Below are 57,671 nucleotides of genomic sequence, written 5' to 3'. Positions count from 1 at the left end.
CAGGAGAACGCCTCCGACAGCCGCACGCCGAACAGCGCGTTCGTCCAGTCGTCGTACGGGACGAACGAGTAGATCCACCTCGCCGCGATCGTGTGCAGCGCGAGGAAGAGCAGCGCCCACGCCCACTGTGCGGTGTCCAGCCTGCGTCTGAGCAGCCACAGCGCCACGATCGCCACCGCCGTCAACGAGCTGTGCAACGCCTGCTCGGCGGGCCAGAGCGGGTTGATCCACGTCACCGCCACCAGCGCGCCGAACGCGCCCAGCAGCCACCACTTCCCCCAGGTCATGGTGGAACGGTATATCAGGATTTGTATATCAAGGAACCTTGCTAAAGACTTCTTGATACGCGTACCGTGGCGGCATGACCGACGGACCCATCAGTGACCCCAAGGCGCTTCGGGCGCTCTCTCACCCGTTCCGGTGGAAGCTGATCAACCTGCTCACCGAGGAGGGTCCGTGCACCGCCACGCAGTGCGCCGCCGTGCTCGGCGAGAGCGTCGCGAGTTGCTCGTACCACCTGAACATGTTGGCCAAGTACGGGTTCGTGGCCGAGGTGGAAGGCCCTGGCCGGCAGAAGCCGTGGAAGATCATCAGTCGGCGCCAGATGATCTCGTCGGAAGGGCTTGAGGGCGAAGCCGCGATGGCCGCCGAGACCGCCGTGCTGGCCTACCTGGACCACGAGTTCGAGCGCACTCGCGAACGCCTCCGCCAGCACGACCGGCTGCCGGACGAGTGGCGGAGGGAGGAGAGCGGCATCGGGATCAGCGCCACCACCAAGTTCCTCACCGTTGAGGAGACCGGTGAGCTTCAGCGTGAGCTGCGCGAGCTGTTCAACCGCTACAGCGACCGCACGCACAACCCGGAGCTGCGTCCTGAGGGAGCCCGGCCCGTTCGCTACTTCCTGAGCACGACCGTTTCGCCCGACTGATCAACCGACCGAAGGGGATTTGCCGTGTTCTCGCACCACGACGCGTTTGCTATCGCAAAGCAGAAGCAGGCCGACTACGAGGCCGACGCGGCCGCGCGCAGGCTCGTTCGCGCACCTGAGGAGGCCGCGCAGCCCGAGAAGCGGGTCGGCGGAGGCTTGCTCGCGACAGGTCGTCGCCGCTGGAGGCTGTTCGGTCGCGTTCGACCGGCGTAGCGTGTGACCTCCCCGCCGCCGTAAACGTTTTCACGACGTTACAACGGGGAGGACATCCGTGTTACGGAGACTCGGCGTGGCGGTGACCGCGGCACTGCTCGGCATCACGATGCTGGCGGAACCCGCTCAGGCGGCGGACTTCAACGTCAAGGACTACGGGGCCGCCGGCAACGGCAGCGCGAACGACACAGCGGCCATCGACAGGGCGATCACCGCGGCGAACGCGGCGGGCGGCGGGACCGTGCGGTTCCCGTCCGGCACGTACCGCTCGCCCAACTCGATCCACATGAAGAGCAACGTCACGCTCCAGCTCGACTCCGGCGCCACGATCATGGGTGCGAGCGGCAGCGGCTACGACAAGCCGGAGCCCAACCCCCACGACGAGTACCAGGACTACGGGCACAGCCACTTCCGCAACGCCATGATCTGGGGCGACCGGCTGACCAACATCGGCTTCGTCGGCTCCGGCACGATCGACGGCGGTGGCGCGCTGATCACCGGCAACCCGGACAGCGGGCAGGCCGACAAGATCATCTCGCTGACGCGCTGCGAGAACCTCACGGTCAGCGGCATCAAACTCCGTCGCGGCGGCCACTTCGCGATGCTGATCAACGGCTGCCGCAACGTGGTGTCCGACCGGCTCACGATCGACACCGCGAGAGACCGCGACGGCTGGAACGTCATCAGCACCACCAACGTCACGATCACCAACGGCGACTTCGCGGGCAACGACGACGCGCTGGCGTTCAAGAGCGACTACGCGCTCGGCCAGAAGCTGAGCAACGGCAACGTGAAGGTCTACGACACCAAGCTCAGCGCGGGCTGCTGCAACGCGTTGATGTTCGGCTCGGAGACGTGCGGCGACTTCACCGGCTACGACTTCCAGCGCATCCAGATCCAGGGCTCGAACAAGTCGGGGCTCGGGCTCGTCTCGATGGACGGCGCGGTCATCTCCGACGTGCACTACAGGGACATCACCGTCAGCGGCGTGCGGTCGCCGATCATGCTCAAGGTCGGCGCCCGCAAACGCTGCGGAAACAGTCCCGGCGTCGGCACCATCAAGAACATCACCTACGACAACATCACGATCAACGGCGCCTCGCCGTCGTTCAGCCCGACGATCATGGGTGATGTCGACGGCCACGTCACGGATGTGACCTTCACCAACGTCAAGATCAACCTGCCCGGCGGCAACGGCACCATGTCGACGAACCCGCCGAGCAACGACCGCACCAACTACAACCCGAACAGCATCGGCACCCGGCCCGCGTACGGCTGGTACCTCCGTTACGCCGACCGCATCAAGTTCCTCGACAGCGCCGTGGCGTTCACCAACAACGACGGCCGGCCCGCGGTGATCGCCGACAACTCCACCGACCTCACGTTCGACACCTTCGGCTGGGAGCGCGGCACCGGCAGTCCGACGGACTTCCTCTTCCGCAACACCAACGGCTTCTGCGTCCGCAACTCAGGCTCGCCGCGCGTGCAGAACACCGGCTCCACCGAGAAGTGCGGGAACGACTTCAGTCTTGCCGTCGACCCCGCGTCACGCGTGGTCGAACCGGGGGAGACGGCGTCGTTCACCGTCAGCGCGGCCTCGACGGGCTCACCGGGTCCGATCAGCCTCGACGCCGGCAACGTGCCGGCCGGGACCGTCGTGCGGTTCGACCCGGCCACGATCAACGCAGGTCAGTCGTCCACGATGACCGTGGCGACGCTGCCGGACACACCGCACGGCTCGACGAACATCAACGTGATCGGCACGGCCGGACAGATCACGCGGTCGGCCGTCGCGATCCTGACCGTCGGCGACCAGCCCGCGGAACTGGAACTGAGCGGACTGACCGTGGCGGACACCGGGAACGCGGGCGACTGGTCGGTGCAGACCGGCCTGCGCACGGGTGTCGCGCAGTACGGAGACCGCGACTTCACGTTCAGCGCGGTGCCTTCAGAAGTCCAGGGCGCGCACTGGATCCGCACGGCCAACGACTCGAAGTCCGCGACGCAGAACCCGTTGGCGCGCTTCACGATCAACCGCGACGCGCTGGTCTACGTCGCGGTCGACACGCGGCTCGGCAAACGTCCGTGGATGGACGCGCTGTGGCTCGACAGCGGCCTCCAACTGGTCAACACCGAAGGGTCCCCGAAGACCTTCCGCCTGTACGCCAAGGGTTTCCGGGCGGGGGAGGTTCAACTGGGACCCAACGGCGGTGCCAGCAACTACACCGTGCTTGCTAGATAGCCTCGAGTCGCACGATCACCGACTTGGAGGTAGGCGTTCCCGAGATGTCCGCCTTGGAGTCCAGCGGCACCAACGGGTTCGCCTCGGGGAAGTACGTGGCCACGCACCCACGCGCGGTCGAGTAGGAGACGATCCGGAACGACTCGGCGCGGCGTTCGACGACGCCCGTCGGGTCGTCCTTCCACTCCGAGATGATGTTCACCATCTGCCCGTCGGAGAACCCCAGGGCCTTGATGTCGTCGGGGTTCACGAACACCACGCGACGGCCGTCCTTCACGCCGCGGTAGCGGTCGTCCAGGCCGTAGATCGTGGTGTTGTACTGGTCGTGGCTGCGCAGGGTCTGCATGATCAGGCGGCCCTCGGGGATCTCGATGACCGTCATCTCGTTCGCCGTGAAGTTCGCCTTGCCGGTCGCCGTCGCGAACTCCTGCGAGTCACGCGGCGGGTGCGGCAGCACGAACCCGTCGGGCTGACGGACGCGCGTGTTGTAGTCGGTGCAGCCCGGTACGACACGGGAGATGTGCTCGCGAACGACGTCGTAGTCCTTCTCGAACTCCTCCCACGCCACGGGATGCGAGGTGCCGAGCGTCTTGCGTGCGAGCCGGCAGACGATCGAGACCTCGGACAGCAGCTGCTCCGACGCGGGCTTGAGCCGGCCGCGGGAGCGGTGCACGACCGACATCGAGTCCTCGACCGTCACGAACTGCTCGCCCGAGTGCTGGACGTCGCTCTCGGTGCGGCCCAGGGCGGGCAGGATCAGCGCGGTGCGGCCGTGGACGACGTGCGAGCGGTTGAGCTTCGTGGAGACGTGCGCCGTCAGCGAGCACTGCTCCAGCGCCTTCTCGGTCACCGGGGTGTCCGGGGTGGCGCTGACGAAGTTGCCGCCCATCGCGATGAACACCTTGCCGCGGCCCTGGCGCATCGCGTTGATGGCGTCGACGGTGTCGAAACCGTGCTTGCGCGGCACGGAGATGCTGAACTCGTTCTCCAGCGCCAGCAGGAACTTCTCCGGCATCTTCTCGTAGATGCCCATCGTGCGGTCGCCCTGCACGTTCGAGTGGCCGCGCACCGGGCACAGGCCCGCGCCCGGCTTGCCGATCATGCCGCGCAGGAACATGACGTTCGTGACCTCGCGGATCGTCGGCACGCTGTGCTTGTGCTGCGTCAGACCCATTGCCCAGCAGGCGATCGTGCGCTTCGAGTCGACGAACATCCCGGCCACGCGCGTGATCTGCTCGCGGGTCAGGCCGGTCGCGGTGAGCACGCCGTCCCAGTCGAGCTCGCGCAGGCTCTCCGCGTAGGCCTCGAAGCCGTGCGTCTTCGCCTCGATGAACGTCCTGTCGAGCTTGTCCCACTGCAGCAGCAGGTGACCGATGGCCTGGAACAGCGCCTGGTCGCCGCCGACCTTGATCTGCACGAACTCGTCGCTCAGCGCGGTGCCGCGGCCGACGACGCCCGCGACGTTCTGCGGGTTCTTGAACCGCATCAGGCCCGCTTCCGGCAGCGGGTTGATCGCGATGATCTTCGCGCCGTTCTTCTTCGCGTCCTCCAGCGCGCTGAGCATGCGCGGGTGGTTCGTGCCGGGGTTCTGGCCGATGACCACGATGAGGTCGGCGAGGTCGAAGTCCTTGATCGACACCGAACCCTTGCCGATGCCGATCGTCTCGTTCAGCGCCGAGCCGGACGACTCGTGGCACATGTTCGAGCAGTCCGGCAGGTTGTTGGTGCCGAACGAGCGGACCAGCAACTGGTAGAGGAACGCGGCCTCGTTGCTGGTGCGGCCGGAGGTGTAGAAGATCGCCTCGTCCGGGGATGACAACGCTGTCAGCTCGTCGGCCATGAGCGTGAACGCGGCGTCCCAGCTGATCGGTGTGTAATGCGTCGCACCGGGCCTGAGGACCATCGGTTCGGTGATCCGGCCCTGCTGGCCGAGCCAGTAGTCGGTCTTCGTCCGCAGGCTCTCGATGGAGTGCTCGGCGAAGAACTCGGGCCCGATTCGTCGTTTGGTGGCTTCCTCCGCGACGGCCTTCGCGCCGTTCTCGCAGAACTCCGCCATCTTGCGGTGACCCTGTGGTTCCGGCCACGCGCAACCAGGACAGTCGAAACCTTCACGCTGGTTGAGCAGTCGCAACGTCTTGACCGTGCGCACGACACCCATCTGCTCGACCGCGCGGTCGAGCGACACGAGAACACCGGGAATACCCGCTGCCCAGGTCTTGGGGGTGCTGACTTCGATCGCGGACTCGTCGACGTCGTGCTGCGGGGGCTTGCTGCTCATGCGTCCATTGTTCGCTGATCGAGGTCGGCGCCGCCAGCGCCCCCGAAGAACGCGGCGGCGCCGTCGACACGGGCCCCAAGGGGTTTGAACGGTCCGTGACGGTCAATTGTGATCGCCGTCACTCTCCTCCGGCACCTCTGAAAGAGTGATCAATCGCAGCTGTTCTCGGTCGGCACCTGTCCGTCCACGGAGAAGTACTTCTTCTCGTCACCGGCGATGCCCTCACCGAGCTTGGGCGGTTCGGTGAACTGCGGCGCGAGGAAACCGTCCCTCGCCGCCTGGCACGCGATCGAGTACTGGAAACCCGTCGAGTCCGAGGGCCACAGTCCTTCGGGGGTGATCGAGTAGGTGATCTTCTCGCGGACCGCCGCGACCATCTCCATCTGGCTGAGGAGCTTCTGCGGCTCCGGCGGCTCGAACGCGTAGGCGAACACGTAGTCCGCCGTCACGGCCGGATAGCCGTCCTTCTCGCCGAGAGTCATCTTCCCGGACACCTTGATGCCGTTCGGGAGCAGCTTCGTGCCCTGCTTGAGCCGGGTGGTCCAGCCCGCGATCTCCTTCACGACGTACTCGCGCACCTCCGGCGCCAGCATCGCGAGGAACCGGTCCGGCTTGTGCTCGCCGAGCATCACCGGGTCGAGGCGCGACGCGATGAGCGCCTGCCGGACCTGCTCGAACGCCGGATTCGCGTCCGGCACGACGATGCCCTTGTCGCCGTCGGGCCACTGCTCCGCGGGCGTGCCGGCGAACGGGACCTCGACGTTCGCCCCCACGTGCGGCACCTTCACGTCCGGCAGCGAGACCTCGCCGAACCTGCCTGCCTTGTAGAGCCCGAACAGCACCGCGCCGATGACGACCAGTGCGATGGCGGACACGACCTTGCCGCTGTGTCTGCCTCGTCTGGCCTTGCGGCGTTGCCTGCGGATGTCCCGCTTGGCGCGTTTGTTCGCGGCGCGGATCCAGGCCGCGTCCTTCAGATCAGGATGATCATCAATGTCGTACTGCAACGTTCCCCCAGATGTTCGGGCACATCTTCGGTCACCCGGAACCACGCTGTCGACCGGCTCGGGGTTGCCGCGGGGGCGTTATCAGGTATCTCGTTTCAAGTCGAGACCCTGGGCTCCGTAGACTTCACGGCTGTGACTGAACTCGACACCGCAACCCAGCGTCCTGACCTCCCCGCCGCGTGGACTCCGGCGGAGGTAGAGGCGGAGCTGTACCAGCGGTGGGTCGACCGGCGTTACTTCGAGGCCGACGTCAAGAGCGACAAGCCGCCGTTCACGATCGTGCTGCCCCCGCCGAACGTCACCGGCAGCCTCCACATGGGCCACGCGATGAACCACAGCGTGATGGACGCGCTGTCGAGGCGTCGCCGCATGCAGGGCTACGAGGTCCTGTGGCTGCCCGGCATGGACCACGCGGGCATCGCGACCCAGAACGCCGTCGAGCGCGACCTGGCCAAGCAGGGCATGTCCCGGCAGGACCTCGGGCGCGAGAAGTTCGTCGAGCGCGTCTGGGAGTGGAAAGAGGAGTACGGCGGCAAGATCCTCGACCAGATGAAGCGCCTCGGCGACGGCATCGACTGGTCGCGTGAGCGCTTCACCATGGACGAGGGGCTGTCGCGCGCCGTCCAGACGATCTTCAAGAAGATGTACGACGACGGCCTGATCTACCAGGCCGAGCGGATCATCAACTGGTGCCCGCGCTGCCAGACCGCGCTGTCGGACATCGAGGTCGACCACAGCGAGGACGAGGGCGAGCTCGTCTCGATCCGCTACGGCGACGGGGACGCGTCGATCGTCGTCGCGACCACGCGCGCCGAGACGATGCTGGGTGACACCGCGGTCGCCGTCCACCCGGACGACGAGCGCTACCGGCACCTCATCGGCACCGAGGTCGAGCTGCCGCTCACCGGCCGCCGCATCCCGATCGTCGCCGACACCCACGTCGACCCGAAGTTCGGCACCGGCGCGGTCAAGGTCACGCCTGCCCACGACCCCAACGACTTCGAGATCGGCCAGCGCCACGGCCTGCCGAACCTCACGATCATGGACGGCCGCGCGACCATCACCGCGCACGGCCCGTTCGAGGGGATGGACCGGCTCGAGGCGCGTCCGGCGATCGTCGCCGCGTTGCGCGCGGAGGGCCGGATCGTCGCGGAGAAGCGGCCGTACGTCCACTCCGTCGGCCACTGCTCGCGGTGCAACACGGTCGTCGAGCCGCGCCTGTCGCTGCAGTGGTGGGTCAAGGTCGAGACCATCGCCGCGGCCGCGTCCGCCGCCGTCCGCGACGGCCGCACCAAGATCCACCCGGCCGAGCTGAACAAGCGGTACTTCGACTGGACCGACAACCTGCACGACTGGTGCATCTCGCGCCAGCTGTGGTGGGGCCACCGCATTCCGGTCTTCTACGGCCCGAACGGCGAGGTCGTCTGCGTCGGACCGGACGACGAGATCCCGACCGGTGAGGGCTGGCGTCAGGACGAGGACGTCCTCGACACGTGGTTCTCCTCGGGCCTGTGGCCGTTCTCGACGCTGGGCTGGCCGGAGTCCACTGAGGACCTCCGCAAGTTCTATCCGACGTCCGTTCTCTCGACCGGCTACGACATCCTGTTCTTCTGGGTCGTCCGGATGATGATGTTCGGTCTGTACGCGATGGACGAGGTCCAGCCGTTCGACCACGTCTTCCTGCATGGCCTGATCCGCGACCAGCACGGCAAGAAGATGTCGAAGTCCAAGGGCAACGGCATCGACCCGCTGGACTGGATGGAGCGCTACGGCGCGGACGTCACCCGGTTCACGCTGCTGCGTGGCACGAACCCCGGTTCGGACATGGCCGTCTCCGAGGAGCGGGCGGTCGGCTCACGCAGCTTCACCACGAAGCTGTGGAACGCCACCAGGTTCGCGCTGGCCAACGGTGCGACGGTGGAGCGTCCGCTGCCCGATCGCGCCGAGCTGACGGCGGCCGACCGCTGGATCCTCGACGAGCTCGACGCCCTGGTGTCCACTGTGGACTCAAACTTCGAGGCGTTCCAGTTCTCCCGTGCCTGCGAGGCGCTGTACAGCTTCACGTGGGACGAGTTCTGCGACTGGTACCTGGAGATCGCGAAGGTCCAGATCGCGGACGGCCGCGCCGAGGCCACGCAGTCCGTCCTGGGCCACGTCCTCGACGTCCTGTTGCGCCTGCTGCACCCGTCGATCCCGTTCATCACCGAGACGCTGTGGACGACGCTGACCGGCGGTGAGTCACTCGTCGTGGCCGCGTGGCCTTCCGTCTCGGGTGCCGAGCGAGATGCTGACGCGGCGGCGGAGGTCGAGGGCCTGAAGAAGCTCGCGACCGAGATCCGCCGGTTCCGTTCCGAGCAGGGCCTCAACCCGGGCCAGAAGGTCGCGGGCAAGGTCCGCGGCGCGTGCTGTGTCGGCCTGATCGACCAGGTCCCGTCGGTCCGCGCGATGACGCGGCTGACCGAGCCGGGCGACGAGTTCACCGTCTCCGCGACGCTCGAGGTCGGCCTGCCCAAGGGCGCGGTGAAGGTCGAGCTGGACCTGTCCGGCACGATCGACGTGGCCGCCGAGCGCAAGCGTCTCGCCAAGGACCTCGTCGTGGCGCAGAAGGAACTCGAGGGCACGACGAAGAAGCTGGGCAACGAGGCGTTCCTCGCCAAGGCGCCCGCCGACGTCAAGGCCAAGATCGAGAAGCGCAAGGCCGTCGCCGAGTCCGAGATCGCCCGCATCAACGAGCGCCTGGCCGCGCTGCCGGAGGCGTAAAACCGTGGAAACGAACCTCGACGAGTTCCTCGACGTCGAGAACGAGCTCAACCAGCGGTGGCCCGAGACCAAGCTCGAGCCGTCGCTGGACCGCATCAAGGCGCTCGCCCACGTGCTGGGCGACCCGCAGACGTCGTATCCGGTCGTGCAGCTGACGGGCACGAACGGCAAGACGTCGACGTCGCGCATGGTCGATGCGCTCTTCACGCGCATCGGCCTGCGCACCGGCCGGTTCACGAGCCCGCACCTGCAGCTCGCGACCGAGCGGATCAGCCTGGACAACCAGCCGATCAGCCCGGAGCGCTACGTCGAGGTCTACCGCGACATCGAGCCGTACGTCGCCATGGTGGACGCCAAGTCCGAGATCCGGATGAGCAAGTTCGAGGTGCTCACCGGCATGGCGTACGCGGCATTCGCGGAAGCGCCGGCCGACGTGGCCGTCGTCGAGGTCGGCATGGGCGGCACGTGGGACGCGACGTCCATCGTGGACACCCGCGTCGCCGTGCTCACCCCGATCGGCATCGACCACACCGAGTACCTCGGCACCCGTCCCGAGGACATCGCGGTGGAGAAGGCCGGCATCATCAAGCCGGGCGCCGTCGCGATCGTCGCCGAGCAGACGCCCGAGGTCATGAGGGTGATCCACGAACGCGTCGCCGAGGTGGACGCGATGGTGGCCCGCTTCGGCAGCGAGTTCGGCGTCCTGTCACGCGCGGTCGCCGTAGGCGGCCAGATGATCACCCTGCAGGGCCTGGGCGGCGTCTACGAGGACATCTTCCTGCCGCTGCACGGCGAACACCAGGCGAAGAACGCCGCGCTGGCACTGGCCGCCGTCGAGGCGTTCTTCGGCGCGGGCCCCGAGCGCAAGATCGACATCGAGATGGTCCGCGAGGGCTTCGCCTCGGTCGTCACGCCGGGTCGCCTGGAGCGCGTGCGTTCCGCGCCCAACGTCTTCGTGGACGCCGCGCACAACCCGCACGGCGCCGCGGCACTGGCTCGCGCGTTGGAGTCGGAGTTCGGCTTCCGCAAGCTCGTCGCCGTCGTCTCCGTCATGTCCGACAAGGACGCCGAGGGAATCCTGGCCGCGCTGGAGCCGGTCGTGCAGGAACTGGTGATCACCACCAACTCCTCCCCGCGCGCCATGGACCCGGACGTCCTGGCCGGCCTGGCCGTCCCGATCTTCGGCGAGGACCGCTTCGAGGTGCGCCCCAGACTGGTCGACGCCATCGAGGAAGCCATCCACCTCATCGAGGACGAACAGTCCGGCGGCGGCGTGATCGTCACCGGCTCCGTCGTCACCGCCGGCGAGGCCCGTGCGCTGTTCGGAAAGGAGCCGGCATGACCACCCCGGCCCCTCTGAAGAAGGACCCGATGAAGGCGTTCCGGGGCATCATGGCCGGCACGCTGATCCTCGAGGTCATCGTCGTCGCTCTGGCCCTCCCGGTGATCGCCAAACTGCACGGCGGCGTCACCTCCCTCGTAGGCTGGATCGCCTTCGGCTTCATCGCGGTGTTCATCGCGATGTGCGCGTTCGTCCGCAAGCCGTGGGCGATCGGCGCCGTCGTCGGACTGCACGTCCTGCTGATCGCCACCTGGCTACTGCTGCCGGCGATGGGCGTGATCGGCGTGATCTTCGGGCTCGTCTGGGCTTACCTCCTGTGGCTGCGCAAGGACCTGCTCAAGCGCATGGCCGAGGGCAGGCTGCCCGCGCAGCAACAGCAGCAGGCCGACCAGCAGTCCTGACCGGGCGCATTTCCACGCAATTCGGCAACAACATTCACCAAACGAATTCCACGCTTCGTACCCTCGCTCGTCGCAATGCGACGGCGAGGGTTCGTCGTATTCACCCGATCGTGCTTTGAAACCGGGACGGGTCCCGCGACCTGGCGCTATGCTGCTAGGCGCACGAATCTGCTGGGAGGGCACTGGGGATGAGCGGGACCAAGGTCGATCTCGAGACGCTGCGCGCTGCCATCAAGGAGTACGAGTCCGTCAAGGACGAGCTGCAGATGGCTCACAAGTCCGGTGAAGACCTGACCATCGTCAAGGGCGCCGGCAAGGACATGCCGAGCCAGGTCTACGCGAACTGGGCGAACGCCGCGGGCAAGGGGCACCAGCTGTCCAACGAACAGTTGCAGCAGACGCTGGTCACCCGGATCGAGAACCTGAAGGCCACGCTTCGCCAGTACGAGCAGACCGAGCAGGGCAACCGTGACAACCTCAAGTAGAAGGACCGGGCTGTTGCGCATCCGAACCATCGTCGCGGGCACCGCAGCACTTGCACTGCTGGCAGGCTGCGGCGACAGCGGCGGCACGACCGGCACGCCGACCACCGCCAGTCAGCCGCCGAGCAGCAGTGGTGGAGCCCCCAAGATCGAGAACCCGCTCGACGTCAAGGCCTTCGAAGCAGCCCCGTGCAGCATGGCCACACCGGATCAGGTGCAGGCGTACGGACTTCCCGGAGTGGCCGGACGGGTGAACACCACCTCGCCCGGTGCTTCCTGCGTGTGGCTGGGGTCGAGCACCCCGGCGAAGATGGCTCCCGGCGTGACGATCCTGCCGGAGGGCACGAACCTCTCCACCATCGTCCCGACCGCGGCCACGACGTTCGAGACGTTCGAGACGCAGCCCGCCATCCAGGGCTATCCGACCTACATGGCGCTGGTCGCGGACAGTCGCAAGAACGGCTATTGCTCCGTGCTCGTCGGAGTTTCCGACGAGAAGGCGGTGAGCGTCTCCTTCCAGAGTGACAAAGGCAGCCCGCGGTTCGCCGACCCCTGCGGCGCGGTGACCGAGTTCGCGAACCTCGTCATCACCACGATCAAGGCAGGTGCGAAATGACACGGCCCGCGCCCAGTTGCTTCACCGAGGACAACACCAGAGCCGAGGGGTTCTCGGGAGCGCAGATCTACTCCCAGATGACCAGCGGTCCCGGTACGGGGTCGGCGCAGGCGGCGGCGACCACCGCCACTGCGTTGGAGCGCGGCTACGCGGGTATCGAGGCCAGGCTCAAGCGGGTCGGCGAGACGCTCGGAGAGGCGTGGACCGGAGCGAGTGCGAGCGCCGCTCAGGCCGCCGCCAACCCGATCAACCAGGCCATGATCCAGATGCAGGACGCGCTGCGGCAGGCCGATCACTCGATCTCGAACCAGGTCTACCAGTTCAACCTGAACAAGAACCAGCTCAAGGACATGCCGGCGGCCAAGCCGGACACGAGCTTCTGGGACGACGCGACTCCTTGGGACACCGACACCGAGGACAAGGTCAACAGCTACAACGCTGAAGAGAAGCACAACCGCGAGGTCTACAAGGAGTTCCAGAGCGCCAGCAACACCAACCGCGGTGAGCTGCCGAAGGAGTTCCCCGGCGTCACGACCGACAGTCTCGTGGTCGAGATCGCCAACACCGGCGGCGACAACGGTGACGACAAGACGACGAACAACAACACCACGACCACGCGGTCGTCCAGCACCTCGAGCAGTTCCTCGACGAGCACGCCGCAGAGCACGACCGGCACCGGCTGGACCGTGCCCACCACGAACGGCGACCAGACCACCACCACGACCAGCTCGTCCGACAACACGAACACGAGCAACACCAACAACACCGGCAGGCCCTCCGTCGGTGACAACCTCACCGGCAAGCCCCCGGTCGGCGGCGTGATCGACAGGCCGAACAACACCGGCCTCCCGCCCATGGGCGTGCCCGTCCGCCCCACCACGGGCGGCCCTGGCGGACCTGGTGGCACCGGCCCCGGTCGCGGCCCCGGTGGCGTCGGCGGTCCTGGCGGAGCAGGCAAGTTCGGTGGCGGCGGCGGTGGCGGCGCAGGTGCGGGTGCGGGCGGCGCGGGCAAGTTCGGCTCCGGCGGCCTTGGCAGCGGAACGGGTAGCGGAACAGGCGGCACGTCCGCCCAGCAGCCCGGCGGCAAGGCCGGTGTGTTCGGCGGCATGGGTGAGACCGGTGCGAACGCGGCCGGTCGAGGTGGTGCGGCAGGCGCGGCGGGTCGCGCAGGCGGCGCCGGCATGGGCGGGATGGGTGGTCAGGGCCAGAAGGGCCAGGGCGAGGACGACTTGGAGCACAAGTCCGCCGACTACCTCATCACCGAGGAGAACACGAACGAGATCATCGGTGACATGCCGATGGTCGCACCGCCGACGATCGGGGGGTGACGTGCTTCGGTCGTCCATCCAACTGTCCGACCTCGCCTTCGACGTGCTGTGGAAGCAGGAGAAGCTGGGGGAGTACCACCCCGCCCTGTCCGTCGACTCGCCCGGTGAGACCGAGGACGAACGCGTGCTCATCGAGCGCGACGTCATCGGTGAGCTGCGCCGGGTCGGGCTCGACCACCCGGACGTCCGGGGGACGCTGCACCTGATCGCCAAGGCCGAGCACGACTACTCGGCCTGGATCGCGGTCACGCCGAACGAGACCAGGCCCGTGGTCGTGGCGGCGAACTCGCAGCACGGTGTGCTCGCCGTGCACGACAACGGGTTCGTGCAGCTGCACCCGATCCGGCCGGACAACGCGCCGGAGGTCCTCGCGATGCAACTGCCGGACGTGCCGGCCGGGCGCGGTGCGTCGATCAACGTGCGCGCGAACGAGATCAACGTGCACCAGCCGGGCAAGGCGTCGCCGTCGATCTCGTTGCGCCAGCTGCTCGCCCAGCCCCGCCAGGGCACGGCGAAGCTGTACGCGGCGAAGCGCAACGGCGAGGGCAGGCAGCGCGCCAAGACCTTCCTCACCACGATCGACTTCGAGGACGGCCGCTGGCTCGTGGTCAAGTACACCGACCACAACCACCAGACGTGGGTGCACGCCACGCCGGCGACGCGCCAGATCATCACGGACTGGCTGAAGCGCCTCACATAACGGATTTACCGCCGCATAACCGAAATGCGCGAGCGTCGCGGCTGTGAGAAAGCCATTCGCCATCGCCGCCGCACTGGCCGCGACGCTGCTGTCCGCCGGTCTGAGCTCGGGCACCGCCCACGCCGAGACCGTCCCCGGTTGTGCCTCTGCCCAGCAGATCGGCACCACGGGCTACGTGAAGTACCAGGGCGCGACCATCGCGTCGGTCAAGCAGTTCGCCGGGTGCGGCAAGAACTTCGCCTACACCTGGGTCTGGGACTCCTACGCCAGGAACCACACCTACCGCGTCTCGAACTGGATCGCGGTGATCGACGGCAACGAGGAGTACCCCGGCGGCGACCTCCGCAGCGGCACGAAGCAGGAGCTGTGGGGCGCCGGAGCGGCCACGCTCGACAAGTGCACCCGCGCGGTCTCCAGCGTGACGGTGCCGGGCGGCGACTACGTCAGCGGCTGGACCGACAAGCGCTGCTGAAGTTCACCTCGGGTTTCAGAACTGGCCAGAACCGGCGACTAGAAACCGCGCATGACCTTCGACCGTCGCACGTTGTTCAAGGCAGGCGCACTGGGCGCGGCCGCGGCGCTGGTGCCCTCGGGCATCAGCCTCGCGAAGACCGACCGCCCGATCCTCACCCACGGCGTGCAGTCCGGCGACGTCACCTGGGACGGCGGCATCGTGTGGACGCGCGCCGACCGTCCCTCGCGGATGCTCGTCGAGGTGTCCAACGACCCCGAGTTCCGGTTCTCCCGTCGCGTTCGCGGCCCGTTGCTCACCCCGGAGACCGGCGGAACCGGGCAGGTCAGGGTGTCGAGCCTGCTGCCAGGCCGCCCCGCCTACTACCGCGTCACGGCAGAAGACCTGCACGGCCGCACCCGCAGCGAACCCGTCACGGGCAGCTTCACCACCGCCCCGCTCGGCCGCGACGACGTGCGGTTCGTGTGGTCCGGTGACGTCGCCGGCCAGGGCTGGGGCATCAACCCCGACATCGGCGGCATGCCGATCTTCCAGGCCATGGCCGACCGCAGGCCCGACTTCTTCATCCACAGCGGCGACAGCGTCTACTCCGACGGCCCGATGCAGGCGAGCGTGACGCTCCCGGACGGCCGGATCTGGCGCAACGTCGTCACTCCCGAGAAGTCCAAGGTGGCCGAGACGCTCGACGAGTACCGCGGCCAGTTCGCCTACAACTTCCTCGACGACAACGTGAAGCGATTCGCCTCCCAGGTGCCGGTCTACGCGCAATGGGATGATCATGAAGTCACGAACAACTGGTACCCCGGCGAGATCCTGGAACTCCCGCAGTACACCGAGAAGCGCGTGGACGTGTTGGCGCAGCGCGCTTTCCAGGCGTTCCACGAGTGGATGCCGATCGACCAGAAGCGTGCGGTGGACGGCCGTGTCTACCGGAAGTTCGCGTACGGGCGGAACGTCGAGATCTTCGTGCTCGACATGCGCACCTACAAGGACAAGAACACCTCGCCCAAGGATCAGCCGGGCGTGATCCTCGGCGCCCGGCAGGCGAAGTGGCTCGTCGACGCGCTCAGCCGCAGCACCGCCACGTGGAAGATCATCGCGGCGGACCTGCCGATCGGACTCACCGTGCCGGACGGCAATGACATCGAAGGCGTCGCGAACGGCCTGCCGGGCGCGCCCAACGGCCGTGAGCACGAGATCGCGTGGGTGCTCAGGGAACTCAGGCGCCGCCGCGTCAAGAACACCGTCTGGCTCACCGCGGACGTCCACTACACGGCCGCTCATCACTACTCGCCCGACCGCGCGGCCGTGGGTGACTTCGACCCGTTCTGGGAGTTCGTGTCCGGCCCGCTGCACGCCGGCGCGTTCGGCCCCAACACGCTCGACCCGACGTTCGGTCCGCAGGCCGTGTTCGTGCACGCCCCGCCTGCCGCGAACACCACGCCGCTGGACGGGTTCCAGCACTTCGGCGAGGTCAAGGCGTCGCAGCACGAGCTCACGGTGTGGCTGCGCGACGCGACTGGCGCTTCGCTCTGGTCCAAAACGCTCAGGGCCGCCTGACGCGAGACGTAGTGTCGGTGGGTGCCCATCTCGTTCGACACCTCCGGCTTCCGTCAGCTCGACCAGAACAACTGGCAGCACCCGAGCGGTGACCAGGCCGAACTGACCTACTACGGCGTGGTCCCGGATCTACCCGCCGGGCTGGACGACCTGCAGAGGCTCAGGCACCACCTCGCCCTGATCCACGGCGAGACCGGCTGCCTGATCGAGGCGCACGTCGTCCAGCTCGGCGGGGTGCCCGCGCTGCTGCGGATCGTCAAGATGCCGCTGCCGAACCAGCCGAACGGGCAGGGCTTCGTCTGCTCCTTCACCATTCCCAAGGCCAACTGCAGCGCGGTGCTGCAGCTCGGGGCGATGGAACGCGGCATGACGGGTACCCGCGAGGCCATCCTGGCCGCCGAGATCGGGTTCCAGAACTGGATCAAGCCGCACCCGTACGCACCTGAGCTGCAGGGCGTGCTGCCGTTCCACGCGGGTGATGACCCGCGCCACGACGCACGGTTCCCCGACCACCCGTTGTCGCGCGCACGGGCGTGGGCGCATCACGTGGTCCGCACGGCACAGGTGGATCCGCAGTTCGCCTCCCTGCCGCCGTTCCAGGTTCAGCCGCCGCCACCGGTCGCGCCAGGTCAGACGCTGGTGACCGCGTTGCCGAGCCTGCCGGTCAAGGACTTCGTCGGTCTGCAGATCGGCGAGGAGACGACGTTCTGGCGGACGAGTGACCCGAAGCTGCGGGAGATGCTCGGCCGCGGCCTCATGGGCCGGTCGCCGCTCGCCGAGACCAGGTTCCGCGACATGCTCATGATCGACCCCGAGACGGGCGAGGTGATGATCCCCGACCGCTTCACCACCAACGGCGAGATGACCGCGCACGGCACGCGCCTGACCCAGGTCACGTTGCACCAGGCGGACGCCGAGCTCTCGGACGAGGACGTCCTGGACGCCTTCCGGTGGGCCGGTCAGATGTGCGGCGAGGCGGCGGAACGCGGCGAGTACCTCTCCCTCGAACCGATCGAGAACCAGGGCGAGCAGGCGGATCCGCACGTCCTGCTGGCCGTGCAGCCGCACGAGGGCCAGCAGATGGCCATCGCCCAGTTCTCGCCGACTCCGACCGAAGGACCGCTCGCCGGCTCGCCTAGCCGCAGCGCGCCCGCGACCCGGGAGTCCGTCGTGGGCATCGGCCTGATCGCCGGGATGGCGGTCAACGAGTGGCGTTCACATCCGCTGCGGATGGCGATCACCTACAAGCGTCCGGCGGGCTGATCGCAAACATTTGCAACGCCCGACGTATTGTTTCCCGCTGTTTGTCGTGGTTTCGTGCAGCAGCCCTGCAAGAGTTTGCGACAAGGAGGTCGCGATGCGTCGGGTCGTCGCCGCGCTCGCTGCACTGGTTTTGCTCCCTCTCACACCCGTTCAGGCCGTTGCCGCACCACCGCAACGTCTGGCCGTGGGGGAGGTGGTGGACATAGCGCCCGGTGTGCGCGACGGGGACGCGAGACTCGCGTTGCCGCCCAAGCGAGACGACCTGCGGGGCGAACGCTTCTACTTCGTGATGCCCGACCGGTTCGCGAACGGCGACCCGAGCAACGACCGCGGCCGCACGAACGCTGCCGAGAATGGCTTCGACCCCGCTGACAAGGGCTTTTACCACGGCGGCGACCTCAAGGGGCTGCGCGGGAAGCTCGACTACCTCGACGGCATGGGCATCACGGCGATCTGGATGACGCCGATGTTCCTCAACCGCTGGGTGCAGGGCGACAGCGCCGGCTACCACGGCTACTGGACGCTCGACTTCACCAAGCTCGACCCGCACTTCGGCACCACGCAGGAGATGCGCGACCTGATCAAGGACGCGCACCGGCGTGGCATCAAGGTCTTCTTCGACATCGTCGCGAACCACACCGCCGACGTGATCAAGTACGCCGAGAACAAGACCCAGTACGTCAGCACGGGCGCGCAGCCGTACCTGGACGCCGACGGCAAGCCGTTCGACATCGCGGATTACGCGGGCAAGAAGGACTTCCCGAAGCTCGACGCGAAGAAGTCCTTCCCGTACACACCGGTCAAGGACGGTCAGACGAAGTACCCGTTGTGGCTCAACGACTCCACGCTCTACCACAACCGCGGCGACTCGACGTTCTCCGGCGAGTCGAGCGAGCAGGGCGACTTCTCCGGCCTCGACGACCTGATGACCGAGCACCCGCGCGTGGTCAACGGCATGAAGGACATCTTCACCAGCTGGATCGACACGCTCGACATCGACGGCTACCGCGTCGACACCGTCAAGCACGTCAACCTGGAGTTCTGGCAGGCTCTGGCGCCGCACGTGAAGCAGTACGCGAATCGCAAGGGCAAGAAGGACTTCTTCGTCTTCGGCGAGGTCTTCGACTCCTCGCCCGAGAACACCTCGAAGTACACGACCACCGGCAAGATGCAGGCCACGCTGGACTTCCCGTTCCAGAGCAGCGCGCTGAGCTTCCTGTCCGGCAAGGGTTCCCAGCGCCTCGGTGAAGTGCTGCTGGACGACGACCGCTACACCGACGCCGACTCGAACGCCTCCTCGTTGCCCACGTTCCTCGGCAACCACGACATGGGCCGCGTCGCGTGGATGATCCGCAACGACAAGCCGGGCATCTCGGACGCGGAACTGCTGGAGCGCCTCAAGCTCGGCAACACCCTGATGTACCTGTGGCGCGGCAACCCGGTCGTCTACTACGGCGACGAGCAGGGCTTCGCGGGCACGGGCGGCGACAAGTTGGCGCGCCAGGACATGTTCGCCTCCAGGACGCCGGAGTACATGGCGGAGAAGCTCGTCGGCAGCGACCGCACCGGTGCTCAGGACAACTTCACCACGACCCACCCGCTGTACCAGCAGCTCAAGGCCCTGGCCGCGCAGGTCGACCGCGATCCGGTGTGGCGTGACGGCAACCAGGTGCTCCGGTACGCCGACGGTGACGTCTTCGCGTTCAGCCGCATCCTCGGCCGTGAACACCTCGTGGTCGCGAACGCCAGCACCTCGCCCGCGACCGTCACCGTGCCCGTGTCGTCCTCGGCTTTCGAGAACGCGCAGGTCCAGAACGGCCGCGTCACGGTGACCGTGCCCGCGCTGTCCTCCTTGGTGCTCAAGGGAACCAGCGACGTCGCGAAGTCGAAGCCCGCACCCGTCCTGGTCGCCCCGGCCGCCGGAACGGTGCTGGACGAGCGCGTCGAACTCCGCGCGGACGGCATCACCGCGCCCAACGCCGCCGCCACTTTCGCCGCCCGTGTCGAGGGCTCGAAGGACTGGACCGTGCTCGGCACCGACGACGCCGCTCCCTATCGCGTTTTCGCTGACCTGTCAGCACTTCCGGGCGCGGCCGTCGGCAAGCGCGTCGAACTGCGCGTGGTGGCGAAGTCCGGTGAGATCGGCGCGGACGGCGCGTTCGTGTCGCTCGTGGCCGCGCCGCCGATCCCGGATCCCGGCACGAAGAACCCGGACTGGCTGGTCGTGCACTACGCGCGCGACAACTACGACGGCTGGGGCCTGCACGCCTGGGGCGACGTCGAGACGCCGACCGAGTGGAACGCCCCGCTGCCGTTCGCGGGGGAGGACGCCTACGGGCGCTTCGCGTGGATCAAGCTGAAGCCGGGCGCCAAGTCGGTCGGGCTCATCGCGCACAAGGGCGACGAGAAGGACACGTCGGTCGACCGGTTCGTCGACCCGAGCGTGACGCCCGAGATCTGGCTGAAGCAGGGCGATCCGGCCGTGCACCCGTCCGAGCAGGCGGCGACGGCCAAGGCGGTCGTGCACTACGTCGGCGACGCGTCCGGTGCTGTGGTGCGGGTTGCCGGACGGGCTGACATGCCGTTCACCAACGGCGTCGCGGAGCTTCCGCCCACGACCGACTTCTCCGTCGTGCGCGGCACGACCGTGGAGGCTTCCGGCAAGTTCACGAGTGGCCACTCGTGGGTCGCGGGCGGGAAGGTGCACGCTACGAAGGCCGCCGCCGAGAACCGGGCGGTGATCCACTACAACCGCGCGGACGGCGACTACACGGACTGGACGATGTACCACTGGACGGGTTCCGCGGAGCCGTCACCTGGTTGGAACCAGTCACGGGTGCCGGACGGGCGTGACCAGTTCGGCGTCTACTGGTCGGTGCCGCTGGCGGCCGGCGCGGCGGGACTGAGCTACATCGTCCACCGCGGCGACGCCAAGGATCCGGGTCCCGACCAGTTCCTCGACCTGGGGCAGAAGGGGAACGAGGTGTGGCAGTTGCAGGGCAACGAGACGTACCTGCTGCCGTCCAGCGTCGGCCCGGCCGCCGATGACGACCTGACCAAGGCCAAGGCGATCTGGATCTCGAAGGACAAGGTCGTCTGGGACGTGCCGTCCGTGCAGTCCGACGGCTACCGCCTCGAATACGGCTCACGGGTGCTGCGACTGGCTCCCACGACCGAGGAGGTTCCGGCGCAGTTCCCGCACCTCAAGGGCAAGCCGGTGTTCGCCGTGCGCGGGTTCGTGGACGAGGCGTTGCGGGACAGGCTTTCCGCCGTGCACGTCGACGCGGGTGGCGCGATCCGGCACCGCACGAGCGTGCAGATCGCGGGCGTGCTCGACGATCGGTTCGCTTCTGCCGCAACGAAACTGACGTTCGGGCCGACGTTCGACCACGACCGCGCGTCGGTCAGGCTGTGGGCGCCGACCGCGTCCAACGTCAAGCTGCGCCTGTTCGACCAGCCTTCCGGCGAACCGAGGAAGGTCGTGCAGCTCAAGCGCGACGACGCCTCGGGCTCGTGGACAGGCACGGGTGACTGGAAGAACAAGTACTACCAGTTCGAGGTCACCAACTGGCAGCGCACGGTCGTCGTCACCGACCCGTACTCCGTGGCGCTCTCGGTGAACTCGACGCACTCGCAGTTCGCCGACCTCAAGGACGGCCGCTCGATGCCCGCCGGGTGGTCGAAGGACGTCGCGAAGGGCATGGGCGGCGCGATCACCGAGCTGCACGTGCGGGACTTCTCGATCAACGACCAGTCCGTCCCGGCAGGGGATCGCGGCACGTACAAGGCGTTCACGCACCGCGACTCGACGGGCATGAAGCACCTCAGGACGCTGGCCGCGGCGGGCATGGACACCGTGCACCTGCTGCCGACGTTCGACATCGCGACCATCCCCGAGAAGCGCTCCGAACAGGCCGCCCCGGCCTGCGATCTGCCCTCGCTGCCGGCCGATTCCGACCAGCAGCAGGCCTGCGTCGGCGCGGTCGCGGCGAAGGACGGCTTCAACTGGGGTTACGACCCGTTCCACTACGACGTGCCCGAGGGCTCGTACGCCACGGCGGACGCGCAGAACGGCTCGGCGCGGTCGAAGCAGTACCGCGAGATGGTGAAGTCGTTGCACGACAACGGCAACCGCGTGGTGGTGGACGTCGTCTACAACCACACGGCGGCGTTCGGTGACGCGCCGACGTCCGTGCTGGACCAGGTCGTGCCCGGCTACTACCAACGGCTCAACCTCGACGGCTCGGTCGCGAACTCCACGTGCTGCGCGAACACCGCGACCGAGAACGCCATGATGGGCAAGCTCGTCGTGGACTCGGTGGTGCGCTGGGCGCGCAACTACAAGATCGACGGCTTCCGGTTCGACCTGATGGGCCACCACCCCAAGGCGAACATCCTCGCGGTGCGCGCGGCCCTGGACGCGCTGACCGTCGAACGTGACGGCGTGGACGGGCGCAAGATCGGCGTCTACGGCGAGGGCTGGGACTTCGGCGAGGTCGCCGGCAACGCCCGGTTCGAGCAGGCCACGCAGGCGAACATGGCCGGCACGGGCGTCGGCACGTTCAGCGACAGGCTGCGCGATGCCGTGCGCGGCGGCGGGCCGTTCGACGACGACCCGCGCGTGCAGGGCCTTGGCTCCGGTTTGGCCGGCGACGTGAACTCCTCGCCCGCCAACGGTGACGTGGCCGCGCGGCTGGAGAACTACAGCGACCTGGTGAAGCTGGGCATGGCGGGCAACATGGCCTCGTACCAGTTCCGGTCGACGGCCGGGCCAGTCGTCGCCGGCCGGGACGTGAACTACAACGGCACGGCCGCCGGGTACACCGGACAGCCGCTGGAGGCGATCACGTACGTCGACGCGCACGACAACGAGACGTTGTTCGACGCGTTGACCTACAAGCTCAAGCCCGAGACGTCCGCCGCCGACCGCGTGAAGATGCAGACGGTGGCGCTGGCACCGGCGTTGCTCGGGCAGGGGCGGCCGTTCGTGCACGCGGGTACCGAGTTCCTGCGCTCGAAGTCGTTGGACCGCAACAGCTACGACTCGGGGGACTGGTTCAACGCCTACGACCCGTCGTTGCGCGACAACGGTTTCGGCCGCGGGTTGCCGCCGAAGGCCGACAACGAGTCGAAGTGGCCGTACGCGAAGCCGCTGCTGGCCGGGCCGAAGCCGTCCTCCGGGGACATGAGGGCCTCGCTGGACGCGACCCTGGAACTGCTGCGGATCCGGCAGTCGTCGCCCCTGTTCTCCCTGGGGTCGGCGGATCTGGTGCAGCAGAAGGTGTCGTTCCCGGCCGCGGCGTCCGGCGTGATCGTCATGCACGTCGACGACACCGCCGGGCCGGACGTGGACCCGGCTCGTCGCGGGCTGGTCGTGGTGATCAACCCGTACCCGACGGACCAGGCCGTGACGCTGCCCGCAGGCGACTGGAAGCCCGTGACCAGTGAGAAGAAGGTCGGCGCGGCGCGATCGGTCGTCGTCCTGGAGCGATAGTCCCGCTGAGAAATAGTTTCGTTCCAGATTAGTTTGGTACCGTGGTGCTCATGGGCACGACGGGGTGTACTGACCTGATGATGCTGCTGCATCGGACTGGCCACGCGCTGGAGACAGAGCTGACGGCGAGGCTCGCGGAGATCGGACTGACTCCGCGGGCCCGCTGCGTTCTGTCGAGCGCGCTGGACGCGGGACGCACGCAGTCCGAGATCGCCGAGCACGTCGGCATCGACAAGACGACCATGGTCGTGACGATGGACGCCATGGAGCTGGCCGGGTACGCCGAGCGCAAGCCGTCGCCCACGGACCGCCGTGCGCGCGTTGTCGCGGTCACCGATCTGGGGCGCGAGATCCTGGTCAAGGCCGATCAGGTCGTGGCTGATGTCTACGAGAGTGTGCTGGGTTCGTTGCCGGGTGACGAGCGAGACGGCCTGGTCAAGGGTCTGACGACGCTGATGGAGGGCCGCCTGAGTGCCCCGATGCCGTGCGAGAAGCCGCCGCGCAAGCGTGCTCTGCGTCATGCCGTTGGGTAGAAGATAGTCCCGTACAAAACCATCTGCTACGGTTCCTCTTATGACTTCAGGGGGACCGAAGACGGATTCGCGCTGGCTCGCGCTGATCGTGCTGTGTGCGGGGATGTTGATGATCGTGCTGGATCAGACGATCGTGAACGTCGCGCTGCCCGCGATCGAAGAAGACCTCAAGTTCGGCCAGGCCGGTCTGGCCTGGGTCGTGAACGCGTACCTGATCGCCTATGGCGGTCTGCTGCTGCTCGCGGGTCGTCTGGGCGACCTGATCGGGCACAAGAAGGTGTTCCTGATCGGCCTCGGCGTCTTCACGGTCGCGTCGGTGCTGTGCGGCTTGTCCCTCAGCGCCGAGATGCTGATCGTGTCTCGCTTTGTGCAGGGTGCGGGCGGTGCGCTGGCCACGTCCGTGACGCTGGGCATGGTCGTGACGATGTTCCCCGAGCCTGACGAGCAGAGGCGCGCCATCGGCGTGTTCAGCTTCGTCGCGGCGGCGGGCGCGTCCCTCGGCCTGTTGCTCGGCGGTGTGCTGACCGACGCCATGTCGTGGCACTGGATCTTCTTCGTGAACATCCCGATCGGCATCGTGGCCGCCGTCGCCGCCGTGCGTCTGGTGCCTGACTCCGTCGGCCTCGGCCTGCGTGAGGGTGCGGATGTGCTTGGCGCGCTGCTGATCGTCGCCGCGGTGATGCTCGGCGTCTACACGATCGTCAAGGCGGAGCACTACGGCTTCGGCTCCGCCCACACGCTGGGCCTGGGTGCCGTCGCGGTGGCACTGCTGGCGGGATTCGTGCTGCGCCAACGGACCGCCGCGAAGCCGTTGCTGCCGTTGCGGGTGTTCAAGTCCCGCAACGTGACCGGCGCGAACCTCGTGCAGATCTCGATGGTCGCCGGCATGTTCGGGCTGTTCTTCCTCGGCACGCTCTACATGCAGCTCGTGCTGCAGTACACGCCGTTGCAGATCGGCCTGGCGTTCATGCCCGTCGCCGGCGCGATCGCGGTGTTCTCGGTGTCGCTCTCGGCACGTCTGAACTCCCGGTTCGGCGAGCGCAACATGCTGATCGTGGGCCTGCTGTTCATGCTCGTCGGCATGATCGTGTTCACGCAGGTACCGGTCGACGGCTCGTACCTCGCGCACATCCTGCCCGCCGTCGCGCCGCTGGGCATCGGCCTGGGCCTGTCGTTCCCGGCGCTGATGACGCTGGCGATGTCCGGCGCCTCCCACGACGAGGCGGGTCTCGCGTCCGGTCTCGTGAACACGACCGCGCAGGTGGGCGGTGCCCTGGGTCTCGCGGTGCTGGCCACTACCTCGACCACGTACACGTCGTCGCTGCTGGCATCGGGCGTCGGCCGGCTGGAGGCGCTGACCTCGGGCTTCCACCTGGCGTTCTGGATCTCGGCCGTGCTCGTGGCGGTGGCTCTGGGGCTGGCCGTTTTCGTGCTGCGGCAGGTGACCGTGTCGCGGGATGCCGGACCCGTTCTGGTGCACTGACGGAAATGCGGTGAAAAGGTGTCGGGGCTGGCCCCGACACCCTTTCTTTTTTGCCGCGGACTAGATCTGCAGCTCGGACTCGATGCGCTTGAGGTGGTGGCGGGCCAGCGCGAGGTTCGACGATTCCCTTTCCAGCACGAGGTACAGGAAGAGCGAGCCTCTGGATTTCATGCCGCTCATCAGCCTGATCAGGTGGTACTGGCGGTGCAACGTGATCAGGATGTCCTCGATGGTGTCGCTCAGGCCGAGGGTCTGCATCACGCGCAGCTTCGACCGGACGACCTCGGTGTTCCCGGCCGCCGCGACCTCCAGGTTCAGCCAGTCGCCGCCGCCGCTGGTACCGAGCGACATCCCGCTGTCGTAGTCGACCAGCGCGACGCCGACGGCGCCGGAGATGGACATGGCCTCTTTCATTGCGATATCGATGTTCATCAGACTCCACTTTTCTGTGTCAACTGGTGATCGAGGCGACGTGACCGGTTTCTCGCTCCTCGATCGCATGCGGACACGGCTCCACATTGCCGAGAGCAATGAACCCAATTCGGACATGTGCTGCGACCATTTTTTATTCGGTGGACGGTGCGTTGGGTGCCATGATCGAGCCGATCCGCTCGATCACGGGACGGGACTCGTGGAGAAGACGCCCGAGGTTGAGTCCTTTGTCCCCGAGCACGACCATCAGCGCCGTCCTGCTCACGGCGTACACGGCCATGTAGCCGCTGCTGCCGAACACCACGGTCTGGTTGAGCTTGCCCAGGCCGATCACCTCCGCCGCCTGGCGTGCGATGCCGAGGTCGGCGGCGGCGAGTGCGGAGATGTGCGCGGGCTCGACGTTCTTCGCCACATCGGTGAGAATGGGAATTCCGTCGGACGCGGCCAGCACCGTGTCGGTCACTCCGGCGACGTTTTCTCGAAGCTTCCGCAGTTCGGCGGCCAGGGCGTCGTAGTCCAATGCAGTTCCTTTCCGCTGGTCTGCCCTGTTTCTGCGCGGGGGCGCAACGAGGGCAGGCCCCAGTGTGAAAAACTGAACGCGGTCGCCGGCGGGGCGATTTCCAGCAGTTCTTCACCGAGCATTCGGGAGATCTCGACGGTGACCGAGTGCAGACTCCGTCCGGTCGCGAACGCCATGTCCCGCGCACTGCGTCTGCCGGTGGCGAGCGCGATGATCTCCCGTCGTTCCGCGGTGGACGGATCGGCTCCGCGGGCCGCCACCACGCGGTCCAGATAGGGCGACAACGGGACCGGCAGCGAGGCGACCACGTCCAGCCGTCCGGCCGTGTCCGACAGCAACACCTCCGGCGCGACACCGTCGGCCGAGGGCAGCAGAGGTTCGTCGGCGTCGTCCTCGACGACGCATCGTTCGACGTCACCGGCGGCAACGGCGAACGCGCCGTCCTGGACGGCGGCCATCGCGACGGCCTGGATCTCGTCGGGCCCGAGGTGCCCGCGAGCGACGAGCGCCGCCTGAAGCGACCCCGTCCCGACGCTCTCCACCAGCGCCGCGTTCCAGTCCTCCGCACTGACCCTGCCCGAGCTGAGCAGCAGCACCTCCACTCCGGGCGAGCCCGCGCTGTCCACCGCGACCACCGCGCCGTCACGCAGGTGGAACACTCCGCCCGCGTTGCCCGCGACGCGCAATGCCCCGGTGATCCGATCAATGTGGCATTGCGCCAGAGCGTGCGCGAGGACGTCGAATGCGGCTCGGTAGTCGCGTTTCAGAAGTCACTCCGGGTTAATTCGAGATTACTCGGCGGAATCCTGGCGTACTCATCACCCAAATGGGCACCTACCGCTCATCTGAAGAGCGACCGCCGTCGTTACTTCTTACCCGCAGGAGTCGTATGGGCACGCCCGAAATCACACGATCGAGTGAAGCATTCCAGATCGTGTGGCAATAATGCTGATGCATTTATTTTATGTCTATGGAAATTGTCAGTGCTCGGCCAGCTCTTCGCGCTTCCGGACGTCTTCCGTGCGCAGGATCCTGAACTTGCGGTCGTGGGCGCCGAGGACCTTCAGGAAGCCGGGGCTCGTCTCGAACACGTAGACCTCCTCGGCGTCGTTGATCCGCTCCTTGGGCACCCACGGCGTGCTGACGATGGCGGCGACCGCGAGCGCCGACCCGGCCAGCAGCCAGGCGAACCACTTGAGCAGCCACCGGGCGTTGCGAATGGCCAGCACCATGGCCGCGCCGATCACCACCGCCCCGAGCGCAAGCCACCAACGGTGGTACGTGAGCGTGTGGGACACCATCAGCGCGATGAGCACGATCAGTGTGAGAAGCGCCGTCGTGTTCGCACGCTCGGGGTCCTTGCGCGTGCGGAAGTAGAAGAAGAACGTCGCCGGCGTGACGATCATCAGCAGAACCGTGCTGATGCGGTCGTCGGCCATGAACGTGCCGAGGAACAGGCCGGGGGCGTCGTCCAGTTCGAGTGTGTGGAGGAGCGCGAACGCGGTGTGCCAGTTGTAGTGGCTCACGGCCAGGAGCCGCAGGAGGACGAACAGGACAGCGGCGCCGGTCAGAGCGGACCCCGTGTGCTTTGCGCTCATGAGGCAGAACTATGGCGCATCGGGTCTGCCCGGTCAGATCGTCCGCCGCCGTTGGTATGAGGTCAGGCACAGCCGTGGCTGGGCGAGTGGCTACCCTGTTGGCCACATCCCGTACCTGTTCTTCAAGGAGTCACACCGTCGTGTCCGAGCGCACCCTGGTTCTCGTTAAGCCCGATGGCGTTGCCCGTGGTCTCGTTGGCGAGGTGATCGCCCGCATCGAGCGCAAGGGGCTGAAGCTCGCCGCCCTCGAGCTGCGCACCGCCGACCGCGCCACCGCTGAGCAGCACTACGCGGAGCACGACGGCAAGTCGTTCTACGGCGACCTCGTCGACTTCATCACCGGTGGGCCGTTGGTCGCCATCGTGGTGGAGGGTGTTCGGGCCATCCCGGCCTTCCGTCAGCTCGCCGGTGGGACCGACCCCGTCGAGAAGGCCACGCCCGGCACGATTCGTGGGGACTTCGGGACCGAGGTTCAGTACAACCTGGTGCACGGGTCGGACTCGGCTGAGTCTGCCGAGCGTGAGATCAAGATCTGGTTCCCGAACCTCTGAGGGGTTTGACGGTTCCGGGGGGACGCCTGCGTTTGTGCGGGCGTCCCCCTGTTTCGTTGGCGGGTGCCTGTTTCGTGTCCGTAGGTGGTTGGGTTGCGGGCGTGGCCTTGCGCTGATTCCTGGGGCTCCGCCCCAGACCCCGCCAATCTGATCAAAAGCCGGGGTCCACGCCACCGGCAGGTTGATGGCACGCCTGTTGCTTTGGGCGGAGTTGCGTTGCGTAGTGGGGCGCGTTGGTGGGGTGGCTTCGTCACGAGTCGAGCCAAGAGCGGGCCACAGGCAGAAGGGGATGTCAAACGGACGAAAAGCGTGTCCGTTTGACATCCCCTTCTGCCTGCAGCAAGAGCTGTGGCACGACTCGTGACGAAGCCACCCCACCCTTAGCGCGCGGTAAAGACAGCTCGCCTTCGGCTTCGCGGGCGATCAGGTGCTTGCCATTTGTGCGCGCGGATCAAGCCCCTCGCCGTGGGCTGGCGCCCAGTCCACCCGCTGACGCGCCGTTCAGAGTGGTGCCCTCGGGGTAGCCGAGCGGCAGGTACATCCACACGTCGTCCCAGCGTTCCGTTCCTACGGCGATCGCGTTCGGCATGCGGCCGCATTCCTTGAAGCCCAAGGCTTCGTACAGTTCGATGGCGCCGTGGTTGTTGCCGCGTACGCCCAGCGAGAGGATCTCGAGTCCCTGGGCACGAGCGTTGGTGATCAGGCCCTCCACCACCAGCTTGCCCAGCCCCAGGCCTCGAGTTGAGGGGTGGGCCATGATCTGCTGGATTTCTGCGCGGTGCTGGAAGACGGCGGTTGAGCCTCGGCGCCACAGGCCCACGGCTCGCACTACGCCGTCCACGGTTGCGGTTACGAAGGCTGCGTTGTTGTCGCGGACCTGCTTCAGGACGGTGTCCAGCCAGGTCGAGATGCGTTCGTGGGTCGGCGGCTCGTGGTAGCCGACCGCGCCGCCTGCCGCTACTACGTCGTGCACGACTGTGTGGATCTCGGTGCGGAGGGTGTCGTCGGCTTCCGAGAGCCAGTGCAAGGTCGTCGTGGGCATGGGGCGATCGTAATTGCGTCGAGAATTGTCAGACCTGTTCGTTAACGTCGGGTGGGTGGACAACCTCGTTGAGGCCAAGGCTCTGACCAAGCACTTCGGGTCGTTCGAGGCCGTGCGCGGCATCGACGTCGAGGTGCGCAGAGGTGAGGCGTTCGGGTTTCTCGGGCCCAACGGGGCGGGGAAGTCGTCGACCATGCGGATGATCTCGTGCGTCTCCGGGCGGAGCGGGGGCGAGCTCAAGGTTCTCGGCATGGATCCGGCCACCCAAGGGCCGCAGATTCGGGCTCGGCTCGGGGTGGTGCCGCAGCTCGACAACCTTGACACCGAGCTGACTGTTCGGCAGAACCTGCAGACCTATGGGCGGTACTTCGGGATGTCGCGGCAGAAGTGCCGGGAGAAGGCCGAGGAGCTGCTCGAGTTCGCGCAGCTGGCCGACCGGGCCGATCACGAGGTCGAGCCGCTCAGTGGCGGGATGAAGAGAAGGCTCACGATCGCGCGGTCGCTGGTCAACGATCCGGAGTTGCTGCTGCTCGACGAGCCGACCACCGGATTGGATCCGCAGGCTCGCCATCTGTTGTGGGACAGGCTGTTCCGGCTGAAGCAGGACGGTGTCACGCTCATCATCACCACCCATTACATGGACGAGGCCGAGCAGCTGTGCGACCGGCTCGTGGTGATGGACGGCGGGCGGATCGCGGCTGAGGGGTCGCCCAGCGAGCTGATCAACCGGTACTCCACCAAAGAGGTGCTGGAGCTGCGGTTCCAGCCCGGCGCTGAGAAGCCGGATCTGGAGAGGTTCGCGGAACGGGTCGAGGTGCTGCCGGATCGGTTGCTGCTCTACACGCAGGACGGGGAGGCGACCCTCCAAAGAGTCCACGAGCACGGGGTCGCGCCGGTGCAGAGCCTGGTGCGGCGCAGTTCGCTGGAGGACGTGTTCCTGCGGCTCACCGGCCGGACGTTGGTGGACTGATGCAGACGCTCAGGGCCTCCTGGTTCGGCTTCGAGAAGCATTGGACGTGGTACCGGCGCAACTGGCGGGCCACGGTCGTGTCGAGCTTCCTGACGCCCGTGTTGTTCCTGCTCGCACTGGGGCTCGGGTTCGGGTCGCAGGTGCAGTCGACGGCGTTGATCGGCGGGATGCCGTATCTGGAGTACCTCGCGCCCGCGCTGGTCGTCGTCACGGCGTTGCAAGGGGCCACGTTCGAGTCGACGTACGCGATCATGTCGGCGTTTCTGTGGCAGAAGTCGTACGTCGGGATGGTGGCCACGCCGATCACGCCCGCGCAGGTGCTCTACGGGCAGATGTTGTGGATCGGGTCGCAGATGTTCGTGCGGTCCGCTGTGTTCGTGGGGATCGCGGTGGTGCTCGGTGCTGCGGCCGGGCCTGGGATTCTCGTGTCGATTCCGGTTGCGACGGTGGCGGCGCTGGCGTTCAGCGCGCCGTTGGTCGCCTACAGCGCGACGTTGGACAAGCCGGACGGCTTCACCACCATCTTCCGGTTCGTGATGATGCCGATGACGTTGTTCACCGGGGCGTTCTTCCCGGTCAGCCAGCTGCCGGACTGGCTGTTGCCGTTGGTGTGGCTGACGCCCGCGTGGCACGGCATCGAGCTCGCCAGAGGCACCACGTTCGGCACGATGGATCTCTTACCGGCGTTGGGGCACCTCGCGTACCTGACGGCGCTGACGGCCGCGGGTATCGCGCTCGGCGTGAAGTTCTTCCACCGGAGGCTGGCGGTATGACGCAGACCCTCGATCGCGAGAAGGCCGTGCCCGCCAGCGTGGGGCTGTTGTGGCGCGTGATTCCGCCGGGGCTCTACGGCGGCAAGGCGAGCATGCTCGTCGAACGGGCCGCGCTCGTGAACCGGCGCGCGTGGTTCGTGCTGGTCGGCGGGGCGTTCGAACCCGTGCTGTTCCTGTGGTCGCTGGGACTCGGGTTCGGGCAGATGGTGAACGCGGTGGCAGGGCCCGACGGGCGGCCGATCAGTTACGCGGCGTTCGTGGCGCCCGCGCTGCTGGCGGCGAGCGCGATGAACGGGGCCGTGTACGACGCGACGTTCAACGTGTTCTTCAAGTTCAAGTACGTGAAGCTGTACGACGCGATGCTCACGACGCCGATGGGGCCGATGGACATCGCGATCGGCGAGATCGCCTGGGCGCTCATCAGGGGCGGGCTGTACTCGGCCGGGTTCCTGGCCGTCATGCTCGGGATGGGGCTGATCTTCTCGCCGTGGGCGCTGCTGGCGTTGCCGGCGGCACTGCTGGTGGCGTTCGCGTTCGCCGCGGTGGGCATGGCGGCGACGACGTTCATGCGGTCGTGGCAGGACTTCGACCTCGTGCAACTCGCGGTGCTGCCGCTGTTCCTGTTCTCGACGACGTTCTACCCGCTGTCGGTCTACCCGGGCTGGTTGCAGACCGTGGTGACGTGGACGCCGCTCTACCACGCGATTGAACTGATGCGGGGCCTCACGCTGGGCGTTGTCGACTGGGGCATGCTCGGCCACGTCGCGTACTTCGCGGTGCTGGCGGCCGTCGGAACGGTGGTGGCGGCGCGCCGATTGGGCAAGTTGTTGCTGGACTGAGGCGCGATTCGGCCCAGCCACGTGAGGGCCGTTACTCTGGTCGTGTGAGTGTCGAGTCGATTTTCCCCAGGTTGGAGCCACTGCTGCCGCGGATCTCGAAGCCGGTGCAGTACGTCGGCGGGGAGCTCAACGCGACCGTCAAGGACTGGGACGCGGCGTCCGTGCGCTGGGCATTGATGTACCCCGACGCGTACGAGGTCGGGCTGCCCAACCAGGGCGTCATGATCCTTTACGAGATCCTCAACGAGCTGCCGGACGTGCTCGCCGAGCGCACCTACGCCGTGTGGCCGGACCTCGAGAAGCTCATGCGTGAGCACGACGTCCCGCAGTTCACGGTGGACGGTCACCGCCCGGTGAAGGCGTTCGACCTGATGGGCATCAGCTTCGCGACGGAGCTGGGCTACACGAACATGCTCACGGCGCTGGACCTCGCCGGCATCCCGCTGCACGCCGAGGACCGCACCGAGGACGACCCGATCGTGGTCGCCGGCGGGCACGCGGCGTTCAACCCCGAGCCGATCTCCGAGTTCGTGGACGCGGCGGTGCTGGGCGACGGCGAAGAGGCCGTCCTGGAGATCACCGAGATCGTCAGGGCGTGGAAGGCCGAGGGCAGCCCCGGCGGCCGCGACGAGGTGCTGACCAGGCTCGCCGAGACCGGCGGCGTGTACATCCCGCGCTTCTACGACGTGGAGTACCTGCCGGACGGCCGCATCCAGCGCGTCGTGCCGAACCGCGACAGGGTCCCGTTCCGCGTCTTCAAGCGCACCACGATGGACCTCGACGCGTGGCCGTACCCGAAGCAGCCGCTGGTGCCGCTCGCCGAGAGCGTCCACGAGCGGATGAGCGTCGAGATCTTCCGCGGCTGCACCCGCGGCTGCCGCTTCTGCCAGGCGGGCATGATCACCCGCCCGGTGCGCGAGCGGTCCATCGAGGGCATCGGCGCGATGGTCCAGAAGGGCCTGGCGGCGACCGGCTTCGAAGAGGTCGGCCTGCTCAGCCTGTCCAGTGCCGACCACAGCGAGATCGCCGAGATCACCAAGGGCCTCGCGGACCGCTACGAGGGCACGAACACGGGCCTGAGCCTGCCGAGCACCCGCGTCGACGCGTTCAACATCGATCTCGCGAACGAGTTGTCCCGCAACGGAAGGCGCTCGGGTCTCACCTTCGCGCCCGAGGGCGGCAGCGAGCGGATGCGCCGTGTCATCAACAAGATGGTGTCCGAAGAGGACCTCATCCGGACGGTGTCGGCCGCGTTCTCCAACGGCTGGCGGCAGGTGAAGCTCTACTTCATGTGCGGCCTCCCGACCGAGGAGGACGAGGACGTCCTGCAGATCGCGGAGATGGCGAAGAACGTCATCCGCGCGGGCAGGCAGGCCAGCGGCCGCAACGACGTCCGCTGCACCATCTCGATCGGCGGGTTCGTGCCCAAGCCGCACACGCCGTTCCAGTGGGCCCCGCAGTGCGACCCGGACGTGGTCGACGACCGTCTCCGCAAGCTCCGCGAGGCCGTCAACTCCGACCGCAGCCTCGGCCGCAACATCGGCATGCGCTACCACGACGGCAAGCCGAGCCTCATCGAAGGCCTGCTCAGCCGTGGTGACCGCCGCATCGGCAAGGTCATCGAGGCCGTGTGGCGCGACGGTGGCCGGTTCGACGGCTGGAGCGAGCACTTCTCCTACGACCGCTGGACCGCGAAGGCGTCGGAACAGCTGGAGCCGCTCGGCGTCGACCTCGCCTGGTACACCACCCGCGAGCGCGAGGAGCTGGAGGTCCTGCCCTGGGACCACCTCGACTCGGGCCTCGACAAGGAATGGCTCTGGGCCGACTGGCAGGACGCGCTCGACGGGCGCGAGCAGGACGACTGCCGCTGGACCCCGTGCTTCGACTGTGGTGTCTGCCCGGCGATGGGCACGGACATCGAAGTCGGTCCGACGGGCCGCAAGCTGCTGCCGATCTCCCCGGTCGGCGTCGGCTCGCCGGTGAAGAACCCCTCGCTCACGCCGTAGAGCAGCTTCACTGAACGAATAATCCGAGGTCAGGGCCCGCGAAAGCGGGCCCTACTTCGTGACGGCGGCCAGCGCGTCCACGAGTCCGTGGCCGTAGAACGAGTTGTACTCCGAGTACCCGGTGCAGAACGCGTCCTGCACACCCGTCCCGTTCAGGTCGTAGTCGCCGGGACAGGCCAGCGTCTCCGCCTGCGCGTTCAGCATGCGTCCCAGCGACACCGCGTCGGTCTCGGGATGCGTCGACGCGATCAGCGCCGCCACCCCGGTCGCGTGGGGAGTCGCCATCGACGTGCCGCACGAGTAGTCGTAGCCGGACGGCACGGTCGACAGCACGCAGCCGGTCGGCGTCCGGGGATCGCCGCCCGGTGCCGTCACGTCGATCGCGCCCAGCCCGTACGAGCTGTACCCGGCCTTGGTCTTGGTCGACTCGACCGCCGACACGCCCACCACGTTCTTGAGCTGCGCCGGAAGCACCACGCACGTCGAGTCCACCGGCCGCGTCTGCGCCTCGCCGTTGGTCGGCGACATCGAGTCGCGGCCCGGCCGGGACAGGTCCGCGCCGGCGTTTCCGGCGGCGGCGACCGTCAGCACGTTGCGCGAGGTCGCGTAGTCCACGGCACGTCGCACGGCCTCGTAGACGACGCGCTGACCAGGCTCGCTCTGGCACGTGAACAGGTACGGGTCGATGAAGTAGCTGTTGTTGGTGATCGTCATGTTCTGCGAGGCGGCCCACATGAAGCCGCACACCGCGTACTCGGGGTAGATGAACCCGTCGTCGTCCACGACCTTCACGGACGCGATGCGCACGCCCGGTGCGACGCCCGTGGTGCCGCGGCCGTCGTCAGCGGCGGCGATGGTGCCGGCGACGTGCGTGCCGTGGGCGGAGGTCGTCGGGATCCACGCGGACGGTGACGTGTCGGGCTTGCCGGTCAGGCAGCCGGCGGACAGTTCGGGGGCCAGCGCGCCCACGAGATCGGGGTGGCGGGCGTCGACGCCGGAGTCCAGGACGCCCACGACGACGGACTTGGAACCCGTCGTGATCTCGTGCGCGGCCGGCGCCTTGATGAGATCCATGTCCCATTGTTCGGCCGAGCGCACGCCTGAGGGCCGGAACAGCTCCGTGTCGTCCTTCTTCCGCTTCACCGACCGCTTGGCGATGCTCTCGCCCTGGGCGCTGTACGCGCGCTCCGGGCCGATCAGCCTGAGGAAGCCGGGGTCGGGAGAAGTGGCCACCGCGACCGAGATCTGCGGGTAGTAGACGGTGGTCAGGCCGCACGCCTCCGTGATCTCCGCGTTCGCCGCCTCAGCGGGCGTGGACTGCGGAAACACCACCAGGTAGCGCAGCAGCGGACCGGGCTGGATGCAGGACTGGGCCTCGGGTGCGGGGTCCGGTTCCGCGCCGGCCGGCAGGGATGCCGCCAGACACCCGGCGACGAGCAGTGCGGTCATCGCCGCCGCTCGAGCGCGGTGGGGCAGAGGCACCAGGGACCTCCAGTCGGCAGGGCGTCCAGTCAGCCGGACCGTAGCCACGCGCAACGATCTAGACAAGCTGAACGTTCTGAATCAGGTTCACGGTACCGTCCTACTGGACGAACAGCCTGCGCCGATGGGACCGCTCACCCGTCGGAACACCAAGGGGAGCACCGCTGAGCCGCAACCTGCCCAACAACCCGTCGGCCGTCGCCGTGCAGAAACTGCGCCTTCGCTACACCAAGCGGGGGAGGCTGCGTTTCACTTCGCACCGCGACATCGCTCGCACGTTCGAACGTGCGCTGCGCAGGGCAGGCGTACCCATGGCGTACTCGCAGGGGTTCAGCCCTCACCCGAAGGTGTCGTGGGTCGGCGCCGCGCCGACCGGTGTCGCCAGCGAGGCCGAGTACGTCGAGGTGTCGGTGGTCGAGGAGCTCGACCCGGAGGCGCTCAAGATCGCGCTCGACGAGGCGTTGCCACCCGGCATCGACGTCGTCGACATCGTCCAGGCGCGCGGTGGCAACCTCACCGAGCGCATCGACGCGAGCGAATGGCGGATCGAGCTCGACGGTGTCGAGCCCGATGAGCTCGCGAAGGCGGTGAGCGTCTTCCTCGCGGCCGAGTCCGTGGAGGTCGAGCGGCTCACCAAGAACGGCACGAAGATGCTCGACGTGCGGCCCGCCGTCGTGTCAGCGCTGGTCGAACCACGTTCGAGCGACGCCGGACACGATGACACCGCTTTGTCACGACCGTGTGGGATACTCATGACGGTTGTACGGCAGGTAACGCCTACCGTGCGACCCGACGACGTGCTGAATGCGCTTCGCGTCGTGGCCGATCTCGTGCCCCCGGTACCTGCGAGAGCAACCCGGATGGCGCAGGGAAGGCTCGACGGCGAGGGCAGGCTGGTGGACCCGCTCCAGCAGGACAGAGAGTCCTGACGAGCGCTGGGAACGTCAACCGTGACGCGCAAACAGGAGGAGCGGCGCTGACAGCGGCGTCGTCGTGGGACCTGCGCAAGCGTTCGCCCAGTGAGGCGCCACGCCACTGCGCGCATGGCAAGGATTCCCGCCGCGAGCAGCGGTGGAGAGAGACAAGAGAGGCCCCTGCGCGGCCGCGTCCTCACGGGACGCGCCCGGGGGTGGAGGAGCTGCATGTCGAACAAGGACAAGCCTGCCGGTGTCACCGGCGGGCAGGGCGTGGTTGCCGCACGCCCTGAACTGGCGGACCTGCCGGACAAGTTGCGGGTCCATGCTCTGGCGAAACTGCTGGACGTCAGCAGCAAGGACGTGATGACGGCGCTGGCGGACCTCGGTGAGGTCCCCAAGAGCGCGCAGTCGAGCGTCAGCCGCGACGTCGCGCTGAAGGTCGCCGAAACGCTCGTCGACTGGGACGACGTGGTCACCGGTGAGGTCACCGAGGACTACGAGGCGCCCGCGATCCCGGCGTTCGAGGCACCGGCGCTCGCGCCGATCTTCGCCGCGCCGAGCGCGGTGTTCCTGCCTCCCCAGCCGATCGAACGGCCGAAGGCCCCGCCCTCGCCGTTCGTCGTCGAGGAGGAGCCGGTCGCCGAGGAGAAGTCCGTCGGCGAGATCGCCGCGGACGAGCTCGAGGCAGCCGAAGCCGCCGAGACCGACGCCGAGGCGGACGGTGACGACGAGGCGGACAGCCGTCGCCGGCGCCGCCGTGGCCGCCGTGGCCGAGGCCGCGGCAAGGGCACGGACGCCGAGGGCGGCGAGGAGGGTGACGAGGCTGCGGCCGAGGACGCCTCCGAGCCCGCCGAGAGCGACGACGCCGCCGAGGCCGAGGACGAGGGTGACGAGAGCTCGACCCGTCGCCGCCGTCGTCGCCGTCGCCGCAAGACCGGCGCGGAGGACGAGGTCACGTCCGAGGACGACCCGCCGAACACGGTCGTGCACGTCCGCGAGACGCGGGACGCGCGCGACGACAAGGCCGACTCCGAGGCCGCGCAGAGCGAGGTGCGCAGCATCCGCGGCTCGACGCGCCTGGAGGCCAAGCGCCAGCGCCGTCGTGACGGTCGCGAGGCCGGCCGCCGCCGCGCCCCGGTGCTGACCGAGGCCGAGTTCCTGGCCCGCCGCGAGGCCGTGGCCCGCACGATGGTCGTCCGCGAGCGCGGCGACCGCACCCAGATCGGCGTGCTGGAAGACGGCGTGCTGGTCGAGCACTTCGTCACGTCGTCGGGCTCCGGCTCGATCGTGGGCAACGTCTACCTCGGCCGCGTGCAGAACGTGCTGCCGAGCATGGAAGCCGCGTTCATCGACATCGGCCGCGGCCGCAACGCCGTGCTCTACGCCGGTGAGGTCGACTGGGACGCCGCCGGTCTCGAGGGCAAGTCCCGCAAGATCGAGCAGGCGCTCTCCAGTGGCGACAGCGTGCTCGTCCAGGTCACCAAGGACCCGGTCGGCCACAAGGGCGCCCGCCTCACCACGCAGATCAGCCTCCCCGGCCGCTTCCTCGTCTACGTGCCGGGCGGCGGTGCCACCGGCATCAGCCGCAAGCTGCCGGACAACGAGCGCAAGCGCCTCAAGGACATCCTCAAGCGCGTCGTCCCCGAGGATGCCGGTGTGATCATCCGCACCGCGTCCGAAGGCATCGTCGAGGAGGAGCTGGGCCGCGACGTCACGCGTCTGCAGGCTCAGTGGAAGGTCATCAAGGAGAAGTCCGCCAGCACCTCCACCAAGGCGCCGACGCTTCTGTACGAAGAGCCGGACCTGCTGGTGAAGGTCGTCCGCGACCTGTTCACCGAGGACTTCGCCCAGCTCGTCGTCCAAGGCGACGAGGCGTGGGAGGTCATCGACTCGTACGTCCGCCACGTGGCGCCGGACCTGCAGGACCGCCTGAAGAAGCACGTCGGCAACAACGACGCGTTCGTCGAGTACCGCATCGACGAGCAGCTGATGAAGGCGCTCGACCGCAAGGTCTGGCTGCCCTCGGGTGGCTACCTGATCATCGACCGCACCGAGGCGATGACGGTCATCGACGTCAACACCGGCAAGTTCACCGGTTCCGGCGGCAACCTCGAAGAGACCGTCACGCGCAACAACCTGGAGTCGGCGGAGGAGATCGTCCGCCAGCTCCGGCTGCGCGACATCGGCGGCATCATCGTCATCGACTTCATCGACATGGTCCTGGAGTCGAACCGCGACCTGGTGCTGCGCCGCCTGACCGAGTGCCTCGGCCGCGACCGCACGCGTCACCAGGTCGCCGAGGTCACCTCGCTGGGTCTCGTGCAGATGACGCGCAAGCGGGTCGGTACCGGCCTGCTCGAGGCGTTCAGCCAGACCTGTGAGCACTGCCGCGGCCGTGGCGTCGTCGTGTCCACCGAGCCCGTGCACTCGCACGGCGGTGGCAACGGTGGCGGCCAGCCGCAGCAGCCGCAGCCGCAGCAGCAGAGCGGTGGCCGCAAGTCGCGCCGCAACAAGGGTGGCGGCGAGCAGGCGGCCGAGACCACCGAGGTCGTCGAGGCGTCCGTCGAGGCGCCCGAGGCCCCGGTCGAGCCCGAGATCGTCGAACCCGGCGAGCCCGAGGACACCTCCGAGGACGTGGTCGCGGCCGACCAGGAGCACGAGGCCCACGGCCGTCGTCGCCGTCGTCGCCGTGGCCGCGACAAGGAGCCGCAGGCCGTGGTCGACGCGGTCGCGGTCGACGAGCAGGCGCTCAACGGTCACGTGCCGCACGAGGTCGCGGAGGACCCGGCTCCCGTCGAACTCGAGCCCGTCGTCACCGACGCCGAGCCCGAGGTGATCGAGGAGACGGCCGAGGAGCTCGTCGAACCGATCGCCGAAGAGGCGCCGGTCGAGGTCGCGAGGCCGCTCGTGACGGGACGCATCGGTTCGCAGAGGCCCGTGCAGGTGGCCGAGCCCGAGCTGGAGCCCGTGGCCGCCCCGCAGCCGGTCTCCGCGCCCGAGCCCGTCGCCGCGGCCCCGGTGGCCGCTGCGGAGCCCCCCGCGGCACGTCCGCGGCGTCGTGCCGCCAAGCGCGCCGCCGGTGCCCCCGCCGCGGAGGCGCCCGCGCCGATCGTCGTCGAGGTGCCCAAGCAGCCCGAGGTCCAGATGCCCGCACCGGTGGTCACCACCACCCGCAGGCGCCGCGCCGTGTCGCGGCCCGCGGGACCGCCGGTCCAGGAGGACTGACGCGAATGAAGTGAGAACCGGGGTCGCCTGCGGGCGGCCCCGGTTTTCGCTTGTGAGGGACCGCACAGCCTGCGGGAACGTGATCAGGGCACCCCAGTTTGCTCCGGCAGTACCCACTCCCGTAACCTTGTGGACGGCCCGCCATCCGACGGGTCCTGTCGTGTGCCCCCTCTGCTGTTTTCCTTCGCAGACGGGTTGGCGCATGGCCCGTCACCATCGAGTAGCAGGAGACTTCCGTCCTGATGTACGCGATCGTCAAGACCGGCGGCAAGCAGTACAAGGTCGCTGTCGGCGACATCGTCGAGGTCGAGAAGCTCGAGGGCGAGCCGGGCACCGAAATCTCCCTCCAGGCGCTGCTCGTGGTCGACGGCACCGACGTCACCGCAGACGCGGCGTCCCTGGAGAAGTTCTCGGTTACCGGCAAGCTGGTCGAGCACACCAAGGGCCCGAAGATTCGCATCCACAAGTTCAAGAACAAGACCGGCTACCACAAGCGACAGGGTCACAGGCAGAAGCTGACCCGCGTCGAGGTCACCGGCATCACCGGTAAGTGAGGACCTGACTTCTCATGGCACACAAAAAGGGTGCGTCCAGTTCCCGCAACGGCCGTGACTCCAACGCTCAGTACCTGGGCGTGAAGCGGTACGGCGGTCAGGTCGTCAAGGCCGGCGAGATCCTGATCCGCCAGCGCGGCACCAAGTTCCACCCCGGCGTCGGCGTCGGCATCGGCAAGGACGACACGTTGTTCGCCCTGCTGCCCGGTGCGGTGGAGTTCGGTTCGAAGCGCGGTCGCAAGACCGTCAACATCGTTCCGGTCGCGGTCTGAGGACCGTTTCCGCAACGTAGTTAGACCTCTGCGAGGGGCGGGCCCGGTCATCCGGCCCCGCCCCTCGTTGTTTGTCCAAGTCTTTTGAGAGGAAGTATTTCCGTGGCCCGCTTCGTAGACCGGGTGGTGATCCACGCTGCCGCCGGCAACGGGGGCAACGGTTGTGCTTCAGTGCACCGCGAGAAGTTCAAGCCCCTCGGCGGCCCTGACGGTGGCAACGGGGGTCGCGGCGGCAACGTCGTCCTCGTCGTCGACTCGCAGGTGCACACCCTGCTGGACTTCCACTTCCACCCGCACGCCTCCGCCACCAGCGGCAAGTCCGGCGCCGGTGCGAACCGCGACGGCGCGAACGGTGAAGACCTGATCCTGCGCGTCCCGGACGGCACCGTCGTGCTGACCGAGGCAGGCGACGTCGTCGCGGACCTCGTCGGCGAGGGCACGCAGCTCATCGCCGCCGGTGGTGGCCGTGGTGGCCTCGGCAACGCCTCGCTCGCGTCCAGGGCCCGCAAGGCCCCCGGTTTCGCGCTGCTCGGTGAGCCGGGCGAGACGCGCGACCTGGTGCTGGAACTCAAGTCCGTCGCGGACGTCGGCCTGCTCGGCTTCCCGTCGGCCGGCAAGTCGTCGCTGATCTCGGTGCTGTCCGCGGCCAAGCCGAAGATCGCCGACTACCCGTTCACGACGCTGGTCCCGAACCTCGGCGTGATCACCGCGGGCGAGACCATCTTCACGATGGCGGACGTCCCCGGCCTGATCCCCGGTGCGTCGCAGGGCAAGGGCCTCGGCCTCGACTTCCTGCGCCACATCGAGCGCACCGCCGTTCTCGCGCACGTCGTCGACTGCGCGACGTACGAGCCGGGCCGCGACCCGATCGCGGACATCGACGCGCTGGAGAAGGAACTCGCGGAGTACACCCCGTCGCTCGGCGGCAACTTCGAGGACCGCCCGCGCGTGGTCATCCTCAACAAGGTCGACATCCCGGACGCCCAGGACCTCGCCGACATCGTCCGTCCCGAGATCGAGGCCCGCGGCCTGCCGGTCTTCGAGGTGTCGGCCGTGACCCGCCAGGGCCTGCGCGAGCTGACGTTCAAGCTGGCCGAGGTCGTGCGCGAGTACCGCGCCGCCCAGCCGAAGAAGGAATCGACCCGAATCGTCCTGCGGCCGACCGCCGTCGACGACCAGGGCTTCACCGTGATCGAGGACCCCTCGGTCGAGGGTGGCTTCATCGTCAAGGGCGAACGCCCCGAGCGCTGGATCCGCCAGACCGACTTCTCCAACGACGAAGCCGTCGGTTACCTCGCGGACCGCCTCAACAGGCTGGGTGTCGAGGAAAAGCTCGTGAAGATGGGCGCGGTCCCCGGCTGCCAGGTCACCATCGGCGACCTGATCTTCGACTGGGAACCGAGCACCCCGGCCGGCATCGCGATGACGATGTCCGGGCGTGGCACGGACATCCGTTTCGAGAACAACGACCGCATCGGCGCCCACGAGCGCAAGGCCCTGAAGAAGGCCCGCCGCGCGCCCGGTGATTACGGTGATCTCAGCGAGGAGTAACACAGTGACGGCCCCCGTGGTCTCACAAGCTCGAAACGCGGTGGCTTCGGCGAACCGCATCGTGGTCAAGGTCGGTTCTTCTTCTTTGACCACGGCGGAAGGTGGCCTCGACCCGGCGCGCTTGGACGCGCTGGTCGACGCCCTCGCCGCTCGTGCCGCGGCAGGCAGCCAGGTCGTGCTCGTGTCCTCCGGTGCGATCGCCGCTGGTCTCGCGCCGTTGAAGCTGTCCCGCCGCCCGCGCGACCTCGCCACCCAGCAGGCCGCCGCGAGCGTCGGGCAGCTGACTCTCGCGCACGCCTACGCGAACTCGTTCGGCCGCTACTCGTTGACGGTCGGCCAGGTTCTGCTGACCGCCGACGACGTGGTGCGCCGCGCCCATTACCGCAACGCCCAGCGCACGTTCTCGCGTCTGCTGGCTCTCGGCGCGGTCCCGGTCGTGAACGAGAACGACACCGTTGCCACCGAAGAGATCCGCTTCGGCGACAACGACCGTCTCGCGGCCCTGGTAGCGCACCTCGTCGGCGCAGACGCGTTGTTCCTGCTGTCGGACGTGGACGCTCTCTACTCGGGCGACCCGCGCAAGCCGGGGGCCGTCCGCATCTCCGAGGTCGCGTCAGCGTCCGATGTGGACGGTGTGCAGGCCGGAACCGTCGGTGCGTCCGGCCTCGGCACCGGCGGCATGGCCTCCAAACTCGCCGCAGCCCGCCTCGCCTCGTCGGCGGGCATCCCGGTGCTGCTGACCGGTTCCGCCGAGGCCGGTCGTGCGCTGACCACCGCCGACGTCGGCACCGCGTTCGCCGCCACGGGTTCGCGGCTCACCGCCCGCCGCTTCTGGCTCGGCTACGCCACCGACGCCAACGGCCGCCTGCACCTCGACGACGGCGCGGTCGCCGCGGTCGTGGGCAGGCGTCGTTCGCTGCTGGCCGCCGGAATCACCGGTGTGGAAGGCGACTTCGAGGCAGGCGACGTCGTGGAGCTGGTCAGCCTGGCCGGCGAGGTCGTGGCCCGCGGCGTGGTCGGTTACGACGCGGCGGAGTTGCCGTCGTTGATAGGCCGCAAGACCCACGACCTGCCGGAGGAGCAGCGCCGCGAAGTCGTGCACGCGGACGACTTGGTGCCACTGCATCGTTAGGGCCTGTATCGGAGTCTGGTCCGCGATAGCCGGGCCCGAGGCGGCCCCTGGCGGCACGGCCGGACGGCCCACATACAACACCGGTATGCGGGCCGTCCGGCCGCACCACCAGAAACCACCTCAAGCGCGACTCTCATCGAACCAGACTCCGATACAGGCCCTAATGTCGGTGCATGGCACGGATGCACGATGTCGTCATCGACTGCGCTCATCCCGCGTCGCTCGCCCGGTTCTGGGCGCAGGCGCTCGACGACCACGAGATCGCCCCGTACGACGAGGCCGAGCTGGCGCGGCTGAGCGCCATCGGGATCGACGACCCCGAGGACGACCCGTCGGTGCTGCTCGACGGGTCACCGCGGTTCTTCTTCACCCGCGTGCCGGAGCCGAAGACGGTGAAGAACCGGGTGCACGTCGACCTGTGGTGCGACGACGTCGAGGCCGAGGTGGCGCGGCTCGTCGAAGTCGGTGCCTCGGTGGTGAGCCGCGACGGCGTCTGGTTCGTGCTGACCGATCCCGAAGGCAACGAGTTCTGCCTCAGCTCAACCGAACACCCTTTGTCTCCGGAAGCGTGAGGACGACGAGGAACGTGATCACCGCGCTGACCGCGACGTACCAGAAGAAGACGGTGCCGCCCACGGCCTGGATGACCAGCGGGGCGGTGCCGCCGAACACCGCGACGGTCAGGTTGTACCAAGCGCCGATGCCGAGCCCGCGCAGTTCGGTCGGGAACAGCTCGCTCATGATCGCGGGTGCGATCGACGTGATCGCCGTGTAGAGCCCGAGCCCCACGGCGAACACGATCACGAGGTTCGTCAGGCCGGGTTTGACCAGGCTCGACAGCGGCACCACCAGCAACGCCATCGCCGCCGACCACACGAGCATCTGCGGTTTGCGGCCGTAGCGGTCGGCCATCCACCCCATCGGGTACTGCAACGCGATGAACACGACCGTGCCGATCGACAGCGCCAGGAACACGTCGATGTCGTTGACGCCCTTGGTCTTCACCGCGAACGGCGTCAGCGCGCTGAAGAACGTGTAGAAGCTCAGCGTCGAGAGCAGCGTGATGCCGATGAGCTGCCCGACGGCCTTGGGATGCTCCTTGAGGGTCATCATCAACGGGTTGCGCAGGCTCTCGGCCTTGGCCTTGTTCTCCTCGAACTGGTCGGTCTCCTTGAGTTCCCGCCGCAGCCACAGTCCGATCAGGCCGAGCACGCCGCCGATCAGGAACGGCACACGCCACCCGTAGGAGGCCATCGCGGCCTTGTCGAGGTTGCGCGACAGGAAGAACCCGAGCAGCGACGCGATCAGCACCGCCGCGCCCGTCGAGATGTAGAAGAACGACGAGTAGCGGCCGCGGTGTGTTGCGGGCGCGATCTCCGCTAGGTACGCCGACGCGTTGGACACCTCGCCGCCCAGCGCCATGCCCTGCGCGATGCGCGCGAGCACCAGCAGCGCCGGGGAGAGCCAGCCGACCTGCTCGAACGTCGGCAGCAGTCCGATCGCGACCGAGCCGCCGGACATCAGCACGATGGTGAAGATCATCGCGGTGCGGCGGCCCTTCAGGTCCGCGAACCGGCCGAGCAGATAGCCGCCGAGGGGTCGGAAGAAGAAGGCGAGCGCGAACGTGGCGAACGTACTCAGCAGCGCGGCGGTCTCGTTGCCGGAGGGGAAGATCTGCGTCGCGAAGTAGATGCTGAACGCTGTGTAGATCCCCCAATCGAACCACTCCACTGCGTTGCCGGCGCTTGACGCGACAAGCGTGCGTACGGGCAGTCGATGCGTCTCCGAAGTAACCGCCATAGAGGCACCCAATCACACAAGGCGACGAATTGGCGCGTACGTCTCAACCGGTTCATTGGTCAGGAAGTCAACGATCATCGCGTTGCACAGCGCGGGTTTCTCGTGCAGCAGGCCGTGTGACGTGCCTGGAACGACTGCCAGCTCGGCATTCGGCAACGCCCGGTACATGGCCGTGGCGTGCTCCAGCGTCACCTCGTCGTCGTCGCCGATCATGATCAGCGTCCGGTTCGGGAGTTTCCCGAGATCTGTTTCGGTCAGAGCCGGCGAACGGCGGTGCATCGGCGTGAGTTCCGTGGCCGGGTCCCAGCCGTCGTGGTGGTAGACGCCGCACACGACCACAAGCCGTTGCACGAGATCAGGTCTTAGCACGGCCGTGAGCAGCGCGATCGTGGCGCCGTCGCTGCAGCCGAGCAGGTGGGCAGGTCCGGTCCGTTCCAGGAACTCGATCGTCTCCCGAGCCATCTCGGTGTGGTCCTGAGTGGCCTGATCGACGCGATGGGGCGCGTGCAGGGCGAAGTCGGCGAGAGCGTCGAACTGCGGCCCGAACGCTGAAGGGTCCGCGCCGCCGGGGTGCAGAAGTACGAGTGAGTCAGCCATGCGCGTGTAGACCTTCCCGGGAGGCGATACTCATCGCTGTGCGATCTATTGGTTTGGTGACGTTGGTGGTCCGCGACTACGACGAGGCGATCCGCTTCTACGTGGAGGGACTCGGGTTCACGCTGGTCGAGGACACTCCGCAGGGCGCCAAGCGCTGGGTCGTGGTGTCGGCGGGCGAGGGGGCGTCGCTGCTGCTGGCACAGGCTGACACAGGTCTGCAGCAGGCACGAGTGGGCGACCAGACCGGTGGCCGCGTCGGGTTCTTCCTGAACACCGACGACTTCGACCGTGACCACGCCCGCATGGTCGCTTTTGGCGTGCACTTCCGCGAGGAGCCGCGTGACGAGGTCTATGGTCGCGTGGCCGTGTTCGAGGACCTCTACGGCAACCGCTGGGACCTGTTTCAGCCCGCCCGCGCCTGACCGGGCGACACCCCGACGATCCGTTTGAACGCCCGGCTGAACGCGGCCTCCGACTCGTAGCCGAGGCCGCGGGCGATCTCGCTGACCGTGCTGTCGCGGTCTTTCAGCCTGTTCATCGCCACGTGCATGCGCCACCGCGTGACGTAGCGCATGGCCGGTTCGCCGACGAGTTCGGTGAACCGCGCCGCGAACGCCGACCGGGACATGGCGGTCTGGTGCGCGAGGCGTTCGACGGTCCACGGCTGGGCGGGATCGCGGTGGATCAGCGCGAGCGCCTGCCCGATCTGCTGGTCCTGCAACGCGCCGAGCCAGCCGGTGCGCGCGGCCGGGTCGTTGGCGAGCCACGAGCGGATCGTCTGGATCACCAGCACGTCCGCGAGCCTGGTGATGACCGCTTCGCCGCCGGGCCGCACGGCTTGAGCCTCGGCGGCCATGAGGTCGATCGTGGCGCGCATGTCGTCGGCGCGCCGCACGTACAGCACGTTCGGCAATACGTTGATGAGGTGCTTCGCGGCAGGATGGTCGAAGCGGACCGCGCCACACACGAGGTGCGTCATGGCACCATCGCCGCCGTGTCGCAGGATCGCGTAGTTGTCGGTCTCGAACTCGTGCGGCAACGTCGTGACGATCGGCGACTCCGCGTCGCCGTGGAAGAGCCGGTGGCCCTGACCGCCGGGGACGAGCAGCACGTCGCCGGGTTCGAGCGAGGTGACCTGGCCGTCGACCTCGACGTCGCATTGGCCGCTGGTGAGGACGTGGAACCACAGGCAGTCCGCCATGTCAGGCATCGTCAGGCCCCACGGCTCGGTGAGTTCGTTGCGGCAGTAGAAGGTGCCGGACATCCTCAACAGGTGCAGTGCCTCGCCCAGCGCGTCCGTCATGGCGTTGATTCTGGACGAACGAGCAAGCTCGCGCGATGAATTGTCATTGAGAGTCCGGCGCCCGCAGGTCAGAGTGAGTGGCATGGGGACAATCACGCTGATCGCAGCCGCTGCTACCGGTCTGATGGCCGGAGTGTTCTTCGCCTTCTCCGTCGCCGTCATGCCTGGTCTCGCCGACCTGCCCGCCGAGCGGGCCCGCGAGGCGATGCGCCGGATCAACGCGCGCATCCAGAGCCCGGTGTTCCTGCTGGTGTTCCTCGGCACCGCCGTCCTGTGCGGCATCGAGGTCTTCCAGGGGCGGATCGTCGGCGGCCTGGCCTACATCGTCGGGTCGTTCCTGCTCACGATGCTCGTCAACGTGCCGATGAACAACCGTCTCGAACGGACCGACGACGCCTACTGGCCCGAGTACCTGCGCACGTGGACGATCTGGAACCACCTGCGCGCGTTGGCCTGCCTCGCCTCGATGGTCATCCTGCTACTCGGATTCTGAGGCCGTTCTTGGGGCGCATCGCGGCGAGGCCGGTCGGCGTGAGGCGCTGGGGGAGCAGTTCGGGTTTCGGCCGTTGCAGCAAAGCTTTCAGCATCACGGTCAGTTCGGTCGTGGCGAGCCCGGCACCGACGCAGCGGTGCGGGCCGCCGCCGAACGGCAGGAACTCGTGCGGCGCAGGCTTGGTCTCCCAGCGGTCCGGGTCGAACTTCAGCGGGTCCGGGAACACCTCGGCCAGCCGGTGCGTGACGTATGGGCTGTACAGCAGGAACGTGCCCTGCTTGATCTTCTTCCCGGCGAACTCGAACGACTGCGCGGCGACCCGCGCCGAGACGACTGCCGGCGGGTACAGCCTGAGTGTCTCGTTGACGACGTTGGCCAGATAGTCGTCGTCCTGCTGTGCTCGCTCCCAGACCCCGTTGTGCCGCAACAGGTTGAACACCGCCCACGCCATCGCGCCACTGGTCGTCTCGTACCCGGCCGCGATCAGCGTGACGATCTGGTCGCGCACCTCCAGGTCGCTAAGCCCGTCGCCCTGCACGAGAGAGGTGAGCACGTCACCGGCCGTTTTGCCCTGACGCGTCTCCTCGATCGCCTTGTACACCCGCGCGTCAACGGCTCGGCGCGCTCTCATCGCGTTGCGCCAGGCCGGGGCCTTCATCGTTCTCAGCACCTTGACGACCGCCGGGTTGCGGTCGATCAGGTTGATCAGCACCTGCAGGTGCGCGCCGAAGAAGTCCGAATCCTGCGCCAGCTCCTCGCCGAACAGCGCGTGGATCGTGCTGCGCCGGATCGCCCTGCGGCACTCCTGGTAGGCGTCGACGGTCTCGCCCGGCCGCCACGCGTCGATCGTCGCCTCCGCGTTGGCCCGCATGACCGGCACGTAGCTCGCGATCTGCCGATGCGCCAACGCGGGCTGCACGAACCGGCGCCGCCGCTTGTGGTCCTCGCCGTCGCTCACGATCAACGACGTGGGCCCGTCCACCGGCACCAGCGACTGGAACGCCTGCTCCACCTCGAACAGCTCGGAGTTGCCGAACACGAACTGGTTCGCCTCCGGCCCGAGCAGGTAGGTGTACGGCCCCACCCGCACGACCGGTCCGAACCGCCGGTGCAGACCGGAAAGGAGATCGGCCTGCCGGTACCGCACGACGTCCGGAATCATGGCGCTGACAGTGCCACACCGCACCGGGGGACGGTTCGCAACGGCAGCACGGGTTTCACTGCCACGATCGACGCGGGCCACCGGATCCACAGCACGCGGCCCGCCGACTTCCGCGACGCCGTGCCGCGGTTCCTGCCCTGACGGCCAAGCGGCTCACATCGATTCGCTTTCGGGTGAAGGTCGTGTCATCCCGAACTACTTTGCGAGATCCTTTCGCCGGGTCGGGGGACTCTCTGCACGGAAGGCATCCTTGATGTCCCGAGCCAGGCTCGCGATGGCACTCACCGTCGGCCTTGTAGGCGCGAGCGTCGTGTTAGCTCCGTCGGCACTCGCCGACCACTTCGTCTCGAAGACGTTCAATCCCACCGGCGGCGAACAGACCTACACGATCCCCGCGGGCGTCAAGAAGCTCCACGTCGTCGCCATCGGTGGACGCGGCGGCCAGGGTGCGGACGGCGGCGACGACTCGCGCCCGAGCGGCAGACCTGGCCACCGGGCCGAGGCGGACCTGGCCGTCCCCACGGGCGTGACGCAACTGGTGGTCGGCGTGGGCCAGAACGGCGGCGACGGCAACGGCGCGACCGGCGGCGACCCCGGCTACGGCGGCGGTGCGTCCGGCGGTTTCGGCACCCCGTTCGCGGGCGGCGCGGGTGGCGGCGCGAGCGACGTGCGGATCTGCTCAGGACAGTCGTGCGACAAGGTCGTCGTGGCCCCGGGCGGCGGAGGCGGCGGCGGGCGCTGCTTCGCGATCGGCTGCCTTTCCGGCAACGACGGGGGCAACGGCGGCGACAACAACGGCGGCCCGCCCGGCATCCCCGGCCCAGGCGGATTCCCCGGCTTCCCGGGCATCTTCGGTCTCGCCGGCGTAGGCGCGCCAGGCAACCCCGCGACCGCGGGCGGTGGCGGCGGGGGAGGAGGCGGCGGTGGCTGGTACGGCGGCGGAGGCGGCGCGTCCGGCTCCCAGGCGCCGACCCCGCTGGCCGTCGCCGTGGACGGCGGCGACGGCGGCCACGGCTCCGCACGGGCAGGCGCCGGCGTCTCGAACTTCTCCGCGGCGGAAACCGCCGCCGAGCCGTCCGTGACCATCAGCTACCTGGTCGAATCCACCGCGATCACCTACACCGGCCCCACGTCCGGCTTCACCGGCGACCCGGTGACCCTCTCCGCCCGCCTCACCACCGCGACCGGCCCGGTGCCAGGGGCCCAGTTGGTGTTCCGGCTCAACGCCGACGAAACCTGCGTCGGCACCACCAACCCCGACGGCGTCGCGACCTGCTCGATCACCCCGGCCGAATCCGCGGGCAACTACCCGCTGGCGATCGGCTACGGCGGCGACGTGACCCACCAGCCGTCGAGCACCGAGGTCCAGTTCGCGGTCACCCGCAAACCGACCACACTCACCTACACCGGCGCCCTGACCGGCGACTTCCACGACCCCGCAACGGTGTCCGCCCGCCTCACCCTGACCGGTTCCGGCACCCCGGTCACGTCCCAGCCCGTGGTGTTCAAGCTGAACAACACCGAAACCTGCACAGGCACCACGAACGCCGACGGCGTGGCCGTCTGCTCCCTCACGCCCGGCGAACCGGCAGGCACCTACCAGCTGACCGCGACGTTCACCGGCAGCAAGGCCCTCCTCCCTTCCGGTGCCACCACAGATTTCGCGGTGACCAAAGAAGAAACCAGCCTGACCTACCTAGGCGACACCAAGGTGGCCAACGCCGAACCAGCCCGCCTGGCAGCCAAGCTGACCGAAGACGACGCCACTCCCGTCTCCGGACGCAGCATCCAGCTCACCCTGGGCGGCACCCAGTCCTGTGTGGACACCACCGACGCCGCAGGCCTGGCGGAGTGCACGATCGCCTCCCCGGACCAACCGCTCAACGCCGCCGCGACCGTCCCAGTGACAGCAAAGTTCACCGGCGACCAGTTCTACGAACCGAGCACCGCCTCCGCCACGCTCGCCCTGCGACACATGACAGGCCGAGGCTTCGGCCTCTCCGGCAAGGCAGCGGGCCTCACCGTCGCGCCGACCCCGGACACCGGCGAAGTCCGCACGGCCCAAGCCACCACCACCGCACCACCTTGCGCCGCAACGATCTCAGCCCCGGTAGGAGCCTGGGCGCTGTGCACCTCGGTGACCACGACCCTGGCCCCCGGCACCTCGACCACCCGCACGTCCGTCGCGGAACTGGGCGTAGGCCTGGTGGCCCTGCGAGACGTGGTGGCAACCTCCCGCAGCACCTGCGGCGCCACGACCGGCAACGTCACCATCGGTGCGCTGACGGTCGCCGGCCTCCCCGTCACCGTGACAACGGCACCCAACACCACGATCTCGTTGCCCGGCGGCAAGGTCGTGATCAACGAACAGGTCCCGGTACCCGGCGGCCTCAAGGTCAACGGCGCCCACATCACGCTGCCCGGCGTGGACCTGGTGGTGTCGTCCGCGACCTCGGCCATCCACAACTGTTAGTCCTCGAGGGAGGGGTCAGTTCGTCACCGCCAGCGCGAACGGCAGTACCGCGGACACCCCCTCCTTCCTGAGCATCCGAGCCGCCACCGTCATCGTCCACCCGGTGTCGATGTGGTCGTCCACCAGCAGAACCGGACCGTCCACGCCGGACAGGTCCGGCACCTCGCCCGCCCGCACCAGCCCGGCCAGCCGCTGCGCGCTGTTGGCCCGGTGCGTCGACTCACCGAGCCACACGGTGCCCAGGAACGGCAGCCGCCCGATCGATGCGATCTTCTGCCCGAAGCTGCCCACCAGCTCAGGGCGCCGGCGCGAGCCGACCGTCACCACGCCGACCGGCCGTTCGTCCCAGCCCCACGCCGTCAGCACCTTCACACAGGCCGCGAACACGTCGTCCGGGATCTCGCGGTCGGCGCCGTCCGCGAGCAGGTCTCGCAGCCGGTTGCCCCAGCCGATGTCGGTGAGGCGGCCGAGCGCCCTGCCGGTGGCCGCCACCTCGCCCGCCGGGATCTTGCCGGACAGCGGGACACCGATCGCGCCCATGCCCGTCGGCCACATCTTGCGCGGCGCCACGTCCAGGCCGGGACGCAGCAGCCGTTCGCGGGCAGCCTCCGCCGCCACCTCGGACACCTCGACCGACAGCCGCTCGCCGGTGCAGTTGTCACAACGCCCGCAGTCGTGCGAGGTCGGGTCGTCCAGCTGGTCCTGCAGGAACTTCATCCGGCACGAACCGGTGCGCTGGTACTCGATCATCACCTGCTGCTCGGCCTTGCGCGCCTCCGCGATGCGCGCGTACCGCTCACCGTCGTACTCCCACGGCCGGCCCGTCGACTCCCAGCCGCCGCGCACCCGCCGGACCGCGCCGTCGACGTCCAGCACCTTCAGCACCACCTCGAGCCTGCCGCGCGACAGCTCGACCATCGGTTCCAGCGCCGCCGTCGAGAGCGGTTTGCTCGCGCCGTCGAGCGCGGACAGCACCTGCCGCACCACCACCTCTGGCGGGAACGCCAGCGACGTGAAGTACGCCCAGATGTCGCGGTCCTCGTGCCCCGGCAGCAGCACCACCTCGGCCCGTTCGACGCCACGGCCCGCGCGACCGATCTGCTGGTAGTACGCGATCGGGGAGGACGGGGCGCCGACGTGCACGACGAACCCCAGGTCCGGCTTGTCGAACCCCATGCCGAGGGCGGAGGTGGCGACGAGCGCCTTGACCTTGTTGCCGAGCAGGTCCTCCTCGGCGCGTTCCCGTTCGGCGGGCTCGGTCTTGCCCGAGTACGAGGCCACCGCGAAGCCCCGTGAGGCGAGGAACGCGGCGATGTCGTCCGCCGCCGCGACCGTGAGCGTGTAGATGATCCCGGAACCGGGCATGCGGTCGAGCTGTTCTGCCAGCCACCCGAGGCGCGACTCCGCCGTGGGCAGCACGGCGACCGACAGACGCAGGCTGTCGCGGTCCAGCGGCCCGCGCAGCACCAGCGTGCCCTCGTCCGCGCCGAGCCCCAGCTGCTCGGTGACGTCGTGGACCACCCTGTCGTTGGCCGTCGCCGTCGTCGCCAGCACCGGTACGCCCGAGGGCAGCTCCGTCAGCAACGTCCGCAGCCTGCGGTAGTCCGGCCGGAAGTCGTGGCCCCAGTCCGAGATGCAGTGCGCCTCGTCGACCACGAGCAGACCCGCCGACGCCGTCAGCGACGGCAGCACCGCATCGCGGAAGTCAGGGTTGTTCAGCCGTTCCGGACTCACCAGGAGCACATCGACCTCGCCGGCCGCGACCTGCTCCTGCACGGTGTCCCACTCGCCGGGATTCGCCGAGTTGATCGTCACCGCGTGCACACCGGCCCGCGCCGCCGCGTCGATCTGGTTGCGCATCAACGCGAGCAACGGCGACACGATGATCGTGGGCCCTTCACCGAGCTGACGCAGCAGCGCCGTCGCGATGAAGTACACGGCCGACTTGCCCCAGCCCGTGCGCTGGACGACGAGAGCCCGGCGGCGTTGCGCCACGAGGGTGTGGATCGCTGTCCACTGGTCCTCGCGCAGCACCGCCTCCGGGCCCGCCAGTGCCCGGAGCCGTTCCTCCGCCAGTTCTCGCAACGCGATGTCGTCCATGAGGCGCAAGCTTGCCAGGCTGTGCCTGTCGGCCGCTGCTTCGCAGACGGCGGCGAGTTCGCCGGGAAGTCGGTCGTCCGGCCGAATCGCCCGCGCCGAATTGGGCTTCGCCGAATTCGGCACGTGCGGTTGACCGGACGACCGACGCGAACTCGCGATGTCGTCATCCATGGCAGCAAGCCTGCCAGGCAGGTCTGACAATTGTGATTGTCGCAGGTCGTAAGCTGTGTGGCGTGACTGATGACCTGCGCGATCAGGTGCACGCGGCAGCTCGCCGCGCCCGTGTCGCCGCCGACGAACTAGTCCTCGCCACCCGTGAGCGCAAGGACACCGCGCTGCTCGAGATGGCCGCCGCGCTCCGCAAGCGCGCGCCAGAGATCATCGAGGCCAACCAGAAGGACCTCGAAGCAGGCAGGGCGGCGGGCCTTCCGGAGAACATCCTGGACCGTCTCACGCTCACCGAAGCTCGCATCGACAGCGTCGCCGCGGGCCTGGAAACCGTTGCGGGACTTCCGGATCCGGTCGGCCAGGTGATCACCGGCGGCATCCTCCCGAACGGGCTGGAGGTCAAGCAGGTCCGCGTCCCGATGGGCGTCGTCGGCATGGTCTACGAAGGCCGCCCGAACGTCACGGTCGACGCCGCCGGTCTCGCGCTGAAGTCGGGCAACGCCGCGCTGCTGCGGGGTTCCTCGACCGCCGAGAATTCCAACACCACGCTCGTCGCCGTCCTGCGCGACGCACTCGAAAGCGTGAATCTGCCGCCCGACTGCGTGCAGCTCCTGCCGTGCCACGACCGCGCGTCCGTCACGCACCTCATCACCGCCCGCGGCTTGGTGGACCTGGTGATTCCGCGCGGTGGCTCAGGTCTGATCAACGCCGTCGTCGAACAGGCGACGGTTCCCACGATCGAGACCGGCGTCGGCAACTGCCACGTCTACGTGGACGCGAACGCCGACCTCGACATAGCCGAGGCGATCGTCCTCAACGCCAAGACGCGGCGCACGAGCGTGTGCAACGCGGCGGAGTCCCTGCTGGTGCACAAGGACGTGGCGCACGAGTTCGTCCCGCGCATCACCAAGGCGTTGCAGCAGGAGAGTGTGACGATCCACGGCGACGAGCAGTTCGCGCAGCAGCCTGATGTGGTCGAGGCCAACGACGCCGACTGGGGCACCGAGTACCTGAGCCTCGACATCGCGGCGAAGGTCGTCGACTCGCTGGACGAGGCGGTGAAGCACATCGCGACGTACGGCTCCGGCCACAGCGAGGCCATCGTCACGAACGACGTGGCGGCCGCACGCAGGTTCACGGCCCGTGTGGACGCGGCGGCGGTGTTCGTCAACGCCTCCACGGCCTTCACGGACGGCGCGGAGTTCGGCATGGGCGCGGAGATCGGCATCTCCACGCAGAAGCTGCACGCTCGCGGCCCGATGGGCCTGACCGAGCTGACGTCCTCTAAATGGGTCGTGTGGGGCGAAGGACACACACGCCCGAAGGCGTAGCTCTACGTTCGGAGACATGGCTCCCACCTACCCGTTCTCCGAAACTGACGGCCTGACCCTCGATCCGACCTATGAACGTCTACGGCGTGATGAGCCCGTCACGCGCGTGACGTACCCGTACGGCGGCGAGGGTTGGCTCGTCACGTCCTACGAAGAGACGAAGTTCGTCCTGGGCGACCCGCGGTTCAGCCGTGCGCGCACGGTCGACCAGGACGTACCGCGGATGCAGCCCCTCATCGCACCGGGCGGGTCGATCCTCACGCACGACGGGGCGGACCACGCGCGCATGCGTCGGTTGGTGTCCAAGGCGTTCACGGTGCGCCGGATCGAGGAACTGCGGCCGCGCGCCCAGCAGATCACCGACGAGCTGCTCGACCGCCTGGACAACCCCGGTGACCTGGTCGAGGGCTTCACCATGCCGTTCCCGATCACGATCATCTGCGAACTGCTCGGCGTGCCGTTCGAGGACCGCGAGGACTTCCGCAAGTGGTCGAACCAGGCGCTGTCCACGGTCGGCGGCTACACGCCCGAAGAGGCGATGGACGGCGTGATGAAGCTGCACGCCTACTTCACCGACCTCGTCGCGAAACGCCGTGCGCACCCCACGGACGACTTGATGAGCGCGCTCGTCGCCGCCCGTGACAACGAGGACAGGCTGAGCGAGGACGAACTCGTCCGGTTCGGCATCACGTTGCTGGTCGCGGGACACGAGACGACGGCGAACATGCTCGCGAACAGCGTCGTGACGCTGTTCGACCACCCGGACACCATGAAGCGCCTCCAAGACCACCCCGAGACGTTGCCGAACGCGATCGAGGAACTGCTGCGGTTCATCCCGCTGGGCAGCGGCGCAGGCTTCCCCCGCATCGCGACCGAGGACGTCCAGGTCGGCAACGCGCTGGTGAAGGAGGGGGACGCCGTGCTGGTGGTCCTGTCGTCGGCGAACCACGACGAGGAGATGTTCGCCAACAGCGCCGAGCTGGACCTGGAACGCGAAGTCGGCCAGCACCTGCAGTTCGGCCACGGCATCCACTTCTGCCTCGGTTCGCAGCTCGCCAGGATGGAACTGCGGGTGGCACTCGGCACGCTGCTGCGCCGGATGCCCGGTCTGCGACTCGCGGAGCCCGTCGAGTTCCGCAAGGGATCGCTGGTCAGGGGCCCGCTGAGGCTTGTTGTGGCCTGGTGAGAAAAATCTTGGGCCAACCCGCGTAATGGGGGACCGGTCCGCACGTTCCTCCAGTGCGCGCGGCTTTGCTTCGGGGTAAGCCGCGACCCGAACGGCCCGTCCTCCCCCTGGGCCGTGCGGTGTGATCAGCACGACCGGCGTCAGGCCTCGGGAGCGGCCCGACGCCGGTCTACGCTGTTTCGATGCGCATCGGCGTCATGGGCGGCACGTTCGATCCCGTCCACCACGGCCACCTCGTGGCCGCCAGCGAAGTGCAGGCCAGGTTCGACCTGGACCGCGTGATCTTCGTGCCGACCGGACAGCCCTGGCAGAAGTCGTCGCGGGAGGTCTCCGCCGCCGAGGACCGCTACCTGATGACGGTCATCGCCACGGCCTCCAACCCCCGCTTCTCGGTCAGCAGGGTCGACATCGACCGTGAGGGCCCCACGTACACCGTGGACACGCTCTCAGACCTCAAGAAGCAGTACCCCGACGCCGACCTGTTCTTCATCACGGGCGCGGACGCGCTGGAGCAGATCCTGTCGTGGAAGCGCGCGGCGGACGCGTTCGAACTGGCCCACTTCATAGGTGTCACCCGTCCGGGCTACACGTTGAACGACCGGCACTTGCCGCCGGGGTCCGTGTCGCTCGTCGAGGTCCCTGCCATGGCTATCTCGTCGACCGGATGCCGCGCGCGTACTGCATCTGGTCAGCCCGTTTGGTACCTGGTCCCCGATGGGGTAGTCCAATACATCGCAAAAACAGGTCTGTACTCCGAGTCGTAACCACGTTCGAGTGGATTTTGCGTGCATCCGAGCGCTCGGGGAGCAACAATCAGCGGGTTGTTGCTGGTTCGTGGAAGGCAAGACTTTGGCTACAGGCACCGTGAAGTGGTTCAACGCCGAAAAGGGCTTCGGCTTCATCGCGCCCGACGACGGCTCGGCTGACGTCTTCGTGCACTACTCGGAGATCCAGTCCAAGGGTTTCCGTTCGCTCGAAGAGAACCAGAAGGTCGAGTTCGAGGTCGGACAGGGCCAGAAGGGGCCGCAGGCCCAGCAGGTCCGCCCGCTCTAAGGCTTCGGCACCGGTGAAGGCCACCTCAGGGCGCTGAGGTGGCCTTCGTCATGCGTGGGTGTGAAGTACACGTTGGCGCGCGCCGGTACCCTCAGTAACTCGTGTGGGCGTATCGACGCTCGCCGGAAGTCAGAGGAGTGACGTGGCAGCCACCGACGAGGCACGACGGCTGGCGCTGGTCGCGGCGAACGCAGCGGCCGACAAGAAGGCGCACGACGTGACGGTGCTCGACGTCTCCGACCAGCTCGTGATCACCGACGTGTTCGTGATCGCGTCCGCTCACAACGAGCGGCAGGTCGGCGCGATCGTCGACAACATCGAGGAGAAGCTGCGGGAGGCCGGCACGAAGCCGGTGCGCCGCGAAGGGGCCCGCGAGGGCCGGTGGGTGCTGCTGGACTTCGTGGACGTCGTGGTGCACGTCCAGCACACGGAGGAGCGCAGCTTCTACGGCCTGGAGCGGCTGTGGAAGGACTGCCCGCGCATCGAGTTCGAAGCGGACGTCCCCGCCGATTCCACGGCTGAATGAGGTAGCTGATGGCCCTGAGCCGGCTCGTGCTGTGGCGGCACGGTGAGACCGACTACAACGCGACAGGTCGTCTGCAGGGTCATCTGGACTCGGCGCTCACCGAGACCGGCTTGAACCAGGCCAGGTTCGCCGTGCCGGTGCTCGCCGGGTTCGAACCTGAGATCGTCGTGGCCTCCGACCTGCAACGCGCGCGCAACACCGCCGGCGTCTTCACCTCGTCGACGGACGTTCCGCTGCGGATCGACGAACGGCTGCGCGAGACCCACCTGGGCAAGTGGCAGGGCCTGAACGTGGCCGAGGTCGAGCAGGAGTGGCCGGGCGCGGTCACGGTGTGGCGCACCGATCCGACCTTCGCGCCGCCGGACGGCGAGTCGCGCGTCGAGGTGGCCGAGCGGGCCATCCAGCTGGTCAACGAGGTGGACGCGGAGTTCTCCGGCACTGTCCTGCTGTGCGCGCACGGTGGCCTGATCAGCGCGTTGACCGGGCGGCTGCTGGAACTGCCGGTGGCGAACT

At 68.1% G+C, this 57,671-nt stretch carries 51 protein-coding genes (2 of these 51 cut by a window edge); 37 read left to right on the top strand and 14 right to left on the bottom strand.

Annotated features, from left to right (window positions below; translation table 11 throughout):
* Nucleotides 1–287, bottom strand: the 5' portion of a protein-coding gene (locus tag OG205_RS24010) for a DUF2238 domain-containing protein (protein ID WP_330270340.1). It extends 352 nt beyond the left edge of the window; 287 of the gene's 639 nt are visible here — the first part of the coding sequence; the start codon lies at nucleotides 285–287; its stop codon lies off the left edge, out of view.
* A gap of 74 nt (nucleotides 288–361) precedes the next feature.
* Here OG205_RS24010 and OG205_RS24005 point away from each other — a divergent pair, with 74 nt between their 5' ends.
* Genes OG205_RS24005 through OG205_RS23995 form a run of 3 tightly spaced genes read left to right on the top strand, consistent with a single transcriptional unit; the run spans nucleotide 362 to nucleotide 3,383 of the window.
* The gene (locus tag OG205_RS24005) at nucleotides 362–928 is read left to right on the top strand and encodes an ArsR/SmtB family transcription factor (protein WP_330270339.1); all 567 of its coding nucleotides are present in this window, start codon (nucleotides 362–364) and stop codon (nucleotides 926–928) included.
* A gap of 24 nt (nucleotides 929–952) precedes the next feature.
* On the top strand, nucleotides 953–1,141 hold the full coding sequence (locus OG205_RS24000; protein WP_330270338.1) for a hypothetical protein: 189 nt from the start codon (nucleotides 953–955) through the stop codon (nucleotides 1,139–1,141).
* Nucleotides 1,142–1,199: 58 nt separating this feature from the next.
* Complete coding sequence (locus tag OG205_RS23995; RefSeq protein WP_330270337.1) at nucleotides 1,200–3,383, top strand: glycosyl hydrolase family 28 protein; 2,184 nt, start codon at nucleotides 1,200–1,202, stop codon at nucleotides 3,381–3,383.
* Here OG205_RS23995 and OG205_RS23990 read toward each other — a convergent pair.
* Complete coding sequence (locus OG205_RS23990; RefSeq protein WP_330270336.1) at nucleotides 3,376–5,661, bottom strand: FdhF/YdeP family oxidoreductase; 2,286 nt, start codon at nucleotides 5,659–5,661, stop codon at nucleotides 3,376–3,378. The two genes, OG205_RS23995 and OG205_RS23990, sit on opposite strands and share 8 nt — an antisense overlap.
* 149 nt (nucleotides 5,662–5,810) lie before the next feature.
* On the bottom strand, nucleotides 5,811–6,668 hold the full coding sequence (locus tag OG205_RS23985) for a hypothetical protein (RefSeq protein ID WP_330270335.1): 858 nt from the start codon (nucleotides 6,666–6,668) through the stop codon (nucleotides 5,811–5,813).
* Between the two features lie 132 nt (nucleotides 6,669–6,800).
* On the opposite strand from OG205_RS23985, the gene OG205_RS23980 reads away from it, so the two are divergent.
* From OG205_RS23980 to OG205_RS23920, 13 genes are all read left to right on the top strand, one after another.
* Nucleotides 6,801–9,428 carry a valine--tRNA ligase gene (locus OG205_RS23980; RefSeq protein WP_330270334.1) on the top strand — a complete coding sequence of 876 codons (2,628 nt, stop codon included), beginning with the start codon at nucleotides 6,801–6,803 and terminating at the stop codon, nucleotides 9,426–9,428.
* Nucleotides 9,429–9,432: 4 nt separating this feature from the next.
* Nucleotides 9,433–10,770, top strand: a complete 1,338-nt coding sequence (gene folC / locus OG205_RS23975) for a bifunctional tetrahydrofolate synthase/dihydrofolate synthase (RefSeq protein WP_330270333.1) — start codon at nucleotides 9,433–9,435, stop codon at nucleotides 10,768–10,770.
* Entirely contained in the window at nucleotides 10,767–11,171 is a 405-nt protein-coding gene (locus OG205_RS23970; RefSeq protein WP_330270332.1) for a DUF4233 domain-containing protein, read from the top strand. The genes folC and OG205_RS23970 overlap by 4 nt, the downstream gene beginning before the upstream one ends.
* 188 nt (nucleotides 11,172–11,359) lie before the next feature.
* Nucleotides 11,360–11,656, top strand: a complete 297-nt coding sequence (locus OG205_RS23965; RefSeq protein ID WP_330270331.1) for a PE domain-containing protein — start codon at nucleotides 11,360–11,362, stop codon at nucleotides 11,654–11,656.
* A 13-nt stretch (nucleotides 11,657–11,669) separates the two neighbouring features.
* Nucleotides 11,670–12,269 carry a DUF3558 domain-containing protein gene (locus tag OG205_RS23960; protein WP_330270330.1) on the top strand — a complete coding sequence of 200 codons (600 nt, stop codon included), beginning with the start codon at nucleotides 11,670–11,672 and terminating at the stop codon, nucleotides 12,267–12,269.
* Entirely contained in the window at nucleotides 12,266–13,597 is a 1,332-nt protein-coding gene (locus tag OG205_RS23955; protein WP_330270329.1) for a hypothetical protein, read from the top strand. The genes OG205_RS23960 and OG205_RS23955 overlap by 4 nt, the downstream gene beginning before the upstream one ends.
* A gap of 1 nt (nucleotide 13,598) precedes the next feature.
* On the top strand, nucleotides 13,599–14,297 hold the full coding sequence (locus tag OG205_RS23950; protein ID WP_330270328.1) for an ESX secretion-associated protein EspG: 699 nt from the start codon (nucleotides 13,599–13,601) through the stop codon (nucleotides 14,295–14,297).
* A 43-nt stretch (nucleotides 14,298–14,340) separates the two neighbouring features.
* Nucleotides 14,341–14,769: a hypothetical protein gene (locus OG205_RS23945; protein WP_330270327.1), complete on the top strand. Its 429-nt coding sequence runs from the start codon at nucleotides 14,341–14,343 to the stop codon at nucleotides 14,767–14,769.
* Between the two features lie 51 nt (nucleotides 14,770–14,820).
* The gene (locus OG205_RS23940) at nucleotides 14,821–16,329 is read left to right on the top strand and encodes an alkaline phosphatase D family protein (RefSeq protein ID WP_330270326.1); all 1,509 of its coding nucleotides are present in this window, start codon (nucleotides 14,821–14,823) and stop codon (nucleotides 16,327–16,329) included.
* Between the two features lie 21 nt (nucleotides 16,330–16,350).
* On the top strand, nucleotides 16,351–17,592 hold the full coding sequence (locus OG205_RS23935) for a hypothetical protein (RefSeq protein ID WP_330270325.1): 1,242 nt from the start codon (nucleotides 16,351–16,353) through the stop codon (nucleotides 17,590–17,592).
* Between the two features lie 94 nt (nucleotides 17,593–17,686).
* On the top strand, nucleotides 17,687–23,086 hold the full coding sequence (gene pulA, locus OG205_RS23930; protein WP_330270324.1) for a pullulanase-type alpha-1,6-glucosidase: 5,400 nt from the start codon (nucleotides 17,687–17,689) through the stop codon (nucleotides 23,084–23,086).
* A 50-nt stretch (nucleotides 23,087–23,136) separates the two neighbouring features.
* A complete protein-coding gene (locus OG205_RS23925) occupies nucleotides 23,137–23,619 on the top strand; it encodes a MarR family winged helix-turn-helix transcriptional regulator (protein ID WP_330270323.1) in 483 nt (160 codons plus the stop codon).
* 40 nt (nucleotides 23,620–23,659) lie between these two features.
* Nucleotides 23,660–25,102, top strand: a complete 1,443-nt coding sequence (locus tag OG205_RS23920; RefSeq protein ID WP_330270322.1) for a DHA2 family efflux MFS transporter permease subunit — start codon at nucleotides 23,660–23,662, stop codon at nucleotides 25,100–25,102.
* 60 nt (nucleotides 25,103–25,162) lie between these two features.
* On the opposite strand, the gene OG205_RS23915 is transcribed toward OG205_RS23920, so the two are convergent.
* The 4 genes from OG205_RS23915 to OG205_RS23900 form a co-directional block, all read right to left on the bottom strand.
* The gene (locus OG205_RS23915; protein WP_330270321.1) at nucleotides 25,163–25,534 is read right to left on the bottom strand and encodes a hypothetical protein; all 372 of its coding nucleotides are present in this window, start codon (nucleotides 25,532–25,534) and stop codon (nucleotides 25,163–25,165) included.
* A 133-nt stretch (nucleotides 25,535–25,667) separates the two neighbouring features.
* Complete coding sequence (locus tag OG205_RS23910) at nucleotides 25,668–25,997, bottom strand: roadblock/LC7 domain-containing protein (RefSeq protein WP_319981688.1); 330 nt, start codon at nucleotides 25,995–25,997, stop codon at nucleotides 25,668–25,670.
* Complete coding sequence (locus OG205_RS23905; protein WP_330270320.1) at nucleotides 25,994–26,740, bottom strand: hypothetical protein; 747 nt, start codon at nucleotides 26,738–26,740, stop codon at nucleotides 25,994–25,996. Before OG205_RS23905 ends, OG205_RS23910 begins: the two co-directional genes overlap by 4 nt.
* 294 nt (nucleotides 26,741–27,034) lie before the next feature.
* Nucleotides 27,035–27,652: a hypothetical protein gene (locus tag OG205_RS23900; protein ID WP_330270319.1), complete on the bottom strand. Its 618-nt coding sequence runs from the start codon at nucleotides 27,650–27,652 to the stop codon at nucleotides 27,035–27,037.
* Nucleotides 27,653–27,792: 140 nt separating this feature from the next.
* Between OG205_RS23900 and ndk the strand changes: the two genes are divergently transcribed.
* Nucleotides 27,793–28,203, top strand: coding sequence for a nucleoside-diphosphate kinase (ndk, locus tag OG205_RS23895; protein WP_330270318.1), 411 nt, complete (start codon nucleotides 27,793–27,795; stop codon nucleotides 28,201–28,203).
* Nucleotides 28,204–28,654: 451 nt separating this feature from the next.
* Here the strand turns inward: ndk and OG205_RS23890 are convergent, their stop codons facing one another.
* Nucleotides 28,655–29,245 (bottom strand): GNAT family N-acetyltransferase, encoded by a 591-nt coding sequence (locus OG205_RS23890; RefSeq protein WP_330270317.1) that lies wholly within the window; start codon nucleotides 29,243–29,245, stop codon nucleotides 28,655–28,657.
* A 55-nt stretch (nucleotides 29,246–29,300) separates the two neighbouring features.
* On the opposite strand from OG205_RS23890, the gene OG205_RS23885 reads away from it, so the two are divergent.
* From OG205_RS23885 to OG205_RS23870, 4 genes are read left to right on the top strand one after another with little or no spacing between them, the layout of a single operon-like run.
* Complete coding sequence (locus OG205_RS23885; RefSeq protein ID WP_330270316.1) at nucleotides 29,301–30,215, top strand: ABC transporter ATP-binding protein; 915 nt, start codon at nucleotides 29,301–29,303, stop codon at nucleotides 30,213–30,215.
* Nucleotides 30,215–30,988: an ABC transporter permease gene (locus tag OG205_RS23880; protein WP_330270315.1), complete on the top strand. Its 774-nt coding sequence runs from the start codon at nucleotides 30,215–30,217 to the stop codon at nucleotides 30,986–30,988. Before OG205_RS23885 ends, OG205_RS23880 begins: the two co-directional genes overlap by 1 nt.
* Complete coding sequence (locus OG205_RS23875; RefSeq protein ID WP_330270314.1) at nucleotides 30,985–31,827, top strand: ABC transporter permease; 843 nt, start codon at nucleotides 30,985–30,987, stop codon at nucleotides 31,825–31,827. The genes OG205_RS23880 and OG205_RS23875 overlap by 4 nt, the downstream gene beginning before the upstream one ends.
* Before the next feature lie 44 nt (nucleotides 31,828–31,871).
* On the top strand, nucleotides 31,872–33,833 hold the full coding sequence (locus OG205_RS23870; protein WP_330270313.1) for a TIGR03960 family B12-binding radical SAM protein: 1,962 nt from the start codon (nucleotides 31,872–31,874) through the stop codon (nucleotides 33,831–33,833).
* A gap of 51 nt (nucleotides 33,834–33,884) precedes the next feature.
* On the opposite strand, the gene OG205_RS23865 is transcribed toward OG205_RS23870, so the two are convergent.
* Complete coding sequence (locus tag OG205_RS23865) at nucleotides 33,885–35,282, bottom strand: S8 family peptidase (RefSeq protein WP_330270312.1); 1,398 nt, start codon at nucleotides 35,280–35,282, stop codon at nucleotides 33,885–33,887.
* A 236-nt stretch (nucleotides 35,283–35,518) separates the two neighbouring features.
* Here OG205_RS23865 and OG205_RS23860 point away from each other — a divergent pair, with 236 nt between their 5' ends.
* The 7 genes from OG205_RS23860 (at nucleotide 35,519) to OG205_RS23830 (ending at nucleotide 43,538) form a co-directional block, all read left to right on the top strand.
* A complete protein-coding gene (locus OG205_RS23860) occupies nucleotides 35,519–36,244 on the top strand; it encodes a TIGR03936 family radical SAM-associated protein (RefSeq protein ID WP_330270311.1) in 726 nt (241 codons plus the stop codon).
* Nucleotides 36,245–36,457: 213 nt separating this feature from the next.
* Nucleotides 36,458–39,457: a translation initiation factor IF-2 N-terminal domain-containing protein gene (locus tag OG205_RS23855; protein ID WP_330270310.1), complete on the top strand. Its 3,000-nt coding sequence runs from the start codon at nucleotides 36,458–36,460 to the stop codon at nucleotides 39,455–39,457.
* A gap of 242 nt (nucleotides 39,458–39,699) precedes the next feature.
* On the top strand, nucleotides 39,700–40,011 hold the full coding sequence (gene rplU / locus OG205_RS23850) for a 50S ribosomal protein L21 (protein ID WP_319981676.1): 312 nt from the start codon (nucleotides 39,700–39,702) through the stop codon (nucleotides 40,009–40,011).
* Between the two features lie 14 nt (nucleotides 40,012–40,025).
* Nucleotides 40,026–40,283: a 50S ribosomal protein L27 gene (gene rpmA, locus OG205_RS23845; protein WP_090071165.1), complete on the top strand. Its 258-nt coding sequence runs from the start codon at nucleotides 40,026–40,028 to the stop codon at nucleotides 40,281–40,283.
* Between the two features lie 102 nt (nucleotides 40,284–40,385).
* On the top strand, nucleotides 40,386–41,834 hold the full coding sequence (gene obgE, locus OG205_RS23840; protein WP_330270309.1) for a GTPase ObgE: 1,449 nt from the start codon (nucleotides 40,386–40,388) through the stop codon (nucleotides 41,832–41,834).
* A 4-nt stretch (nucleotides 41,835–41,838) separates the two neighbouring features.
* Complete coding sequence (gene proB / locus OG205_RS23835) at nucleotides 41,839–42,966, top strand: glutamate 5-kinase (protein ID WP_330270308.1); 1,128 nt, start codon at nucleotides 41,839–41,841, stop codon at nucleotides 42,964–42,966.
* Nucleotides 42,967–43,139: 173 nt separating this feature from the next.
* Nucleotides 43,140–43,538, top strand: coding sequence for a VOC family protein (locus OG205_RS23830; protein ID WP_330270307.1), 399 nt, complete (start codon nucleotides 43,140–43,142; stop codon nucleotides 43,536–43,538).
* Here OG205_RS23830 and OG205_RS23825 read toward each other — a convergent pair.
* Entirely contained in the window at nucleotides 43,501–44,766 is a 1,266-nt protein-coding gene (locus OG205_RS23825) for an MFS transporter (protein WP_330270306.1), read from the bottom strand. The genes OG205_RS23830 and OG205_RS23825 overlap by 38 nt on opposite strands.
* A gap of 12 nt (nucleotides 44,767–44,778) precedes the next feature.
* Nucleotides 44,779–45,363 carry an alpha/beta fold hydrolase gene (locus tag OG205_RS23820; RefSeq protein ID WP_330270305.1) on the bottom strand — a complete coding sequence of 195 codons (585 nt, stop codon included), beginning with the start codon at nucleotides 45,361–45,363 and terminating at the stop codon, nucleotides 44,779–44,781.
* Between the two features lie 56 nt (nucleotides 45,364–45,419).
* Here OG205_RS23820 and OG205_RS23815 point away from each other — a divergent pair, with 56 nt between their 5' ends.
* Nucleotides 45,420–45,785 carry a VOC family protein gene (locus OG205_RS23815; protein WP_330270304.1) on the top strand — a complete coding sequence of 122 codons (366 nt, stop codon included), beginning with the start codon at nucleotides 45,420–45,422 and terminating at the stop codon, nucleotides 45,783–45,785.
* Here the strand turns inward: OG205_RS23815 and OG205_RS23810 are convergent.
* On the bottom strand, nucleotides 45,767–46,666 hold the full coding sequence (locus OG205_RS23810; RefSeq protein ID WP_330270303.1) for an AraC family transcriptional regulator: 900 nt from the start codon (nucleotides 46,664–46,666) through the stop codon (nucleotides 45,767–45,769). The two genes, OG205_RS23815 and OG205_RS23810, sit on opposite strands and share 19 nt — an antisense overlap.
* Nucleotides 46,667–46,748: 82 nt before the next feature.
* On the opposite strand from OG205_RS23810, the gene OG205_RS23805 reads away from it, so the two are divergent.
* A complete protein-coding gene (locus OG205_RS23805; RefSeq protein WP_330270302.1) occupies nucleotides 46,749–47,159 on the top strand; it encodes an anthrone oxygenase family protein in 411 nt (136 codons plus the stop codon).
* Here OG205_RS23805 and OG205_RS23800 read toward each other — a convergent pair.
* Complete coding sequence (locus OG205_RS23800) at nucleotides 47,137–48,321, bottom strand: cytochrome P450 (protein ID WP_330270301.1); 1,185 nt, start codon at nucleotides 48,319–48,321, stop codon at nucleotides 47,137–47,139. The genes OG205_RS23805 and OG205_RS23800 overlap by 23 nt on opposite strands.
* Before the next feature lie 253 nt (nucleotides 48,322–48,574).
* Between OG205_RS23800 and OG205_RS23795 the strand changes: the two genes are divergently transcribed.
* On the top strand, nucleotides 48,575–50,794 hold the full coding sequence (locus OG205_RS23795; protein ID WP_330270300.1) for an Ig-like domain-containing protein: 2,220 nt from the start codon (nucleotides 48,575–48,577) through the stop codon (nucleotides 50,792–50,794).
* A 15-nt stretch (nucleotides 50,795–50,809) separates the two neighbouring features.
* Here OG205_RS23795 and OG205_RS23790 read toward each other — a convergent pair whose 3' ends face one another.
* Nucleotides 50,810–52,894, bottom strand: coding sequence for a RecQ family ATP-dependent DNA helicase (locus tag OG205_RS23790; RefSeq protein ID WP_330278214.1), 2,085 nt, complete (start codon nucleotides 52,892–52,894; stop codon nucleotides 50,810–50,812).
* 200 nt (nucleotides 52,895–53,094) lie between these two features.
* Between OG205_RS23790 and OG205_RS23785 the strand changes: the two genes are divergently transcribed.
* From OG205_RS23785 to OG205_RS23760, 6 genes are all read left to right on the top strand, one after another.
* The gene (locus tag OG205_RS23785) at nucleotides 53,095–54,393 is read left to right on the top strand and encodes a glutamate-5-semialdehyde dehydrogenase (RefSeq protein WP_330278213.1); all 1,299 of its coding nucleotides are present in this window, start codon (nucleotides 53,095–53,097) and stop codon (nucleotides 54,391–54,393) included.
* 16 nt (nucleotides 54,394–54,409) lie between these two features.
* Entirely contained in the window at nucleotides 54,410–55,579 is a 1,170-nt protein-coding gene (locus OG205_RS23780; protein WP_330270299.1) for a cytochrome P450, read from the top strand.
* A 182-nt stretch (nucleotides 55,580–55,761) separates the two neighbouring features.
* On the top strand, nucleotides 55,762–56,343 hold the full coding sequence (gene nadD / locus OG205_RS23775; RefSeq protein ID WP_319981660.1) for a nicotinate-nucleotide adenylyltransferase: 582 nt from the start codon (nucleotides 55,762–55,764) through the stop codon (nucleotides 56,341–56,343).
* A gap of 85 nt (nucleotides 56,344–56,428) precedes the next feature.
* Entirely contained in the window at nucleotides 56,429–56,632 is a 204-nt protein-coding gene (gene cspE / locus OG205_RS23770; protein ID WP_030468099.1) for a transcription antiterminator/RNA stability regulator CspE, read from the top strand.
* A gap of 142 nt (nucleotides 56,633–56,774) precedes the next feature.
* Nucleotides 56,775–57,158, top strand: coding sequence for a ribosome silencing factor (rsfS, locus tag OG205_RS23765; RefSeq protein ID WP_330270298.1), 384 nt, complete (start codon nucleotides 56,775–56,777; stop codon nucleotides 57,156–57,158).
* Nucleotides 57,159–57,166: 8 nt separating this feature from the next.
* On the top strand, nucleotides 57,167–57,671 hold the 5' portion of the coding sequence (locus OG205_RS23760; RefSeq protein WP_330270297.1) for a histidine phosphatase family protein. It continues 101 nt past the right edge of the window; 505 of the gene's 606 nt are visible here — the first part of the coding sequence; its start codon is at nucleotides 57,167–57,169; its stop codon lies off the right edge, out of view.

The organism is Lentzea sp. NBC_00516, from assembly GCF_036346835.1.
Taxonomy (GTDB): domain Bacteria; phylum Actinomycetota; class Actinomycetes; order Mycobacteriales; family Pseudonocardiaceae; genus Lentzea; species Lentzea sokolovensis.
This window is presented reverse-complemented; position numbering and strand designations above follow the sequence as displayed.

What these genes read in the sequence shown, in the direction of transcription:
- OG205_RS24005 (WP_330270339.1), top strand. Translation starts at nt 362, where the DNA reads ATGACCGACGGACCCATCAGTGACCCCAAGGCGCTTCGGGCGCTCTCT.
- OG205_RS23990 (WP_330270336.1), bottom strand. Translation starts at nt 5,661, where the DNA reads ATGAGCAGCAAGCCCCCGCAGCACGACGTCGACGAGTCCGCGATCGAA.
- OG205_RS23970 (WP_330270332.1), top strand. Translation starts at nt 10,767, where the DNA reads ATGACCACCCCGGCCCCTCTGAAGAAGGACCCGATGAAGGCGTTCCGG.
- OG205_RS23965 (WP_330270331.1), top strand. Translation starts at nt 11,360, where the DNA reads ATGAGCGGGACCAAGGTCGATCTCGAGACGCTGCGCGCTGCCATCAAG.
- OG205_RS23955 (WP_330270329.1), top strand. Translation starts at nt 12,266, where the DNA reads ATGACACGGCCCGCGCCCAGTTGCTTCACCGAGGACAACACCAGAGCC.
- OG205_RS23940 (WP_330270326.1), top strand. Translation starts at nt 14,821, where the DNA reads ATGACCTTCGACCGTCGCACGTTGTTCAAGGCAGGCGCACTGGGCGCG.
- pulA (WP_330270324.1), top strand. Translation starts at nt 17,687, where the DNA reads ATGCGTCGGGTCGTCGCCGCGCTCGCTGCACTGGTTTTGCTCCCTCTC.
- OG205_RS23925 (WP_330270323.1), top strand. Translation starts at nt 23,137, where the DNA reads ATGGGCACGACGGGGTGTACTGACCTGATGATGCTGCTGCATCGGACT.
- OG205_RS23920 (WP_330270322.1), top strand. Translation starts at nt 23,660, where the DNA reads ATGACTTCAGGGGGACCGAAGACGGATTCGCGCTGGCTCGCGCTGATC.
- OG205_RS23915 (WP_330270321.1), bottom strand. Translation starts at nt 25,534, where the DNA reads ATGAACATCGATATCGCAATGAAAGAGGCCATGTCCATCTCCGGCGCC.
- OG205_RS23900 (WP_330270319.1), bottom strand. Translation starts at nt 27,652, where the DNA reads ATGAGCGCAAAGCACACGGGGTCCGCTCTGACCGGCGCCGCTGTCCTG.
- OG205_RS23890 (WP_330270317.1), bottom strand. Translation starts at nt 29,245, where the DNA reads ATGCCCACGACGACCTTGCACTGGCTCTCGGAAGCCGACGACACCCTC.
- OG205_RS23880 (WP_330270315.1), top strand. Translation starts at nt 30,215, where the DNA reads ATGCAGACGCTCAGGGCCTCCTGGTTCGGCTTCGAGAAGCATTGGACG.
- OG205_RS23875 (WP_330270314.1), top strand. Translation starts at nt 30,985, where the DNA reads ATGACGCAGACCCTCGATCGCGAGAAGGCCGTGCCCGCCAGCGTGGGG.
- OG205_RS23865 (WP_330270312.1), bottom strand. Translation starts at nt 35,282, where the DNA reads ATGACCGCACTGCTCGTCGCCGGGTGTCTGGCGGCATCCCTGCCGGCC.
- OG205_RS23855 (WP_330270310.1), top strand. Translation starts at nt 36,458, where the DNA reads ATGTCGAACAAGGACAAGCCTGCCGGTGTCACCGGCGGGCAGGGCGTG.
- rplU (WP_319981676.1), top strand. Translation starts at nt 39,700, where the DNA reads ATGTACGCGATCGTCAAGACCGGCGGCAAGCAGTACAAGGTCGCTGTC.
- rpmA (WP_090071165.1), top strand. Translation starts at nt 40,026, where the DNA reads ATGGCACACAAAAAGGGTGCGTCCAGTTCCCGCAACGGCCGTGACTCC.
- OG205_RS23830 (WP_330270307.1), top strand. Translation starts at nt 43,140, where the DNA reads ATGGCACGGATGCACGATGTCGTCATCGACTGCGCTCATCCCGCGTCG.
- OG205_RS23825 (WP_330270306.1), bottom strand. Translation starts at nt 44,766, where the DNA reads ATGGCGGTTACTTCGGAGACGCATCGACTGCCCGTACGCACGCTTGTC.
- OG205_RS23820 (WP_330270305.1), bottom strand. Translation starts at nt 45,363, where the DNA reads ATGGCTGACTCACTCGTACTTCTGCACCCCGGCGGCGCGGACCCTTCA.
- OG205_RS23810 (WP_330270303.1), bottom strand. Translation starts at nt 46,666, where the DNA reads ATGACGGACGCGCTGGGCGAGGCACTGCACCTGTTGAGGATGTCCGGC.
- OG205_RS23805 (WP_330270302.1), top strand. Translation starts at nt 46,749, where the DNA reads ATGGGGACAATCACGCTGATCGCAGCCGCTGCTACCGGTCTGATGGCC.
- OG205_RS23800 (WP_330270301.1), bottom strand. Translation starts at nt 48,321, where the DNA reads ATGATTCCGGACGTCGTGCGGTACCGGCAGGCCGATCTCCTTTCCGGT.
- OG205_RS23795 (WP_330270300.1), top strand. Translation starts at nt 48,575, where the DNA reads ATGTCCCGAGCCAGGCTCGCGATGGCACTCACCGTCGGCCTTGTAGGC.
- OG205_RS23790 (WP_330278214.1), bottom strand. Translation starts at nt 52,894, where the DNA reads ATGGACGACATCGCGTTGCGAGAACTGGCGGAGGAACGGCTCCGGGCA.
- OG205_RS23780 (WP_330270299.1), top strand. Translation starts at nt 54,410, where the DNA reads ATGGCTCCCACCTACCCGTTCTCCGAAACTGACGGCCTGACCCTCGAT.
- nadD (WP_319981660.1), top strand. Translation starts at nt 55,762, where the DNA reads ATGCGCATCGGCGTCATGGGCGGCACGTTCGATCCCGTCCACCACGGC.